The sequence below is a fragment of the Thalassobacillus devorans genome, assembly GCF_011761345.1.
Classification (GTDB): domain Bacteria; phylum Bacillota; class Bacilli; order Bacillales; family Halobacillaceae; genus Thalassobacillus; species Thalassobacillus devorans.
On sequence record NZ_JAASRY010000002.1, the window covers coordinates 576,716 to 634,386 of the forward strand.

The window sequence follows — 57,671 nt, forward strand, 5'->3', positions numbered from 1 at the left end:
TTAGCAAGCTAAAGGATTCGAATAGATTTTCTAAAAGAAAGGATGCACTCCATGGCAAAGCGGTTAATGTTTGAAAAGCCACTGGGAATGCGGGACACGCTTCCCTTTTTTTATAATCAGAAGAAACAAGCTCGTGAATTATTGACGGAAGAAATCTCAAACTTCGGCTACATGTTTATGGATACACCAATACTGGAGTATTATGAGACAGTCGGGGAAGCGAGTGCTACCTTGGACCAGCAATTGTTCAAACTCCTGGATCAACAAGGTCATTCCCTTGTATTGCGACCGGATATGACTGCTCCGATTGCGCGTGTGGCCGCATCTCAGCTCAAGCGTGCAGAGTTCCCGCTTCGTTTGGCCTATGATGGACCGGTTTTTCGTGCGCAGCAGACAGAAGGAGGAAAGCCGGCCCAATTTGAACAGGTTGGAACAGAACTGATCGGCGATCATTCGTCTTATGGGGATGCCGAAGTAATTGCCTTGTTGATCCGTTCTCTTCAACGGGCAGGTTTGCAAGATTTTCAGATTACAATCGGTCATGTCGGATACGTCCGTTGCTTTTTCAAAGAAATACTAGGCGATGACGATCCAGCATTAACAGAAGAATTAATGAGCTACCTCTATCGGAAAAATCACGTTGGCTACCAGGAAGCGGTTAAAGCTCTTCCATTAAATGAGGAAGCAAAGCGCGCATTGATGGGGCTGTTGAAGTTGCGGGGAGAAGATGAAGTGTTCGACCAAAGCAAGTCGCTTGCCCGTAATCAGGAATGCCTGCAGGCTATTAATGAACTGAAGCAGCTGTACAAAATACTGAAGCAGTATCAAGTGGAGCAGTACGTCAGTTTCGACCTCAACTTGATCAGTCATATGGACTATTACACTGGCATTCTTTTTGAGGGGTATGCCCCTAACTTAGGCTCTTTGTTATGTAATGGCGGACGTTATGATCAATTGCTTCCTTCTTTCCAATTGAATGCATCTGCTACCGGATTCGCCATCCACCTGGAACGTCTGGTAGAAGCGCTTGCCAAACAGTCTAACGGAGACGAACGGATTGGCATCCTGGTTGATGACGATACATTTGCTGATGGGTTAAAGCAGGCGCAGGACCTTCGACAAGAAGGGAAAAGCGTATTACTGCAGCATGTAGATCAGGTTCCTGACCTGCAGCAATTCAAAGCAGAACTTGTAGAAGCGATTGATTTGACGACAGGAGGTGGCCATGATGCGTAAACCTTTGACAATTGCTATGCCAAAAGGACGGATCTTTGAAGAAGCAGCTGAGCTGATGAAGCAAGCAGGATATGACCTCCTGTCCAACCAAGAGGAATCAAGGAAGTTGATTTTAGAGTTCCCGGAACAAAATCTAAGGATTATGATGGCAAAACCGATGGATGTGGTGACATATGTAGAATATGGGACAGCCGATATTGGAATCGCAGGGAAAGATGTCCTATTGGAGCAGGACCGTGATGTTTACGAAGTCCTTGACCTTGGCATCAGTCCTTGTTATATCGCTGTGGCCGGCCTTCCGAATCAGCCGCTCAGCAAAATTGCTCCGAAGATAGCGACAAAATATCCAAAAGTAGCCTCTGATTACTTTCGTGAGCAAGGGGAGCAAATTGAAATCATTCCACTGAACGGCTCGATTGAAATCGCTCCGTTAATCGGGCTTGCAGATCGGATTGTGGATATCGTTTCTACAGGAAGAACGTTGAAAGAAAATGGGCTAGTAGAGTATGAAAAAATTGTCGGTATTACATCACGGTTGATTGTCAATCCTGTAAGCTACCGATTGAAAAGCAAGGAAATTGATGAAATGGTCAACCAATTGAGTGAAGTGGTAGGGGAGGACTATGTATGAAAATCCTGAAAAAGAATGAAATCACTTCATTCAAGCGCAGTGTGGATGCAGGAACAGAAGAACAACGAGCGGCCGTCAAAGAAATCATCGCAGACGTCAAAGAAAGAGGCGATGAGGCTCTCCGTTCTTTTACGGAAAAATTTGACGGCGTGACTTTGGATAATAGTAAGGTTGGAAAAGCGGAAATTGAACAGGCATACAAACAAATGGATGGAGAACTGGTTGAGGTTTTGAAAGAAGCTGCTGCCAACATACGTAGCTTCCATGCGAAACAGAAGTCTACTTCCTGGTTTGACACGCAGGAGGATGGCACGATTCTCGGCCAGAAGATCACACCGATTGATGCTGTGGGAGTCTATGTGCCAGGCGGAACAGCAGCTTATCCTTCTTCTGTTTTTATGAATGTCATCCCCGCTCAGGTAGCAGGTGTGGAACGGACAGCCATGACTACTCCTCCAGGCCCTGAAGGAACACTGCCGCCAGGAGTATTGGTGGCTGCTGACATTCTGGGTGTCGATGAAATCTATAAAGTCGGCGGAGCACAGGCCGTGGCTGCTCTGGCTTATGGAACAGATACCATTGCTCCTGTCGATAAGATTGTTGGTCCAGGCAACGTTTTTGTTGCCCTCGCCAAACGGGAAGTTTTCGGTGACGTTGCGATTGATATGATTGCAGGACCGAGTGAAATCGCTATTCTTGCGGATGATACCGCACGACCGGAAGAAGTAGCAGCTGACTTACTTTCACAGGCTGAACATGATGCCCGTTCCTCGAGCGTACTGGTCACGATCAGTGAATTCCTGGCAAGCGCAGTCCAAGCTGAAGTTGACCGGCAGCTGCAAACATTACCACGAGAAGAAATCGCCCGGAAAAGTGTGGAAGACTATGGAGCGATCATTCTTTGTGAATCGATGGAAGAAGCGGAGGACACCATCAACGAAATTGCTCCTGAGCACCTGGAAGTCGTTACTTCTGCTCCATTCGAGCAATTAGCAAAAATTAAGCATGCGGGTGCTATATTCCTTGGAAGATACAGCAGTGAACCGATCGGTGATTATTTCGCCGGGCCAAACCACGTTTTACCGACCAATGGAACAGCAAGATTTTCAAGTCCGCTGAACGTTGACGATTTTATAAAGAAATCAAGTATAATTTCTTACAGTGAACAAGCCTGGCGTGAAAACCACGAAAAGATTGCCCGGTTTGCCAGACTCGAAGGGCTGGAAGCACATGCCAGAGCAGTGGAGTCTAGAAAGGAGACAAAAGATGAGTAATAAGCGTATTGCTGCCATCGATCGGAAAACAAGAGAGACTGACATCAGTCTTAAGATTGACCTGGATGGAAGCGGCAAACAAGAGCTTGATGTTCAAGTCCCATTTTTAGCTCATATGCTGGAGCTGTTTACTAAGCACGGGTTGTTTGATATGGAAGTAAAAGGTCACGGGGACGTGGATGTTGATGATCATCATACGACAGAAGATATTGGCATCTGTCTCGGTCAAGCATTCCGACAGGCAGTTGGAGATAAAGCTGGCATCAAACGCTATGGTTCGATGACCTTGCCGATGGATGAAACATTGGTGACGGTTGCAGTCGACTTAAGTGACCGTCCACATTTGGAATGGAAGGCAGAGATCCCTGCTGCGAAAATAGGAACCTTTGATACGGAAAATGTGCACGAGTTTTTCTGGAAATTCGCCCTGGAAGCCAGGATCAATTTACATATCGTCCTTCACCATGGGCACAACAGTCATCACATTGTAGAAGCTATGTTCAAAGCGCTGGCGCGTGCTTTGGATGAAGCGACACAAATTGACCCAAGAATTAAAGGGGTGCCAAGCACGAAAGGAAGTCTTTGATTATGATAGGTATCATTGATTATGGCATGGGCAACTTGTTCAGCGTGTCCAAAGCACTAGAGCGGATGGATGTCCCTTATAAATTCGGAGACCGACCTGAGCAGATTGCTGATTGTGACGGTTATATCCTTCCAGGTGTAGGAGCTTTTCCTGATGCTGTCAAGGCTTTAAAGCAGCATGGTTTTGTGGAATTCATTAAGGAAAAAGCGGAAGCCAGAGTTCCAATTTACGGGATTTGTCTCGGCATGCAATTATTATTCGAAGAAAGCGAAGAGAACCAGCTGACGGAAGGACTTGGTCTTCTTCCTGGCAGAATAGTAAGATTTCCTGGGATAGATGAACAGGGCTCTTCTTATAAAGTTCCACATATGGGGTGGAACCGGCTTGATATCCAGCAGCCGGACCATCCGTTACTGGAAGGTATTCATAACGAATATGTCTATTTTGTGCACTCCTATTATGTCTTTACGGAAGATCGTTCGATATTGCTTGCTACTGCGGATTACCATGTGGAAGTTCCTGGCATAGTGGGCAAAGGTTCGTTATACGCCAGCCAGTTCCACCCGGAGAAGAGCAGCAGAGCCGGCATGCAGTTGTTAGAGAATTTTTGCAAGAAAATAGTACCGGAACAAGGAGGGACCCAGGAATGAGTTTTACGATTTACCCGGCGATCGATATGCGGGACGGAAAATGCGTCCGCCTGGAGCAGGGGGACTTTAATAAAGAAACCGTTTATGGAGAAAATCCATTCGAAGTCGCGGCAGGGTTTGCGGAAGCTGGAGCCAGCTGGATTCATATGGTCGATCTCGATGGGGCAAAAGAGGGATCCAGACAGAATGCCAGGCATGTGATTCGAACAGCTGAAGAATTATCGTGCTCCGTACAGATTGGAGGAGGCATCCGTTCGGAAGAGGATGTCCGTTTTTATTTAGAACAAGGTGTCGATCGTGTAATTATCGGTTCCCTGGCTATTCGTAATCTGGAGCTTACTAAAGAATTGCTCGCTAAATTCAAACACCAGATTGCCATCGGACTAGATGCCAGAGATGGTTATGTTGCCACGGACGGCTGGCTGGAAAGTTCTGAAGTAACTGCCGTATCTCTTGGAAAGGAACTGGCTGAAGCCGGAGCTGAAACATTTATTTACACTGATATTGCCAAGGATGGGATGCTTTCTGGGCCTAACACCAAAGAAATTGTCCGTTTAGCTGAAGAGACCAACACTAATGTTATCGCATCAGGGGGTATTAAGGGCCTGGAAGATCTTCGTGAACTGAAACAATATCAATCAAGCAAAGTGATCGGTTCCATCGTAGGAAAAGCTCTTTATACAAACCAATTCTCCCTTGAAGATGCCTTGAAGGAGGAAGCGTGATGCTTGCCAAACGAATTATTCCTTGCCTGGATGTCAAGGAAGGAAGAGTGGTGAAAGGAATCCAGTTTGTAGAAATCCGGGATGCCGGTGACCCAGTCGAACTGGCAAAGGTTTACGATGAACAAGGTGCCGATGAGCTTGTCTTTTTGGATATTTCAGCCACTCATGAGGGAAGGAAAACGATGATCGATGTCGTCCGGGAAGTTGCTTCTGAATTAGCGATTCCTTTTACTGTAGGTGGTGGAATCGGATCACTGGAAGATATCAGGGCAATCCTCCGTGCAGGTGCGGACAAGGTTTCTTTAAATTCTGCTGCTGTCAGAAGACCGGATTTGATCAAAGAAAGTTCCGACTACTTTGGTACTCAATGTATTGTCGTGGCAATTGATGCCCGGTTTGATTCTGAAGTTGAGACTTGGAGGGTATACACCCATGGCGGACGAAAACCGACGGACTGGCTTCTTGAGGATTGGGCTAAGGAGGCTGTTCGATTAGGAGCGGGAGAGATTCTGCTGACCTCAATGAACCAGGACGGTGAAAAAACAGGTTTCGATCTCGCGATGCTGCAAGCTGTCCAAAAAGTTGTCAACGTTCCGGTTATTGCTTCCGGCGGGGCTGGTTCAGCAGAACATTTCCTTGAAGTTTTTCAAAAAACAGATGTAGATGCAGCACTGGCGGCATCGATTTTTCATTATAAGGAAACATCCGTGCAACGTGTGAAAGATTATCTTCAAGAAAAAGGAGTGGTCGTGCGATGAATTTAGATAATATACAGTTCGATGAAAAGGGGCTGGTACCCGCAATCGTCCAGGATGCGCGAAGCAAATCAGTTCTGACACTGGCATATATGAATAAGGAATCATTGGAGAAAACCCTGGAAACAAACGAGACCGTATTTTACAGCCGCTCACGTCAGGAGTTATGGCATAAGGGAGAAACTTCCGGCAACACTCAGCAAGTTACCAGCATTCATTATGACTGTGACCAGGATGCTTTGCTGGTACAAGTTGTACCGAACGGACCAGCTTGTCATAAAGGGGATTACAGCTGCTTTTCTGAAGCTATCACAAGTGACAAGGCTTCACTTTCGGAAAATCGTTATGAAATACTTGATCAATTGCAACAGGTCCTTGCTGACAGGAAAGCGACCAATCCGGAAGGCTCCTATACAAGTAAGCTGTTTCAGGAAGGTGTCGACAGGATTGCCAAGAAAATTGGAGAAGAAGCAGGAGAAGTCATTATTGCCGCTAAAAACAATGACGCTGAAGAGCTTTCCCTGGAATCTGCAGACCTGTTGTTTCATTTATTAGTGCTCCTGACAGACCGTGACGTTTCTTTTGATAAAGTTCTTGGCGTACTGGAAGAAAGACATCGTTGATCATATCCGACTATTTTACTGTTTTTGTCAAAAATAGTCTATATCCTATTATACATCTGTGTTATACTGTCATACGTACTGAAACGGTGATAGGAGGATATTGATGCCTACTTCTAGGAATGGAGCCACAAAAAATATGAATGATAACGTGATTCATTTTGTAGCGGATGGGGAGTTTTATTTCAGTTATGGTGTGCAGGCTTTCCAAAAAAGAAATTTCACCATGGCTGTCAAATGGCTGAAAAAAGCGATAGAAAAATCTCCTGATGAACCCCTATATGCTTGTCAACTGGCTGTCGTCCACACAGAGCAGGGCTCCTATCATAAAGCGAACCAATTATTGACCGAAGTACTTTCGGTATTCGGAAAAGAATATGTTGATTGTTATTACTTAATTGCAAACAATTATGCGCATCTTGGTTTATTTAAAGATGCGAAAAAATATGCAGAAGCCTATTTGGAAAAGACGGAACAAGGCGATTTCAAAGAAGCTGCTGAACAATTATTAGAGTTAGTTACTTCTTTGGAAGAAGATGAAGAGGATGACTGGACGCTGGAAGATGAGGATGAATTGCTCATTTACCAGGAAACTGCTCTTTATCATCTCCAGCGCCAGGAATGGGAAGAAGCGCTGGTACTCCTCGAAGAAATGATGCAGCTATTTCCTGATTATACAGCGGCAAAGCATGAGTACACATTTGCGCTATTCCATCGTGGAGATGAAGATGAGGCGATCGAGTTAGAGCAGCAGTGGCTTGAAAACAAACCGAACAATTTGCACAGCCATGTCAATTTAGCTATTTTTTATAAAGAACCAAATGACGATCGCAGTGATGAACATATTATGATGGTAAAAAAGATTTTTCCAATCCATGACCATCAAAAACTCTATATTGCCCAGGCATTGACAAGAACTGGCCATTACCAGGAAGCATGCGAGCGGTTCCAATCCATCCGGTCGAAAGATGTTAAACGTACGAAAACATTTTATAAATGGCACAGCATCGCATCCTATCATACTGGAAAGCCTTCCAAGGCATTGCATTTGTGGGAAGAAGGGTGTAAAAAATACCCGGAAATGAGTGAGGAAGGCGGCCCTTGGAACGCATCTTGACAGCGTTTGGGGAGATGACGTTCCACTCATACCCTAGTGAGCATATTAATAGACGCAAGAGATACAATTTTATAGGATGATAGTATGAAACTGACTAGTTCGAGTCAATGTATATAGGGGGCTGAATTAAAAATGGAAGAGCATATTTATGATGTAATTATCGCAGGTGCAGGGCCGGCAGGAATGACAGCTGCTGTCTACACGTCACGTGCGAATTTAGATACGCTTATGATTGAGCGTGGAATTCCAGGTGGTCAAATGGCTAACACAGAAGATGTCGAAAACTATCCTGGTTATGAAAGCATTCTTGGGCCTGATCTTTCCAACAAGATGTTCGAGCATGCCAAAAAGTTCGGTGCCGAATATGCCTATGGAGATATTAAGGAAATTAAAGATGGCAAAGAATATAAAACAGTTGTAGCAGGAAATAAAGAATATAAAGCACGTGCCGTCATCATTGGTACGGGGGCTAAATATAAAGAGATCGGTGTTCCTGGTGAAAAAGAACTGGGAGGACGCGGTGTCTCCTATTGTGCTGTATGTGATGGGGCATTTTTCCGTGATAAAGAGCTGGTTGTCATTGGTGGAGGAGACTCTGCCGTAGAAGAAGGGGTGTATCTGACTCGCTTTGCCAGCAAGGTTACAATTGTCCACCGTCGTGATGAATTGAGAGCACAGCCAATTCTGCAGCAACGTGCATTTGAAAATGAAAAAGTGGAATTCGTCTGGGATACAGTATTGAAATCCATCAATGATAAAGATGGAAAAGTAGGCAGTGTAACATTATTCAATAAGAAGACAGAAGAAGAATACGAATTTAATACAGATGGAGTATTCATCTATATTGGAATGATTCCGCTAAGTGAACCATTTAAAAGTTTAGGTATTACAAATGAACAAGGCTATATACCGACTGATGAAAATATGGAAACAAAGATTCCAGGGATTTTTGCAGCCGGGGATATTCGGGAAAAAACGCTTCGTCAAATAGTGACAGCAACTGGGGACGGAAGCATTGCTGCCCAATCTGCCCAGCATTATATCGAAAACCTGATGGAAGAATTGAAGGTTGCGAATAAGTAATCCGCGGCCGTGTGAGGGCAGGTGTGCAGGACTTTTGGAATAGTAATTGCAACTTAACTCTCCTGTAACACGCATGAAACAATTGTGGGGTACAATATAATTAATTAATTGACCCCCTTTTAATAGATAGATCTATTGTGCACAGGTGCCTAACCGCCTGTGCATTTTTTTGTGGATAGGAACATTGTGGGACGAATCTGATTCATTGTATAATAATATATGATGTCCTCCGACTAAGGATGAGGTGAAGTAATTGCAGCGAGTAACGAATTGTATTTTGCACATAGATGATCAGGTTTTGATGTTAAAAAAACCGAGAAGGGGCTGGTATGTGGCACCTGGAGGTAAAATGGAACCTGGTGAATCGATTAAAGAATCAGCTGTCCGGGAATTCAGCGAGGAAACCGGATTGGCAATTAAAAACCCTGAAATGAGAGGGTCATTCACTTTCATCATCCGGGATGGCGACGAAACTGTCCAGGAATGGATGATGTTTACTTTTTATTGCACCGAATATGAGGGATCACTGTTAGAGGAAAGCGAAGAAGGTGAGCTGGAATGGGTGCCAGTGGCTGAGGTACTTAGCAAGCCTATGGCAGAAGGCGATCGGCATATTTTTAACCATATACTGACGAGTAATGAGCAAGTTTATGGAACGTTTGTCTATACCCCTGACTATCAGCTGCTCGATGTCGACTTAGATCCGACAGATCCTGAATAATTAGAGTCGCGCCAGCAATGTTTGTTTCATATATAGAGACTGCTGCCTGATAGGAGTGGATACAAAATGACTAAAAAAGAACAAGAGACACAGCTGGTAATCATCACGGGAATGTCTGGGGCTGGTAAAACAGTGGCGGTACAAAGCTTTGAAGACTTAGGTTTTTTCTGTGTGGATAACCTGCCGCCGGCTTTGCTGCCAAAGTTTCTTGAGTTGATGAAGGATTCTTCTAATAACATTGAAAATGTAGCTCTTGTGATGGATTTAAGAGGGCGGGAATTTTTTGATGCATTATTTGAAGTATTGGATAAGCTAGTGGATGAGCCATGGCTGCAGGAACACATCCTGTTTCTGGATGCACAGGATCAGGCGTTGGTTTCCCGTTATAAGGAAACACGACGTTCCCATCCATTGGCGAAGGATGGGCTGCCTTTAGATGGTATTAAACAAGAGCGCCGGATGCTCGATGAGTTACGGGGAAGAGCGCAAACAATTATAGAAACGACTGATTTGAAGCCGAGAGAGTTACGGGAGCAAATCATCCAGACGTATGCCAATACACAGAAGAAACGTGAAATATTCTCGGTTCAAATGGTTTCCTTCGGTTTCAAATACGGGGTGCCGATTGATGCGGATTTAATATTTGATGTACGTTTTTTACCCAACCCACATTATGTGGAACACATGCAGCCGCTCACCGGACTTAATAGTGAAGTAGCATCGTATGTCTTCAAATGGTCTGATACACAGAAGTTTCTCGAAAAACTGATTGATCTGCTGCAGTTCATGCTTCCGCAATACAAGCGCGAGGGAAAAAGCCAGCTAATCATCGGAATCGGGTGTACTGGTGGACAGCACCGTTCGGTGGCGATAGCTGAACATTTACGCAAGCATTTTTCAACCGGTTACGTAACCCATGCCAGCCATCGTGATATCGATAAAAGAAAGGGCCATTGATCATGACAATAAATAGAAAGCCTAAAGTGGTCGTCTTGGGGGGCGGGACCGGAATGCCTGTTTTGCTTCGTGGGCTCAAAGACCTGCCAATTGACCTTTCTGCTATCGTGACCGTTGCCGACGATGGGGGAAGTTCCGGTCGATTGAGGAACGAAATGTCCATTCCAGCTCCAGGAGATATACGGAACGTGATTGCAGCATTATCTGATGCTGAACCAATGCTCCTGGAATTATTCCAGCATCGGTTTGAAAGTGGAAATGGATTGTCCGGACATTCCATGGGTAACCTACTATTAGCCGCGCTGACTTCCATGAAAGGCGATTTTTTTACAGGCATCAAAGAAATTTCCCGTGTTCTTAATGTAAAGGGGAAAATTTATCCAATCGCTAACCAGAATATGTATCTACATGCGGAAATGGAAGACGGGACCTTAGTTTCAGGGGAATCGAATATTCCTAAATATCGAGGAAGAATCAAGCGTGTATTTCTGGAGCCGGATCCCGTAAAACCGCTCCCGGAAGCGGTGGAAGAAATTAAACATGCGGATTTAATTGTTATTGCACCAGGAAGTCTCTATACAAGTACACTTCCCAATATTATCATACCAGAAATTTCTAAAGCCTTGAAAGAAACATCAGGAAAAGTAACTTACGTATGTAATGTTATGACACAGCATGGTGAAACAGATGGCTATTCAGCAGGCGATCATGTCAAAGCAATTATCGATCATGTTGGTCAAGGATGTGTCCATTCCATCATCGTCCATAACCAGCCAATCGAACATGATGTAAGGAAAATTTATGCTGAAGAACAGGCAGAGCCTGTCATTTATGATAATGAGCGAATTCGCCGGATGAAATTGGAAGTCATTGAAGAAGATATCATCGATCATTCCAAAGCGATGTTACGCCATGATACGAAAAAAATTGCAAACCTGCTCTACAGTATGCTGTAGATAGCAAGGAGTTTTATGCAGGGAGGTGAACGTCGTGTCTTTTGCTTCAGAAATTAAGAAAGAGCTAACGAATGCGGAGGCGGAAAAACCGTGCTGCATTCATTCTGAATTGGCTGCCTTGATCCGTATGAATGGCTCCGTATCTTTGAACTCAAATAAAACATACGTGCTGGACGTTCAAACGGAAAATGCTGCTATTGCCCGGCGGATCTATACACTGATTAAAAAAGTCTACCACTCACCAGTGGAGTTGCTTGTCCGAAAGAAAATGCGTTTAAAAAAGAATAATGTCTATATAGTTAGGATGAAAGAGGAAGTTAAGGCCTTTTTAGAAGAATTAGAAATTATGAATGATGGTCCTTTTTCCTTCAACCGAACCATTTCGGACAATCATAAAAAGGATATCTGCTGTAAACGCGCCTACCTTAGGGGGGCTTTTCTTGCAGGTGGTTCTGTCAATAATCCAGAAACTTCTTCTTATCACTTGGAAATTTATAATTCTTATCAAGAACATAATGAAGCTTTATGCGAGTTGATGAATGTGTTTAACTTGCATGCTCGAACACTGGAAAGAAAAAAAGGGTATATCACTTATATCAAAGAAGCAGAGAAAATAACAGAATTTCTCAGTAATATCGGGGCCCATCAGGCACTCTTCAAGTTTGAGGATGTAAGGATAGTCCGTGACATGAGAAACTCCGTAAACCGCCTTGTCAATTGTGAAACGGCAAACTTGAATAAAACAATTGGAGCTGCATTCCGCCAGGTAGAAAATATCAAGTTTATTAAAAATACCGTGGGTATTGAAGCTCTGCCAGAAAAACTGCAGGAGGTAGCAATGCTGCGTCTGTTGCATCAGGATGTTTCTTTGAAGGAATTAGGTGAATTGGTTTCTACAGGGAAAATCAGCAAATCCGGAGTAAATCACCGCCTAAGGAAAATTGATGAGTTTGCTGAGAAGGTGAAAAAAGGAGAGATTTATCCGACTTCCCAGCAATAAGGGGATTTCGATTTCCAAGTGTAATCCATGTCAATGATAGAAGATTCATGCTATAATGAATGCAATTAAAAAACGCTTTCAAGGAGAGCGTTTTTTCTATCACCAACTATGATACCGCTTCCCATATAGGAGTGTAGAAGAGAGGAGAATTCAGGTGGTTGAACGGTCGTTGAAAGTTGAATTGGAAACAGGTCTGCAAGCGAGACCAGCAGCCCAATTCGTGCAATTAGCTAATCGTTTTTCATCCGATATATTCATTGAAAAGGACGGAAAAAGAGTAAATGCCAAAAGCATAATGGGATTGATGAGCCTTGCTATTGGAGCCGATGAAGAAGTGCTGCTGATTACCGAAGGTTCTGATGAAGAACCGGCTATGGAAGAACTGCAGGCTTTCGTTATAAAAGCGTAATGGTTGATGTTACTTATGTGAATAAATGAACATTGTGTGTGGTATTTTGAGTAAAAGAGCTTCCATATCAAAGACCCTGACCGGGAGGTCAGGGTCTCTTTTTGAATGAAAAATTAATTATTATTCGGTCGGCTTCTTTTCCATTACTTTGTCGATCAATCCATATTCTTTCGCTGTATGAGCTGGCATAAAGTTATCACGGTCGGTATCCCGCTCGATAACCTCTAACGGCTGCCCAGTACGCTCAGAAAGGATTTTATTCAACTTTTCACGCATTTGCAAGATACGGCGAGCATGAATTTCGATGTCAGCTGCCTGGCCTTGCGTTCCGCCTAATGGCTGGTGAATCATAACTTCACTGTTTGGTAGTGCATAACGCTTACCTTTTTCACCAGCAGCCAACAGGAAAGCTCCCATAGATGCTGCCATACCGATACAAATGGTAGATACATTGGGTTTGATGAATTGCATCGTATCGTAAATTGCCATTCCAGCTGTAATAGATCCGCCTGGTGAGTTGATATAAAGAGAAATATCTTTATCTGGGTCATCAGCTGCCAGGAATAGAAGCTGAGATACAATCGAATTAGAAACGTTATCATCGATTCCGCTTCCCAGCATAATGATTCGGTCTTTCAGCAAGCGTGAGTAGATATCGTATGCACGTTCTCCGCGGTTTGTTTGTTCAATTACTGTAGGTACTAAATTCAATGTAAATTCCTCCTTCATCACTTATAATCATTGGATGATGTGATAGTTTTATCATACATCCAAGGTCAATAAAGGTCAAACAAAATACTTCGACTTTATCAGGCAAAATTCCTTATACCATGATTCCCTAAATTAGTCAGAATAAACCTGTCTATATAGGTTTTTTCCAGCTGTTTTACAGTAGTTGATATTTGTTTTTTGGTCTTCCCCGACTGCCATAATCAGAAACAACTTCGATTTCCCCTTTTTCCGCCATGTGGTGGAGGTAGCGATGGACAGTCTGGTAGGCGATTGGCAATTGCTGCTGAATCTCATTAATAGTTACCGGTTGTTTTTGATTATAGAGAAAGTGTTTAATCGACTTGCGTGTCTCTTTGTTGATTCCTTTGTCTACATATATATCCTGATCTGTATGAGCCAGTTTAGCGAATTTCATATTCAGTTTGATCCGTGATATTAAGTCAGGAGCCTTTATTGGCTTCATGGCGAAATCTGTAGCCCCTGCTTCTAAAAAAGTGTTGGCAATATCCTGTCGGTCATCCACAGTTAAAACGATGATAGGGATATGCTTGTTTTCCTTTCTAATGGCTTTGACAGTTTTCAACCCATCCCATTCCGGCATGTGGTAATCGAGTAAAACCAGGTCAGGATCGAGCTTTTGCAATAATGCCAACCCCTCCTTTCCATTGGAAGCTTCGGTGGATGGCCACTCACAAAATTCGCATATTTCTTTCAGGGTGAAACGTATGTCTTCATTGTCATCGATGATCAAAATCATCCTATCGCTTCCTTTCTTGAGTGCTGAGGGAGAGTTATCGTGGTGATAGTATAAGAACCTGGTTCACTCGAAACCTCAATACTGCCAGAATGACTCTCTATTACCCGTTTAACAAACGGCAGACCGATACCGGAAGAATTTTTAGTGCTGAAACCTTCCTGCCATATGTGAACAAGGTTGGCCTGATCGATTCCTGGCCCGTTATCTTCTATTCTGATGCAGGTTCTATTAGCTTGATTTGTTACATCCACTTTGATTTTTCCTCCGCGGTCATGTAAATAGATCATTGAGTTCTCCAGTACATTGGAGATTGCCCTGGAAAATCGTATTTTGTTTACATATAAAGGCGGAATAGCTTCTTCGATACGAACTTCGAAGTCAATTGGCAGGTCATCTGTGTTTAAGTGACTCATCACATAATCAAGCAATTCTTCCGCCGGGATTTCTTTTCGAATATCTTCATAAAGAATATCGGAAATCATTTCTTTCATTTTTACGACCGATTGATTAATTCGGCTAAAATAACTTTTGGATTTGTAGTCATCTGCCTTTACCTTCATTTCCATCAAAGATAATAGCCCTTCGATCGCTACCAACGGTGTTTTTAAGTCGTGGACTAGTGTATGCATCTCCTGATAAACCTTGGACTCGATTAAATCATTCCTGGTCTTTTGCAGTTCTTTTCCTTGTGCCTGGTACAATTTCAAAGTAGCGATTTGTTTGTTGAATAAGTGAATCAGCGTAGTAAAAATCAAGGCGATAATGAAGAAAATAAGGAAAAATACTAACGCAATCGTGCTGAAAAGGTTATGATCGGTCAAAAATTCATCTACAGCCTTTAAGCTTACAGCCAGGTCGTTTGTTCCAAATCCATAATGGCTTAAAGACGGAATCAAATTAAGCCATTGGAGCGAGGTCGTCGTCAAAATCAACAAAACGAGAAAGGTTAAAGCGAAATAGCGCTGCCTTGGGAGGTAGGTACTAAATAACAAGATAAAGCCGATCGTCAGTAATTGCGGAAGGTACGCATAATATTCAGCATAAAGGAAGTTCAGCGCCCAAACTGCCATTAATGACAGGATGGCATAAACGACTTGGAAGCGGACGGTAGTGCTGTTTTTAACAAAATATCTAGTCAGGAATAATGTACCGAAAAAAATCATGGAAAACATCAGTACGTTCCGCGAAATATAGGCAAAGGCAGTCACCAGCAGCTTCCCGCTGTCTTCCTCAATAAGACTGCGGTCGATCTCTTCATAAATGAACATGGACCAGTCCATCGTCAATGCTGGTATCAGCATTCCGTAAAAAACAAGTACAATTCCGAGGGTACCCCAGAATGGGTGTGTTTGCTGTTTCATTCTGAATCCCCCTACCTGAACACCGAGTTGAATGGTGTTTTCATATCTTCTATTTCATTTACAAAGGTGGACTTTATTTTATAGTCGTGAATCATGCCCATTAAATTTTGGGGAGGAACCTCATGCTCTTTTCCAATAAAATAATCTGCATAAGGAAGAGTCATCGTTAAAAACTCCCATGATTCTTCATAATCCCGATATTGGACATCCAAATCAAAAATTACCACCGGTACTTGCTCTGCTTCTGCCTCTTTCATTAACTCAACGATACGTTCTTTTTCCTGAGCCAACCTTCTATTTTTATGTAGCAAGCCGTTGTAGCTATAGCCAGCTACAATGACCAGCGTCTCATATTCGTATAAATCTGTTGCCAACGCCCTGGGGCGGTATTCGGCATCGAGATGGAGCTGTTGGGCAAGCTTATGGACAATCCCGCCTTCCACAGTTTGTCCTGCAGAAGTAATTAAGACGGGTTCTTTCCCGATTGGTGCAGGAAGGTTTGGATACATATATGTCGTTTTTCCTGATGCCTGATAGGAATGGTGTCCGATCACAATAAGACTGATAACAAAGCATAACAATATGATGGAGTATTTCTTCAAAAGGCATTTCCCCCTATTTGGTGTATCAAATCTATAAGCTTTAGCGGTTAATCAGAAGCGAAAGGCACTTTTACTATTATTTTACTTAAATATTCTGAATAATGAAAGGTGCATTTAATCAGCCTGGTTAAAAAAGGAGGAGAATGCAGCAGGACTAATAGGTTGGAGGTTTAATAATTTGTCTCTGGTGGATTGATAGGAGAGGGGCATTGGATCTATATGGCAAAAAAATCGAGTATAAAACCAATAGATTTTTATACTCGATTACATCTGCTGATTTAATTGTTGACCCATAACCACTGGAACTACTTTCTTACAACAGTTATTTTATTGTTTTAAGCGTGGGTCGAGTGCATCTCGCAGTCCATCACCCAGCAGGTTGAATCCTAAAACAACGAGAAGGATAGCGAAGCCAGGGAACATGACTACCCATGGAGCAGTCTGCAGAGCGGAGCGGCCATCACTTAGCATGGCTCCCCATTCAGGGAGAGGTGGCTGTGCCCCTAACCCTAGGAAACTCAGGCCTGCTGCATCCAAAATAGCAGTACCTATCGTTAGAGTCGCCTGGACAATAATTGGCGCCAGGCAATTCGGTAATACGTGAGAAAATAAAATTCTTCCATTCTTCGCACCAATTACACGGGAAGCCTCGATATATTCCGTTTCTTTGACAGAGAGCACGGTCGATCGTACAATCCTGGCAAAATGGGGGACACCGACGATTCCAACGGCAATCATAGCGTTTGTCAGGCTTTTCCCTAAGACAGCAACTAATGCAATCGCCAATAGAATACTAGGAAAAGCCATCATTATATCAATCAGCCGCATGATAATTTGATCTACCCACCGCCCGAAGAATCCGGCCACAGCACCTAGAAATACACCGACAATCATTGAGATTCCTACAGTGATGACACCAATTTGAATAGTTATCCGTGATCCGTAGACAATTCGTGAGAAGATATCTCTTCCAAGTTCATCCGTTCCTAGCAAATGTTCAGAGGAAGGAGATTGATATCGGTCAATAATGCTTTGGTCTGTTGGTGAATGGGTTGCGATTTGAGGTGCGAATATAGCAACCACAATCAGTAATGTTATGATGACCAACCCGATTAAAGACGTTTTACTTTTGATTACCCTGGATAAGGAGTCAAGCCAGAGGCTCGAGTTCTTTTTTCGATTTATTGCAGGATCCATCTGATCCGCTTTTGCTTCAGCAGCCAAGGTTTCCACATCCTTTCCTAATCCAGTTTGATTCTTGGGTCGAATAACGTATATAGGATATCAGTGATTAAGTTTACCAATACAAAAATGATAGCGATGATTAAAATAGTGCTTTGGACGACAGGATAATCACGGCTTAGGATAGCATCGACTACATATCTTCCGACACCTGGCCAAGAGAAAATCGTCTCCGTTAAGACGGCGCCCCCTAAAAGAAATCCAAACTGCAATCCAATGACAGTGAGAACCGGAAGGGAAGCGTTTTTCAGGGCGTGTTGGAAGATAACCAATCGGCCGGCTAACCCTTTTGCGTTGGCAGTTCGTATGTAGTCCTGTTTCATGACTTCTAACATACTTGAACGAGTCATACGCGCGATGATAGCCATTGGGATGGTGGCAAGTGCCAGGCCGGGCATCAATAGGTGTCGGAATGCATCGATGAATGCTGTCCCGTTCAAGGTCAGGATGCTGTCTACCAAATATAAGTTGGTGATTTTTGTCAACTCAATATCATTGGATAGCCTTCCGGATGGAGGTAACCAATTCAGTTCTACAGAAAATAGCCAAATCATCATTAAACCAAGCCAAAATATTGGCATCGAGACACCGAATAATGCTCCACTCATACTCAGGTTGTCAAACCAGGAGTATTGCTTGACTGCTGCGATCACTCCGGCCAGTACTCCAATAACAACAGCGATTGTCATAGCAAATAGGGTCAATTCAATCGTAGCTGGCAGTCGGCCGCCTATCTCTGAAGCAACTGATTCTTTGGATTTGATTGAGTCACCTAGATCGCCGGTGGCTATCTTACCCATAAAGTTTCCATATTGGACAATATAAGGGTCATTTAGGTTCAATTCTTCCCGCAGCATTTCCAGCTGCGCTTCTGTCGCTTTTTCTCCTAGAATACTTCTGGCTGGATCTCCAGGAACCAGATGCATCAGGGAAAAGGCGATAATCGATACACCGATAATTACGGGTATCAAGGATACAAGACGTCTAATAATATAATTGAGCATGCTGCATTCCTCCAAAATTTAAAAAGCTGTTCAAAGGGGCTTTAGCTAGCAGCTGGCAGCTGTCTGCCGTTGCCGTGTAGAGCCCCTTTGATTTTTACAGCCTTTTTATAGCCTGTTTGAAAGGGAGCGGGAAGGGAATACCCTTTCCATAAACCTCAATTAGTTCAGTTCTAAGTAGTTAAAAGGTTCACTTCCTGTTGGATGAGGAATATAGTTCTGAACTTCTTTCTTCACGGCAAGTGGTGGTGTTGTGTGAGCAATAGGGAACCATGGTGCATCTTCGTGGATGATTTCCTGTGCTTCTTCATAAAGTCCGACACGTTTCTCCTGGTCAAGTTCTGTTTGCGCCTGCTTTAAGATATCATGCAGTTCATCATTCTTATAGAAGGCGATGTTTCCTGCAGAACCTTTTTTCGCATTATCTTTATCCAGTAATACATATAGGAAGTTGTCAGGGTCACCATTGTCACCTGTCCATCCTAAGAAAGCCATATCGTGATCGCCATTTTCAGTAGCACTTAAATGAGAATCCCATTCGTTCTCGACGATTTCAACGTCAACGTTGACTTCTTTTAACATTTCCTGGATAGCCTGCGCAGCGAACTTCGGCTGTGGAAGATATGGGCGCGGATTGGACATTGTATACAGTGTGATACTCATGCCATCGCCGTATCCAGCTTCAGCAAGTAGTGATTTGGCTTCTTCGACATCGTAGCCGTAATCTTCTACGTCATCGTTATAGCCCCATAGGGAAGGCGGCATTGGATTTTTAGCAGGTTTTCCAATACCTTCAAACAAGGAAAGTAATTTTTCTTTATCAATGGCCAGGTTAATTGCCTGACGGACTTTCTTGTCTTTTAATGGGCCTTCTTTATCTGTGTTCATAGCCATATAGGATACGTTCATAGACGGACGACGGATGATTTGTAATGCTTCATCATCTTCTGCCTGCTGGATATCCTGTGGGTTCATTCCATTCATTGCATCAATAGAACCTGATTGCAATTCCATGAAACGAGCACCATTATCTGGAATAACACGGAAAATCACTGTATCGACTTTAGCTGTTTCTCCGAAATAATCTTCGTTTTTAGATAAGGTAATGCTGTCATCCTGTTTCCACTCTTCAAAAATGAATGGACCGGTACCGACAGGGTTTTTGAAGTAGTCATCTCCGTGCTCTTCAATAGCATCCGGGCTTGCAATACCAAATGGAGGCATAGCAAGTGTGTTCAGGAACGGTGCATTAGGTTCAGATAGTGTGAATGTAACTTCATAATCTCCTGTAGCTTCTACATTTTCGATGATTCCACTGGGGTTTTCGTCAGATGCCCCGAACATATAACCGTAGTAGACATATTCTGCTCCTTCGGTCCAACGTTCGAAGTTGAAAACAACGTCTTCTGCAGTAAAGTCTGTGCCATCATGGAATGTAACATCATCCCGTAGTTGGAATGTCCATTCCAGGCCATCATCACTTGTATCCCATTCTGTAGCCAGGGCAGGTACTACTTCTGTACCTTCCTGTTCATAACGAACAAGTGTGTCATAGATCTGGTTGGTGACATAAATCGATTCACCATCGGTAACCTTAGAAGGGTCAAGCTGTTCAGAGTCGGCTCCTCGGCCAAATACGAATGTGCTGCTGCCGCCGCTGCCTTCCTCAGCGGACTCGGAATCTGTGGTATCCTGGCTGTTACTGTCTTCACCTTCCGAATTGGCTTCATCGTTATTGCTGCACCCAGCTACGACAAGAACCAGCAGTGTGAAAACGGTCAATAACATCCAAAGTGCTTTTTTCTTCACAATTAGTTCCCCCTTAAATGGAATGTAATGAAATTAAGTATTAGACAAGCGTTGCTTCCGTGTCTTCTACCACCTCCTTAACGAGATGGCAGGCAACTTGATGCTCTGCACCTGGCACCTGTTTTAAGACCGGTTTTTTCTGTTTGCATATATCTTCTGCCCAAGGGCACCTGGTGTGGAACTTACATCCTTGAGGAGGATTAGAAGGAGAAGGAAGATCTCCCTCAAGGGTGATGCGTTCCCGTTTTTCTAAGGGCCGTGCCTCGGGAATGGATGATAATAATGCTTTAGTATAGGGATGTTTAGGGTTTCCGTACAGCTCTTCCACATCTCCTATTTCTACAATCTCACCTAAGTACATGACAGCGACTCGGTCACTGATATGATGGACGACACTGAGGTCATGGGCAATAAAGATATAAGTGAGATTGAATTCTTTTTGTAAATCTTCCATCAAGTTGATGACCTGTGCCTGAATAGATACGTCCAAAGCAGAAACAGGTTCATCACAAATAATCAATTCCGGGTCCAAAGCTAAGGCTCTTGCAATCCCGATCCTCTGTCTTTGTCCTCCACTGAACTCATGTGGATAGCGGGACTTATGGTAACTGTCCAGCCCTACTACTTCGAGCAGCTTATCCAGTTTTTGCTGCCGTTTTTCTTTTGACATGCCGAAAATTTTCATCGGTTCTGTCACCGTCTGTTCAATAGTTTTGCGAGGATTCAAGGAAGCGTAAGGGTCCTGAAAAATAAGCTGCATTTCTTTACGAAGCTTCCGTAATTCTTCCCCCTTCACATCGGTGATGTCCTGACCTTTATAAAAAATCTTGCCATCTGTCGGCTCCAGCAGCTTCAGTATGGTCCGACCCGCTGTGGATTTACCGCATCCACTTTCACCGACCAGACCGAGTGTCTCCCCTTGATTGACAGTGATGGATATGCCATCGACAGCCTGAACAGCTCCTGTTTGTTTAGGGAAAATTGCCCCTTTATAAATAGGGAAATGTTTTTTTAAATTTTGGACACGTAAAAGTTCACTCATGGACGGTCACCTTCTCTTCCTGTTCATACAATAAGCAGCGCACAAAATGATCTGTTTCATCTTCTGATAGAGCAGGATCTTTTATCAGACACTCATCCTTGACGTGAGAACACCTGGGTGCGAAGCTGCATCCTTTTGGCAAGTCCCTTAAATCAGGTGGCAAGCCTTTAATGGCCTCGAGTCTTTCTTTACGATTGTGAATTTGCGGGATAGATGATAATAATCCCCAGGTATAAGGATGCTTTGGTTTATCAAATAATTCTTTGACGCTCGAGAATTCTACAGGCTTTCCGGCGTACATAACCATCACACGGTCACATACTTCTGCCACAACACCGAGATCGTGGGTGATCATAATGATTGCCATGCCTAATTCTTGCTGCAGTTTTTTTAACAAATCTAGTATTTGTGCCTGGATGGTTACATCGAGGGCGGTCGTAGGTTCATCGGCAATCAAAACTTTAGGGTTACAGGCAAGTGCCATCGCAATCATGACACGCTGCCGCATTCCTCCACTGAATTCATGGGGGTAGTTTTTCAAACGTTTGGCGGCATCAGGGATACCCACTAAATCGAGCAACTCGATTGCGCGAATACGTGCTTGCTGTTTATTCATATTTTCATGAGTCATTATGGTTTCCAGCATCTGTTTTTCCACAGAAAATACCGGATTAAGGGAAGTCATTGGATCTTGGAAGATCATCGAAATGTCTTTCCCGCGTATTTTTCTCATCTCTTTTTCTTTCTTAGGCAGGAGGCTTTCACCTTTGAAACGAATATCACCTGAAACGATTCTGCCTGGGGGGGATGGAACTAATTTCATTATCGACATAGCCGTGATACTCTTACCGGAACCCGATTCTCCTACAATTCCTAGTGTTTCTCCAGGTTTGACAGAAAAACTGACACCATCAACGGCTTTAACGACTCCGGATTTAGTGAAAAAGTGTGTATGTAAATCTTCTACTTCCAGAATGGGAAGATGGTCAGCCATAGCGAACCTCCTTATAACGATTGAATTCTAAATTTGATGTGCTTATTATTATACATAAATTCTGAAAATTACGAATTAAATCTCTTTTTTCTCAAAATTAATAAGAGAAAATAAACCATCCCAATTTTGGAGGGCTCCGGGGCAGCTAGTAAAAATTAGTCCTTGCGTTTTTGAACGGATGTGATTATAATAATCAATGCATGTCATGTTGCGCCCGTAGCTCAGTTGGATAGAGCTATAGATTCCGGTTCTATGTGTCGGGGGTTCGAATCCTCTCGGGCGCGCTCTATAATTACACCTGGTTTTTACACCAGGTGTTTTTTATACTCTTTATTTACTTCAGAAAATTCTAAAGAAATACTTTTCAGGAAATATTACGGAAGCTGTAAAAGAATCGTTAACGAACAGATGTTTTTTATACACTTCAAACCATGTTATGATAGATAGTAGAAATAAGTAGGCGACGAATCTGTCGTAAGTAAAATGGGGTGTTTATTACGAAATTACTTCGTTATAAGATTTTGTATACCGAATTGATTGCAGAAGATCGCCGTATTCATGTATTTGATATGGCTTTCCAGCGAAAATTATCTTTTAATTATGCCTCACTGAAAAGAAGTCCTGATAAAAGGGCGAAAGAATTATTGAATTTCCTAAAATCAAAAAATACTAAAATAGAATTAGGTTTATATGATAATAAAGGACGCGCATCTTAGCGTTCTTTTTTTGTTTGGTTACCTGTTAAATATCCTGGGTGATTTACATTTAAGCTCCCTTTAATGGAAGTCTCAGTTTCGAGATAAGTTGTTTTCCGTTACGTCAGTAACGGTGGTGTCCACAAGTGTGATTTCGAGAACTTCCTATGGCAAGGTCCGGTGGGGAACGGCGAGACTCCTGCGGGATGAGCATGACAGGTGAGACCCCGCAGAGCGTCAGCTCGAGGAGGCTCAGCTCATGTCCGCGGAAAGGGAGTCGTTCCCCATCGGACCGATATGCAGGCAAAAGTCTCGAAATCAAGTCTTCGACTTTTCGGCCCTTTTGTGGAATAAGCGTCTTAGGCGATAATGTCTAAATGAGCTTTTGTTTTAAAAATATAATCAGTGGTACACTGTATGTGTATGGGAAATGGAAGCTGGGACAGGGGGATTGGAATTGAAGGAAGTCATTTTATATTCAAAAGAAAATTGTTGTCTTTGTGAAGATGCCAAAGAATTATTAAATATGTTAAAAAAAGATTATAATTTCACAGTTTTAGAAAAAGATATTTATAAAGACGATACATTACTGGAAAAATATCAGTTCGAAATACCGGTCGTGAGAATTGATGAAGAAGAACTCAATTGTGAGCAAATTGATGTATTTTCATTAAGAGAACGTTTACAAGAAAAATAACCGATTTTTATCACTTGCGGCAATGTAAGGGTACTGGTATATTTAATCATGAAGAAAATATTTTTTTGCTCTGCGTGGGACGAAATCTGACTAGTTGGGACAAAAACATCCCGGAGGATGGAATTCACAAAACTGAAGGGGCTTTTCCATGAGGGCTTTAATTGATTTACAAAAGAAACTATTCCCTGATTTGCTCGATGTTATGCAGAGACGTTATCAAATTCTGCATTATATCCAGTTAATGGAACCTGTCGGAAGAAGAAGTTTAGCAGATAATATGGAATTAGCTGAACGGACAGTCCGTAGTGAAGTCGATTTTCTGAACCATCAAGGGTTTATCGCTATTACTGTAAAAGGTATGCATATTACCCGTGATGGAAAGATGATTCTTGAGCAGTTGGCTGATTTCATTAAAGAGGTTTCCGGGATTAGGGTTTTAGAAAAACAGTTAAGGGAAAAATTAAATTTAGACCATGTAGTGGTCGTTCCAGGTGACAGCGATGAACTACCCTGGGTAAAACAGGAAATGGGGAGAGCTTGTGTCCATTATTTAAAAAGCATTCTCGTTTCCGATAGTATAATCGCGATTACCGGTGGTACAACCATGGCGGCAGTTGCTGAAATGATGACTCCACTTACCGGATCACCAAATTGCTTATTCGTACCTGCGCGCGGTGGGCTCGGCGAGAGGGTTGAAAATCAAGCCAATACTATTTGTGCTGAAATGGCAAAGAAAGCAAAAGGGGATTACCGTCTTTTGTATGTGCCTGACCCTTTAAGTGAAAAAACATATCAGTCAATCACTTCCGAGCCGTCCATCATAGAAATACTCAACTTGATTAAAGGTTCCGATACCGTCATCCATGGAATAGGAAATGCCCTGACTATGGCTGAAAGAAGAAAAGCCTCACCGGAGCAGGTAGAAAAAATCAAGCAAGGACAAGCGGTTGGAGAAGCTTTTGGCTATTACTTTAACCAGCAAGGCGAAATCGTTCATAAAGTCAGAACGGTAGGCCTGCAGTTGGAAGATCTCTCAGATTCCCAGCACGTCATTGCAGTTGCTGGGGGAGAGTCGAAGGCCCAGGCTATTGCTTCTTATTTCAAACCTGCGAAAAGCAACGTCCTTATTACCGATGAGGGTGCTGCACAAAAGCTTTTAAGGGAAATTTCCCTTTAAATAGATTTAATAAATTACAACCCATTCAAGGAGGAATTTTATAATGACAGTAAAAGTAGGAATTAACGGCTTTGGACGTATTGGACGTAATGTCTTCCGTGCCGCTTTAAACAATAACGATGTAGAAGTAGTAGCAGTAAACGACTTGACTGACGCTGAGATGCTTGCCCACTTATTGCAGTATGATACAGTACATGGTGAACTTGAAGAGAAAGTAACTGTAAACGGCAGTAACCTTGTCGTTGGCGGAAAAGAAATTACTGTACTATCTGAAAAAGACCCTGCACAACTAGGCTGGGGCGATCTTGGTGTAGAAGTTGTCATCGAGTCTACTGGTCGTTTCACAAACCGTGCCGATGCGAAGAAGCACCTGGACGCTGGTGCTAAGAAAGTAGTTATTTCTGCGCCTGCAAAAGAAGAAGATCTTACACTGGTTATGGGTGTAAACGATTCTGATTATGACCCAGACAACCATCACGTTATTTCTAACGCTTCTTGTACAACGAACTGCCTGGCACCATTTGCAAAAGTGCTTAACGACAAATTCGGCTTGAAGCGTGGTATGATGACAACAGTACACTCTTACACGAATGACCAGCAAATCCTTGACCTGCCACATAAGGATTATCGTCGTGCCCGTGCTGCTGCACAAAACATCATCCCTACTACAACTGGTGCAGCAAAAGCTGTTGCAAAAGTCTTGCCTGAACTGGATGGCAAGTTGAATGGTATGGCTATGCGTGTACCGACTCCAAACGTTTCTATTGTGGACTTGGTAGCAGAGCTTGATAAGAACGTTACTGTTGAAGAAGTTAATGCTGCCCTTAAAGAAGCGGCAGAAGGAGATTTGAAAGGAATTCTTGGTTACAGTGAAGAACCACTAGTATCCAGCGACTATAATGGAAACACTAACTCTTCAATCATTGATGCTATTTCTACGATGGCTATTGAAGATAACATGGTTAAAGTAGTTTCCTGGTACGACAACGAGTTCGGTTACTCCAATCGTTGTGTCGATCTGGCTGCATTCCTTAAAGAAAAAGGACTTTAATTCAGAGTTAGAGTCGAATAATATGAGGTAAAGTGTAAGGGGGAGGTCCATAATCCTCCTCCTTTATCACTTTTAAGGCAATTTTTCAACCTAAAAGGAGGTCCACCGCTGTGAACAAAAAAACAATCCGTGATATCAAAGTACAAGGGAAGAAAGTATTTTGCCGCGTTGACTTCAACGTACCGATGAGTAACGGGGAAGTTACCGATGACACGCGTATTAAAGCGGCATTACCGACGATTTTACATTTAGTGCAGGACGGAGCAAAAGTCATTCTTGCCAGCCATTTGGGTCGTCCAAAAGGGGAAGCGCATGAGGAACTTCGCCTGGATCCTGTAGCTAAGCGCCTGAGCGATTTAATGGGACGTACGGTAACGAAGACTGACGAAGTTTACGGTGATGAAGTCAATCGTGCCATCAAAGATATGAAAGATGGCGATGTGTTATTGATTGAAAACGTTCGTTTCGAACCAGGTGAGGAAAAGAACGATGACGCACTGGCAAAAGAGTTTGCCGCCATGGCTGATGTCTATGTCAATGATGCGTTTGGTGCAGCACACCGTGCTCATGCATCTACAGCCGGGGTCGCTCAACACCTGCCTGCAGTAGCGGGCTTTTTGATGGAAAAGGAATTGAATGTGCTTGGCCAGGCACTGTCTGATCCTGACCGTCCATTTACAGCTATTATCGGAGGCGCAAAAGTCAAAGATAAAATAGGTGTCATCGACAACTTGCTTGATAAAGTCGATAACTTGATCATCGGTGGCGGACTTGCCTATACCTTTCTGAAAGCCAAAGGCTATGAAATCGGAAAGTCATTGCTTGAGGAAGACAAAATTGATTTGGCAAAGCAATTCATGCAAAAAGCTGAAGATAACAATGTCAATTTCCTAATGCCTGAAGATGTCATTGTAGCTGATGATTTCTCCGAGGAAGCGAATACGAAAGAAGTGGGTATCGACAGTATTCCTGCTGATTGGGAAGCACTTGACATTGGACCAAAGACGCGGGAAAAATACAGTCAGGTGGTCAAAGATTCTAAACTGATCATCTGGAACGGCCCTATGGGCGTATTCGAATTTAAACTATTTGCCAATGGTACGAAAAATGTAGCAGCTGCACTTGCGGAGACAGACGGTTATACAGTAATCGGCGGCGGTGATTCTGCAGCAGCGGTAGAAAAATTCGGATTTGCTGAAAAAATGGATCATGTTTCCACTGGTGGAGGAGCTTCACTGGAATTCATGGAAGGAAAAGAACTTCCTGGCGTATCCCTATTGAACGATAAGTAAAAAAGGAGAGGTGAGCATATGCGTAAACAAGTAATTGCAGGAAACTGGAAAATGAATAAAGTTTTAAATGAAGCAGAGCAATTCGTACAGGCTGCCAAAAATGAAGTGCCAGGCGAAGAACAAGTAGAATCTGTTGTTTGTGCGCCATTCCCTTTTCTTCATTCGTTAATTAAAGAAACAGAAGGTACTCCATTAAAAGTTGGTGCTCAAAATATGCACTTTGAAGAAAGCGGCGCGTTCACAGGCGAAGTCAGTCCTGTCATGCTGAAAGACTTGGGCGTATCTTATGTAGTACTTGGACACTCCGAGCGTCGTGAGCTTTTTGGTGAAACGGATGAGGACGTAAACAAAAAGGTCCACGCTGCATTTAAGCATGACCTGACACCGATTGTATGTGTGGGTGAAACATTGGAACAGCGTGAAAATAATGAAACGATGAACCATGTCGAAGCACAAGTGAAAAAGGCACTGGAAGGCCTTAGTGATGAGCAAGTGCAACAGGTTATTATCGCTTATGAACCTATATGGGCTATTGGAACAGGCAAAACTTCTTCTGCAGAAGATGCAAATGAAGTATGCAGCCATATCCGTAACGTTGTAAAAGAATTTTCTTCAGAAACAGCTGCAGAAGCTGTACGTATCCAATATGGCGGAAGTGTCAAGCCGGCAAACGTCGATGAGCTGCTTGGTCAGTCTGATATCGATGGAGCATTAGTAGGCGGAGCCAGCCTTGAAGCAGATTCATTCCTAAAACTTGTGGAGGCAGGTAAGCATGAGTAACAATAAGTTAGCGGCCTTGATCATCTTAGATGGCTACGCCCTGCGTGATGAAGAAAAAGGGAACGCAGTAAAGCTGGCCAACACTCCTAATTTTGATCGGTACTGGAGTCAGTTTCCTCATGCCCAGCTGAAGGCTTCTGGAGAGGCAGTCGGCCTTCCGGAAGGGCAAATGGGGAACTCGGAGGTAGGACATTTGAATATCGGTGCCGGCCGTATTGTCTATCAGAGCCTGACACGAGTGAACTTATCGATCAAAGAGGGTGACTTCTTTGAAAATGAAGCATTCGTTAAAGCAATCGACCATGCCAAACAGCATGATAAATCCCTGCACGTCTTTGGTTTATTATCGGAAGGCGGGGTTCACAGTCATATTGATCACCTTTTTGCCTTGTTAGAACTTGCAGCCCGACATGATATGAAAAAAGTATATGTCCATGGGTTCCTGGATGGTCGTGATGTTGGTCAAAAATCTGCCAAGAAGTATATCCAGCAGACAGAAGATAAACTGGCAGAACTTGGCGTGGGAGAAATTGCTACGATTTCCGGCCGATATTATTCCATGGATCGCGATAAACGCTGGGACCGTGTCAAGAAATCCTATGATGCCATGGTATACGGTCAGGGACCAAAGTATAACAGCGCAATGGAAGTCGTGGATGATTCGTATGCGAATGAAATCTATGATGAGTTCGTCCTCCCATCTGTTATAGTAGATGAGGAAGGGAAACCGAAAGCTAAGATTGAAGATGAAGATTCCGTTATCTTCTATAACTTCCGTCCAGACCGCGCGATCCAGATTTCAAGGACATTTGCTAACGAAGATTTCCGTGATTTTGATCGCGGAGAAAAAGCACCGAAGAATCTCCATTTCGTAGGGTTGACCCAGTTTAGTGAAACGGTCGATGGAGAAGTAGCCTATGAGCCAGTTAACCTCGATAATACTGTTGGGGAAGTATTGGCACAAAACGACATGAAGCAGCTCCGAATTGCAGAGACAGAAAAATATCCGCACGTCACATTCTTTATGAGTGGTGGCCGTGAAGCGGAATTCCCTGGAGAAGAACGCATTTTAATCGACTCACCAAAAGTAGCCACTTATGACCTGCAACCGGAAATGAGTGCCTATGAAGTGACGGATGCTCTTTTAAAAGAGCTGGATGCCGAAAAGCATAATGCCATCATCCTGAATTTTGCCAACCCTGATATGGTTGGACATTCAGGAATGCTGGAACCAACGATTAAAGCGATTGAAGCTGTAGATGAATGCCTTGGCAAGGTTGTGGATAAAATCCACGAAAAAGGCGGACATGCGATTATCACAGCTGACCATGGGAACTCGGATGAGGTCCTTACACCAGAAGGAAAACCAATGACTGCTCACACGACTAATCCTGTTCCGGTTATTGTAACAAAAGATGGCCTGGAGCTTCGGAAAGACGGCATTCTCGCTGATTTATCCCCGACGCTGCTAGAGCTGCTTGAAGTCGGACAGCCAAAAGAAATGACAGGACAATCATTAATTAAAAAATAAAATTTATCCTAAAGGAGAGTTTTTCAATGCCATATATTACAGATGTTTATGCACGCGAAGTATTAGATTCCCGTGGTAACCCAACAATTGAAGTGGAAGTTTATACAGAATCCGGAGCATTCGGTTCTGCACTGGTACCTAGTGGAGCTTCTACTGGTGAATATGAAGCAGTGGAACTTCGTGACGGAGACAAAGACCGCTACCTTGGTAAAGGGGTACAGCAGGCGGTAGAAAACGTCAACGAAAAAATCGGCCCGGAATTGCTGGGTCTGGATGTTACACAGCAAGTCGTCATCGATTCATTGATGATGGAACTTGATGGAACAGAAAACAAAGGGAAATTGGGAGCTAATGCTATCCTGGGTGTTTCCATGGCAGCAGCTCATGCAGCGGCTGATTTTGTCGGTGTTCCATTGTACAAATACCTTGGAGGATTCGCGGCAAAAACACTACCAACCCCAATGATGAACATTCTGAATGGCGGCGAGCACGCAGATAACAACGTGGACATTCAGGAATTTATGATTATGCCTGTCGGTGCACCGGACTTCCGTGAAGGATTGCGTATGGGAGCGGAAATTTTCCATTCCTTGAAAAAAGTCTTAAAAGAAAAAGGCTACAACACTGGTGTAGGTGATGAAGGAGGATTTGCTCCAAACCTTCAATCCAACGAAGAAGCACTTTCTACCATCATTGAAGCAATTGAGGCAGCTGGCTATAAGCCGGATGAGCAAGTGAAACTTGCAATGGACGTGGCAGCTTCTGAGGTTTATGAAGACGGTAAGTATAACCTGAAAGGCGAGGGTGTAGTCCGTACTTCTGAAGAAATGGTTGATTGGTACGAAGAAATGATTAACAAGTATCCAATCATCTCTATTGAAGATGGCCTTGATGAGAATGACTGGGAAGGCTTCAAGATGCTGACGGACCGTATCGGCGACCGTGTCCAGCTTGTCGGCGACGACTTGTTTGTAACAAACACGAAGAAACTTAGCCGCGGCATCGAAGAAGGAATCGGCAACTCCATTCTTGTCAAAGTGAACCAGATCGGTACATTGACAGAAACGTTCGAAGCGATCGAAATGGCGAAGAAAGCTGGATACACAGCAGTCATTTCTCACCGTTCCGGTGAAACGGAGGATGCGACTATCGCTGATATCGCCGTTGCCACGAATGCCGGTCAAATCAAAACCGGTGCACCATCCCGTACCGACCGCGTAGCGAAGTACAATCAGCTTCTTCGTATCGAAGATCAGCTGCTTGGTACAGCAGATTACGCTGGCGACAAAGCTTTCTATAACTTGAACAAATAATTATTTCTATAAAGATGCCTTTAAGAGCAGGCATACTGCGCTTGCAGGAAAACCAGATGGTTTTTCTGCAAGCTTTTTTTGTTAATCTCTTATTAACAGTAAGAACAACATGTTCATAGGTGATTTAATCCATAAAAGGGCCAAATTGCGGAAAACTCAGTTTCAAGCTAGTAAGGGTTCTTTACCATAATAGTGCCAGGGGTGGCTGGGAAACTACTCGCTTTCCTGTGGGGAACTGGCGAGCTTCCTCGGGCTATCGCCCTGTGGGATCTCGCCTAGATCCTTCTCCCACGGGAGTCTCGCAGTTTCCCAACCACCCCAGCTGAAGGATGGGAGAAAAGAACCCATGTTATAGATAAGACTGTCTTCTAAAATCACTGGTTACATGGCCCTGTAGTTGATATACTGCATATCAATGTTTCCGTTTCTCACATAATTGCAAGGAGGTCCGGGAAATTGCGAGACTCCTATGGGAGTAAAGTACATGGTGAGATCCCGCAGGGCTTTGCCCGAGGAAGCTCACCGTCCCCCCATGGAAAGCGAGTGATTTCCCGTACCTCCAAACGCTCCACACCGTCGACGGAAACAGTTTCTCTCGAAACTGAGTCTTCAGCAATTGGGGCTTTAATCGGAAAATAAATACAAAAAAAAAGCGGATATGATATCCGCTTTTTCTTAGCTTCCAGTTTTCTGATCGTCTTTTTCTACAGCTTTAAGCTGTTGCTTTTCCTCAGGGCTATCTTCTCCATTTACAAGGTCGTTAGTTGCGTTCTTGAATTCTTTTAAAGTGCTACCGAATGCCCTGCCGATTTCTGGAAGCTTGGAAGGTCCAAAAATAATTAATGCGATGACTAGTACAAGGATTAACCCTGGAATCCCGATATTTGATAACATTTATTACACCTCCGAAGTTTTATAAAATAGGTGTGCCATGACGTTGGAAGGCTGCTGCTTCCAGATTTGACATCCCTTCCACCTCAGCAGCCGCTGACAGCTTATCCGATATTTTCGGTGCATATTGTGCCGGTGGTGCAGCGTGTCCCATCTGGCGTTGCCTTCCTGCATTTTTACGAGCGAATGGCCCCCAGATGGCAAAGGTGATGCCTGGTGTCTGGATATTGACAAAGAAAGTGTCCCCTCGTGTAGAGAAAGTCGGACCTGCAAGTTCCGAATCGTTCAGCCGGTTTTCTGCGAATACATAAGTTTCACCTTCAGGGGTCATTCCGATTATCCGGTCGGTTCCGCCTCCGTCTTCCGCAATCCAAAGATCTCCCCATGGAGTAATACATATGTTGTCCGGCATTTCTAAATCATTGGATTCGGTTGACTCGTAGAACAACTCTAATGTATTAGTAGCGGGAATATAACGGTAAACACGTCCAAGATTATTATCACCTGCCGAAGTATCGTCAAACCAGAAGACCCCTCCCTCAAAATAAGCGCCTTCGAGTCTGCTGAATGGAATGCATCCTTTTTGACCAGCTTCCATGGTAGGCTTTTCTGGGTCGACATCCTTCCAAACTATTCCAAATCGTTGACCAGTATAAAAATCACTGGAATGATCCGTGCTCATTTCCTCCATAGCAGCTGCCTGCAGGACCCCTCCTTTTTGTAAGGAACCAATCCGTGGACTTCTGTCGTTAGGGATGTACCGATAGAAATAACTTGGTCCAGCATCCTCTGTCAGGTAGACAATTCCAGTAGCAGGGTCGATTGCGGTAGCTTCATGGGAAAAAGCTCCCATGTCGCGGATAGGCGTCTTGGACAAATTATTTTCTGGATCAGATGGATCGACCTCGAAAACATACCCATGGCCTTCCTCTAACGTTTCTTCACAAGTCAACCAGGTTCCCCATGGGGTGGCCCCTCCTGCGCAATTGCGGATGGTACCGGAAGAAGTAACATACTCTTCCCGGACTTTACGGTTAGCGTCTACCACTAATGCAGTAGTTCCTCCAGTATGTTCCCTTTGATAAGGGTTCCTTCCGATGACTGGATACTTCGTATTTCCGCTTAACTCATGATTCCTTACAAGTACGGTAGAGTTGTTCTGTCCCGGAAAGGCTGCCATGCCATCAAACTTTTCCGGTATAGGGCGCCCATCTGCCATAAATCCGCCTTCCTCCGAGATGATCCGATATTGGAATCCTTGAGGGAGGTCGAGGACGCCTCCAGGGTCTTTGACGAGTGGACCATAGCCCCGGAAAGAATTCTTGGCTGCGCTTGGTGAAGCCAGTGCTTTGGAGTCTGATAATGAAAACAACCCTGTGGAACCTAAAGCAATTGCTGCTGTACTTAGACCGCCTACTTTCAAAAAATCCCGACGATTCATGTTTTTGTTTATTCCCATTTTCATACCTCCTAGTTAAATATGGTGTTAAGCGGCAGATTGGCTGGATGACTCTGCTGCCAGACGTTTTTTATAAACAAATGAAGATAGACTGATGCTGATTTCATATAAAGTCAAGAGTGGAAGAATTACAAGTACATCTGATAGAAAATCTGGCGGCGTAATTAATACAGAAATTATCACCATCACAAAATAGGCGAACTTTCTCGCTTTCCTTAAACGAATTGGATTAAGAATGCCAAGCCTGGTCAAAAACAATACAACTAATGGCATTTCGAATAACAGGCCGAATGGCAGAGTCATATTCAGCATGAATCGAAAGTATTTATCGGCGGTAAACATCATTTCGAATTGACCTTCAGAAAGCGAGGTCAAAAACCCTAAAACTAGGGGAAATAAAAGGAAATACCCGAAGGCAAGACCGAACAGGAAAAGAAAAAACATGGCCGGAATGAACCGGAGTGTCACTTTACGCTCTTCCTGGCTTAAGGCAGGTGCAACAAACCGCCAAATCTGAAAAGCAGCAACAGGTATGGTCGCTGCCATGGAGATGACAGCAGCAAGCATCAGGTAGACCCATAGAATTTCACTAGGCCCCAGCACAGCCAATTGTGTGTCCAGTCCTCTAATCAGCCATTCATAAATTGGTTTGACAAAAATAAACCCCGCTATAAGAAATCCGATGAATGACACAAACGTGATGATTATACGGTTCCTTAGTTCTTCTAAATGGCCGATGAGCTGCCGATTTTTTTCATACATAGCCTACTCCTTTAGTTCAGTTGTTTTTCTTTTTTTGATTGTTTTTTATGGGCACGATCATGAGCTTTATGACGATCATCTTCCACTTCACTGGATGACTGCTTCCCTTCTGGAACGATGGTTGCTGACACTTCCTTTAGGCCGGCCTGGTCCTTTTCGTAGATAAAAGATGCCCGGGTGGAAATATCTGCACCAGGTTTGGATACAAAGGGAAGTACGCGGTAATCTGTTCTCCACTGAGTAGGAGTGACTTCACAGCGAACATATCCGCGGTAGTCATTGAAAAATTTAATATGATCGTTCTGCTCTAAGATACGGTCAGTGTCTGCACGTTTATCGGCTCCATTTCCCCCGGATGTAATCGAGGTTCCGACAAATTCCGCACCCAGCACTTGGGACTTCAAATCATCAAAGTCTGCCAGCAGATTGGATGCCCAGTTGGCATGTACATCACCAGTCAAAACGATGAGGTTGTCCATATCGATGTTGCTTGCATAGTCAGTGATACGCTGGCGGGCGGGTGTATAACCATCCCAGCTGTCCATGCTGTAGCGTGGTTCTTCCGGGCTTGGCCCGTAGTTCCTTTTGGCGAAGAAGATTTGTTGTGCCAGGACATTCCAGTGCGCTTGTGACTGGTCAAGGTTACCCAGCAGCCATTGCTCCTGCTTGTCACCTAATAAAGTGCGTGAAGGATCAAGCGATTCTTCCGTCTGTGGAGAGCTTTTATCTCCATTCGCCTGATCGGAACGATATTGGCGTGTATCCAATACATAGAAATTTGCCAGGTTTCCATAAGAAAAATTACGATATAACTGCATGTCCGAACCATGAGGCATAGACGATTTCCTGAGCGGCATATGTTCATAATATGCCTGGTAGGCAGCAATACGACGGTTAACGAATGCTTCTACAGATTGACCTTTCTCAGGTATCATATCAGCATAATTGTTTTCGACCTCATGGTCGTCCCAGGTCACTACCCATGGAAAAGCTGCATGCGCTGACTGCAGGTCTTTATCGGAACGATACTGGGCATGACGATTGCGATAGTCTTCTAATGTTAAGATTTCCTGCCCTTTGTGGGTGCGTACATTGCCGGTAGCAGCGACATATTCATCCGGGCCATATTCGTAAATGTAATCACCGAGATGGAATACCAGATCCAGGTCTTCTTTTGCCATATGTTTATAAGCTGTGTAATAACCATGTTCATATTGCTGGCAGGAAGCAAAAGCGAACGCAAGGCTTTTTACAGCCTCATTGTTTCTTGGAAGTGTTTTGGTCTTTCCGACTGGACTGTAATCTTTTCCAACTTTGAAACGGTAGTAGTAAACGGTGTCTGACTCCAGGTTTTCGGCTTCAATATGAATGGAGTGTCCAAGTTTTGGACTGGCTACTTCATTGCCACGTTGTACAATATCACGGAAGTGAGCATCTCTTGACAACTCCCATCTCACCGCTATGTTACGATCTGGCATACCCCCACCATTCAATGGATCAACAGCTAGCCTTGTCCATAAGACAACACTGTCCGAAAGAGGATCACCTGACGCTACACCGAGCGTGAACGGATAGCTTTCGAACTCTTCTTCCTGCGCTTCGACAGATATGCCTCCCATCGATTGAGCAACCGCTATTCCGAGAGATATTCCAGCAATTTTACCAGCACCTTGTAAGAACCCTCTGCGGTCGACATCCTTCTGTAATGTTTCTTCATTCAATCTCCGGATCAAATCGTCCATTACTCTTTTTTCAGTCATGACATTAGCTCCTTTTCATGTGTGAAATGTTTGGAACAATTGCCATTATAGCTGGTGACTTTTAACTGGTTGTTAAGTAATGTAAATAGAGGAATGAAAAGGTAGATATAAAAGCTCAGGAAAAATGGCGGTACCTGAATTTATTTTTCAACCATTCAGACGGAATCCTAGTATTTTAGTAGTGAATTTTTTATCGTTATGAGGAGGTATGTCTTGGTCAATTTTTCCTGATTTTTTTAACATTATCTAAACAATTACTTTAATTATTTTTTCATAAACATTTTGACATTCTTCTATGTTTCCGTTACTTTCACTTTATTGATAGACAGAAGGGGTGGAGCGGATGGAAATCTATGAAGCAATCAAACAGAGGAGATCAATTCATGATTTCAAACCACAAAATGTGGAAGAAAGCAAACTGACATCGATTTTTGCTGGGGCATCATGGGCACCGACACACCGTATGAAAGAACCGTGGGAAGTTCATATTATCCAAAATAAAGCGGTAGCATCTTATGCTGAGCGGGTTACAGAAAGTTATCTGCGTTTGGGGTATGCGGAAGGTTACGATAATGATAAACAGCGGAAGCTCATGGAAGGCATTAAACAACATCTGTTGTCTATCCCGCACCATGCAATCATTTACATGGAAAAAGAAAAGGACCTGCGACTGTTTGAAGAGGATTATGCTGCTGTCTGTGCTTTTATTCAAAATGTACAATTACTGGCATGGAGTCATGGCGTAGGGGGATTATGGACGACAAATCCCTATATTTATGATAGGGAATTTTCCCGATCCTGTGGTATTGACCCTGATCTTTATAAAATAGTTTCTGTATTACAAATGGGATATCCAAATAGAATACCCCAGCCAAAAAGACGGACACCAATCGAACAGAAAGTGAATTTTATTAACGATTGACAACTAAATAGTAGAAGCACTCTTTAAAATTACTGTAAGGATGATTAAAAAACCTGCTGAGTATACACATATTTCTCTCCTCTGTGTATACTCAGCAGGTATTATTAACAATTTTTTCACCCGAAATTTTCTCCTTTGGGCTCCACAATTCTTTCTCTCTTTTGGAAATGAAAATTTTTCCGTATGGAAGCGATAATAGCTGCCACCCATCCAAGTACCATCACGACATAAATCAAAACCATCAGGTCTGCCGGTATGTTTAATGCAAGCAGGAGAGTCCGCAAATTTGTCAAAATAATAAAACCTCCAGCCCCTACTCCAAGTATGAATGGCGGGACGATTCGTACAAGCCATGCGGCCAGCGGCGCTGCTGCTACCCCTCCGATCATGAAGGATACTACCCATAACCAATGAAGCTGTTCCCAACCTAAGAATAGTAGGAATCCTAGTGTGGCAGAGATAGTAATAGCAAATTCAGTTGTGTCAACCGTACCAATCACTTTCCTTGGCAATGCTCCTTTTCTGGATAAAAGAACCGGTGTGTTGATCGGCCCCCAGCCTCCTCCACCAACAGCATCAAAAAATCCTGCTAAAGCACCTAAAGGGTACAGGAAGCAATTTTTAACAGGAACCTCTCTTCGCTTTTCATTGGATGTTTTCATGAGTAAAAAACGAGCTACAATGTAGACCCCCAAAAGGAGGAGGAAGATAGAAATAAATGGCTTGATCTTTTCACCGGGAAGGCTGCTCAAAAAGGCGGCTCCCAGAAAAGCGCTGATCGATCCAGGAATGATTAGCGGCAGAACTAATTTCTTATCTATATTATCGAATTTATAATGAGAATAACCGGAAACGGCTGTGGTAGCAATTTCAGCCATATGGATAGAGGAAGAGACCACCGCTGGAGCTACTCCATATGCAATCAATAATGTGGATGATGTTAAACCATATGACATTCCGAGCGCACCATCAATCAATTGGGCAAAAAAACCTACTAATGTAAAAATGATTAATTTCCTCAAATGAATCAGCCTCCATTTATTAATACTAAACCTATGAGTTTACTCGGGATTAAGTTCTAAAAAAAATATTTTTAAAAATAGTCAATGCTGTTATTTGAAATAATAGCTTTCAATCTAAAGGAATATCCATTACTTGTCAAGCAGTAATGAAAAACCGGTTCTACTTGCCTAGTTGGGGGGGGGGGGAAGCACGAAGGTACCTTGAAACGAGGATACCAGAGGGATGAACAGCAGCTTCCTGCATGCCAATATGATCATCAAAACTGGGAAAAAAGTATAAATATTTTGATTAGTATTGACATTATTTTTAATTACACATATCATGTTTATCAATCGCATAAAACCTAGTTAACTTATCGGATTTATAAGTTAAGAATTTTTTGAGAAACTTTGTAATAAGAAACAAAATTTCTTGAATAGGAGGAGGGGGCGAATGAACCAACCAGCAATTAGTTATAAAAATTTTCCAGGAGACCCTTTTAAAGGCTGGGAGCCTGTTGATGATACAAAAGGGGCGTCAGAGATCCTGAATTGGGCTTATAACTCATACGGACAGTCTCTTGTTTACGCTTGCAGCTTTGGAGCGGAAGGCATAGTTTTAATTGATTTAATTGCAAAAGTGAAAAAAGATGCAGAAATTGTTTTTCTTGATACCGGTCTTCATTTCCAGGAAACATATGACCTGATTGAGAAAGTGAAAAGGAGATATCCAGATCTTATCATTCATATGAAAAAGCCCGAGCTGACACTAGAAGAGCAGTCGCAACAACATGGTTCAGCACTTTGGAAAAAGAATCCGGACCAATGCTGTTATATCAGGAAGATTAAGCCCCTTGAGGATGCTCTTAGCGGAGTGGATGCATGGATTTCAGGCTTAAGGAGGGAGCAATCCTTAAGCCGGAGTAAGACTGATTTTGTCAATAAAGATGAACGCTTCAAGTCCATTAAGGTTTGCCCGCTCATCTACTGGACGTGGGATGATGTATGGGATTATATCCGAGTAAATGAATTGGACTACAATGAACTTCACGATAACAATTATCCGAGCATCGGTTGTATTCCCTGCACATTTGCTGTTGAAGGTACAGAAGACTCAAGAGCGGGAAGGTGGAGTGGCTTTAACAAGACCGAATGCGGTCTTCATGTATCTTCAGAAGAAAAAAATTAGACATAAACCTAATATAAGGAGGAATTATTCATGACACTTATAGAACCCCATGGAGGAACGCTTGTGAACCGGCTGAAAGGAAACTGGGAGGAGGCATCGGCAAGTATCGAGCTTGATGCTATGGCTTTAAGCGATCTGGAGCTGATTGCTACGGGAGCCTATAGCCCAATTGAAGGATTTCTTACGAAAGAAGACTATCAATCTGTTGTGGAGAGAATGAGACTGGCGGATGGAACTCCATGGAGCATTCCCATCACTTTGCCGGTTGGCCGGGACCAGGCGGAGCGGCTGAACAGTGGAGAGGTAGCAGAACTTTATAAAGATGAAACGGTTTATGGATTGATTGAAATCGAGGAGATCTATCAACCCGATAAAGAGCAGGAAGCTAAGCAAGTCTACTTAACTTCTGATTATGAACATCCAGGAGTTAAAAAACTATTTGACCGGCCTGATTTTTATGTAGCTGGAAAAATTCAATTGCTTCAAAGACCACAACGAGAACATGAGGAAAAATTCTACTTAGATCCTGCCGAGACGAGAGCTTTGTTCAAAGAGTCAGGTTGGAAACGTGTGGTCGGCTTTCAAACTAGGAACCCTGTCCACAGAGCTCACGAATATATTCAAAAAGCGGCTTTGGAAACGGTAGACGGATTATTCCTCAATCCATTAGTAGGTGAAACCAAAAGTGATGATATTCCCAGCGACGTCAGGATGGAAAGCTACCAGGTGTTATTAAAAAACTATTACCCAAAAGGCCGCGTTACTCTTGCAGTCTTTAATGCGGCAATGCGGTACGCAGGTCCCAGGGAAGCGATATTCCATGCACTAGTAAGGAAAAACTTCGGATGCACTCACTTCATAGTCGGGCGTGACCACGCCGGTGTTGGTGATTACTATGGCACTTACGATGCACAGAAGATTTTCAGTAATTTTGAACCCGAAGAGCTTGGAATTACCCCACTCTTTTTTGAACATAGCTTTTACTGCCTGGCATGTGAGGGGATGGCTTCTCATAAAACGTGCCCACATGATGACGACCAGCATGTCATATTATCGGGGACAAAAGTACGGGAGCTGTTAAGAAATGGGGAAAAACCTCCGAAAACATTCAGTCGTCCTGAAGTCGTCGAAATACTGATCAATGGATTGAACAGCCAGAATACTGTAAAGCAAGGACAGGAAGGGTGAGCTGATTGGATTCGAATATCGTCTGGCACCAAGCGACAATTGAACCGAAGGATTACCGGAGCAAAAACGGACACCACAGTGGAGTAGTCTGGCTTACCGGGCTGTCTGGTTCAGGCAAATCAAGTATTGCCAATCAAGTGAATAAAAAGCTGTATGAGAGAGGTATTCAAAGTTATATTCTGGATGGTGACAATATCCGGCATGGGTTGAATGCAGATCTGGGCTTTAAACCAGAGGATCGAAAAGAAAACATAAGAAGAATCGGGGAAGTCGCCAAGCTGTTCGCAGATAGCGGAACCATAGTTTTGACCGCATTTATCTCCCCGTACCAGGAAGACCGGGACCGTGTCCGAGATATAATCGATTCAGGTGACTTTCTGGAGGTGCATGTCGACTGCCCGCTCTCCGAATGCGAGTACAGGGATCCGAAAGGCCTCTATAAAAAAGCAAGAACTGGAGAAATAAAAGGATTTACGGGAATTGATTCCCCATATGAAGCACCGGATTCACCAGAACTGGTACTGGAGTCGAACGCATACAGTGTAGATGAATGTGCAGAGCAGCTCATTTCTTTTCTCGAGAAAAATGAATGGCTGTAAGGATGCCAAATAATAAGTTTCGGTTTGGGGAAAAGGAGTGATCATTACGATGAAAAAAGTATTTTTGGTCGGGGCAGGTCCTGGGGAACTTGATCTGATTACCGTAAAAGGACTGAAAGCAATCCAGCAGTCAGACGTAATATTGTACGACCGGCTGATTAATGAACAGCTTCTCGAGGAAGCTCCAGATTATGCTGAACTTATTTACTGCGGGAAAAGTCCAGATAATCATTCACTGACCCAGGAGAGCATTAATGGACTGCTTTGCAAGTTCGCCTTACAAGGAAAAACAGTTACGCGTCTAAAAGGAGGCGACCCATTCATCTTCGGCAGAGGAGGAGAGGAAGCCAGGGAGCTTGCCAAACGAAGGATACCCTTCGAAATTGTCCCAGGGGTTACCTCAGGGGTCGCTGCTCCTGCTTATGCCGGAATCCCTGTCACCCATCGTGATTACAGTTCTTCTGTCGCTTTTATTTCCGGAGTAAGCAAGCTAGGTCCAGAAGAAGAATCGTATTGGAAACACGTTGTAAAATGCATGGATACGCTTTGCATCTATATGGGTGTAAACAAACTGCCAAAAATCTGTGATATGCTGATTCGAAACGGATGTAATAGTAAAACCCCTGTGGCCCTTGTGCAGGCGGGTACGACCGATGAGCAGCTCACAGTGACGGGTACATTGGAAGATATCATACAAAAAGCGAAAGGAATAAAGAACCCGGCCATGATCATTGTGGGGGAAGTCGTAAAGCTTCGTGATCAGTTACAATGGTTCGAGCAGCTGCAACGAGACGAAACAAAGACAGTTGTCGGGTAGGAATAAGGAGGGCCGGTCATTATGCAAGGAATATTATACGTCAGCCATGGCAGCCGGGTCCCGGAGGCAAGACGACAAGCAGTTGATTGCATTCACTCCGTCCAGTCCAAGGTAGGGATAGGGCTTCAGGAAATCTGTTACTTGGAACTAGCACAACCGGATATGGCGGAAGGAATCAGACTGCTTGCGGAAAAGGGAGCAAATAAGATTGCGATTATTCCTGTCTTATTGCTGCGTGCAGGCCATTATTATACAGATATACCTAAGGAAATCGAAGCAGCTAAAAACAAGTATCCTGATATAGAATTTCAATATGGTAAACCGCTGGGAGTACAGGAGCGACTAATTGATATTTTAATCGAGCGTATTAAGGAAAAGCACGACCCCATCTCTCCAGATTCTAATATACTCCTGGTGGGCAGAGGAAGTCGAAACCCCGAAACGCCTGCGGCTATACAGAAGATTCAGAAGAACCTTTGTCAAAGACTTGGTGGAATGAATGTGGATGCCTGTTACTTGGCTGCCTGTCAGCCCTCTTTTGAAAAAGGTTTGGAAAAGTCCATTCAAGCAGGTTATAGGCAGACAATTGTTGTCCCATATCTTTGGTTCACTGGCATTTTAATACACTCTATGCAGAAGAAAGTCAGGGAGTATCAGGAGGACGGTCATCAGGTGATTTTATGCGATCATCTTGGTGATCATCCAATGATGGTTGAAGCATTGGCGGAACGAGTCTATGAACTCCTTCCTGGTAAAAAGGTGAAAAATTATGCCCAATGATTTCACAGAACAGCAAGAAGTCAATTTTCAGCCATTGATGATCGACTTCAACAGCAGGAGCGTCGTCATTATCGGAGGAGGAAAGGTGGCAGCTAAAAGAGCCAGGGTGCTCCTCCAGGGCGGGGCTGTAATTACGGTCATCAGTCCTTCATTGGAACCGGAATTAGAAAAGTTCTGGGAGCAGAAGAAAGTTAATTGGAAAAAGAAGTTTTTTGAGCCTGATGATCTTGAAGGAGCATTCATGGCTGTCGTGGCAACGAATGACCCATCAGTGATTTTGTCTGTACCCCACCCCACTTCAGGTTTGCCGCTCGTAAATTCTGCTGGGGAAGCAAGCAGGGGGAATGTTCAGTTTCCAGCTTTTCTGACAAGAGGGAAATTGACCCTGGCGGTATCGACTAGTGGGGCAAGTCCAATGCTTACTTCTCAGATCAAAGAAGAGTTGGAAAATCGATTTGAATCAGATTATGAAGGTTATGTGGATTTCTTATATGAGTGCCGGCAGCTGATTAAGAATTCTCTCCTTACTAAACAGGAAAAACGACAATTTCTTCATGAACTCTTAGATGAATCCTTTATGAATGAAGAAAAGCAGCAACAGACAATCTTATGGCTTAAGAAACTGGCAGCAGGAGGGTGAGAAGCGTGAGTAATCTGGAGGGAAGACGTATCGGGATAGCCGCAGAAAGAAAAGCTGAGGTCATCAGCAAAATGATTCGGAATAAAGGCGGCATCCCTGTTATCTACCCGCTACAGGGGATGCAGCATCTGGATGAGGATACGAGCAGGAAGAACATCCATGACTTTCTGGAAAAACCGTTTGACTGGGTGGTTTTAACCACAGGAATAGGAGCGGTAACTCTGGAAGACGCAGCAAAGAAAGCAGGGGTTCATAAAGAATTTCTCAACAAGTTACACCAGACGCAATTGGCAGTCAGAGGAAGGAAAACAATGCAATGGCTGAAGGAGAATTCTCTCCAGGCAGAAATTGTTTCACCAGATGGGACGATGGAAAGTCTTCTTTCAGCTTTTTCTACGAATGCTAATCAGGAAGATATTTTTTTGCAGGCTTATAACCAGGACGATGCCAGATTGAAAGATTCGCTGGATCATCTTGGATATTCTGTTTATCTGTCACAGCCTTATTATTATGAGAAGCCGCTGGATAAAGTGATTAATAGTCTGAAGTGTGATATTGCGGATCTCTACCTGGATACAGTGGTGTTCACCAGTAAAACCCAGGTCAGAAACTTATTCAATGATGAAAGTGGCCGTGAAATTCTAGTGAAAGCCTTCAACCATAAAGTTTTACCAGCAGCCATCGGGAAAGTAACAGCGGGTGAGCTGTCGGCACAAGGCATTACTGACGTTCTTCAGCCTGTTGATTCTAAAATGGGGGCGATGGTAGTGGCCATTGACCACCACTACCGGCAAGCACAAAGCCCGTGACTAGGTTAAAGGTTAAGCAGCATTTGCAGTATAAAAAGATTAATTTTTGTGAGGTGGATAGTTTTGCAGTTTCAGGTAGAGAATAGTCCATTTACTAAAGAGCAGGTAGAATATCTGAACCGCCTTTTGCCAACATTGACAGAGGCGCAGAAAATATGGTTAAGCGGTTGTCTGTCTGCTTCTTTTAGCGGGGAATCAGCAGCAACAATGGAGAGTCCTGTCGGTGAAGGTTCGTCAACTGCACCTGCTTCGGTTAAGGAGTCAGCGGCTGCAGTCCGTGAAGTAACGGTCCTTTTTGGTTCCCAAACAGGGAATGGGCAGGGGCTTGCGGATGAATTGACGAAGAAACTGGAAGAAAAAGATTATACGGTAACCCTTTCTTCCATGGATGACTTCAAACCGAAGTCCATTAAGGATGCAGAGGATTTATTGATCATCGCCAGCACCCATGGTGAAGGAGATCCACCGGATAATGCTCTTTCATTCTACGAATTTCTTCATAGTAAACGGGCTCCAAAGCTTCAAGATGTCCGTTTCTCTGTTCTTTCCCTTGGAGACAGTTCTTACGAATATTTCTGTCAGACAGGAAAAGATTTTGATAAACGTCTGGAAGAATTAGGAGCAGAAAGGCTTCATCCCCGAGTTGATTGTGATGTCGATTTTGAAGATTCTGCGGAAGAATGGTTTGAAGGTGTATTAACAAAATTGAATGCAAGCCGGGGAGAGCAAGGGAATGCAGCAGCATCTCAAGCAAAAGTAGCTGAGGCGTCTTCCGCACCGGTCTATTCAAGAAAAAAGCCATTTGATGCAGAAATATTGGAGAACCTGAATCTGAATGGCAGAGGCTCAAATAAAGAGACACGGCATTTGGAACTGGATCTTGAAAGCTCAAATCTTGTGTATGAACCAGGCGATAGTTTAGGGATATTCCCACAAAATGACCCTGTTCTTGTCGATCAACTTATAGAAGCAATGGGGTGGAACCACGAAGAATCGGTACAGGTAGATAAACAAGGAGAATTAAGATCCGTTCGGGAAGCTCTACTTTCCTTTTTTGAAATTACCCGGTTGACGAAACCGTTGCTGGAACAGGCAGCAGAGCTAACTAGTAATGAGCAGTTAAAAACACTCCTTGAACCTGAACGGAAAGAAGATTTGAAAGAATATCTGGAAGGCAGGGATCTTCTCGATCTTATCCAGGACTATGAAATCCAAGCCTCACCACAGGAGTTCGTGACTTTATTACGGAAAATACCACCACGACTATATTCAATTGCGAGCAGCCTGAAGGCGAATCCGGATGAAGTACATCTTACCATTGGAGCATTGAGGTATGACGCTCATGGGCGAAGCCGATCGGGAGTATGTTCCGTCCAGTGTGCAGAACGATCCCAGCCTGGCGACACGCTTCCAGTCTATATTCAGCATAACCCTAATTTCAAACTTCCGGAAAACCCTGATACTCCTATCATCATGATCGGGGCAGGAACAGGGGTGGCACCTTATCGGGCATTCCTGGAGGAACGGGAGGAAATCGGAGCAGAGGGAAAAACTTGGTTGTTTTTCGGTGAGCAGCATTTTAGATCAGATTTCCTTTACCAGACGGAGTGGCAGAAGTGGCTGAAGGAAGGCGTGCTTACCAGGATGGATGTCGCATTTTCCCGGGACACGGAGGAGAAAGTCTATGTTCAGCATCGGATGCTGGAAAAAGGCAAAGAACTTTACCAATGGTTGATCGAAGGAGCCGTCATCTATGTATGCGGCGATGAAAAACATATGGCTCATGATGTTCAAAATGCCCTCCTGACCGTTTTGGAACAGGAAGGCGGTCTGGAAAAGGAAGAAGCAGAAGATTACCTGAGTAAAATGAGACAGGAAAAACGTTATCAGCGTGACGTTTACTAAGGAAACAGGGACATAAAGGGGAAGGAGTTTAAGTATGACAGACCAGAAAAAGAAGCATCACCATGGCCCGCCCAGTGAAATGGAGAATATAAAAGAAGAAAGCGGCTATCTCCGGGGTACAATTACCGAAAGCTTTTCCGACCCGATTACAGCGGGAATAAAGGATGAAGATGCCAAGCTGTTGAAATTTCATGGCAGCTATCAGCAGGATGACCGGGATGTACGCAATGAACGTAGAAAGCAGAAGCTGGAGCCAGCTTACCAATTCATGGTGCGTGTCCGTCTCCCAGGGGGCGTAGCAACGCCGGATCAATGGCTTACCATGGATGAGATAGCGGACCATTACGCAAATGGGACGCTCAAACTGACCACTCGTCAGACGTTCCAGCTGCATGGCGTTTTAAAATGGAATATGAAGAAAAGTCTTCAAAAGATGAATCAGTCGTTAATGGATACCATTGCTGCTTGTGGTGACGTCAACCGTAATGTCATGTGTAATGTTCAGCCGTACCAGTCAGAAACACATGCAGAGGTCTATGATCTGGCGAAGGAATTAAGCGATCATCTTCTTCCGAAAACGAAAGCTTACCATGAGATTTGGCTGGATGAGGAAAAAGTAGCCGACAGCCGTGAACCTGAAGAAATCGAGCCAATGTATGGTAAATACTATCTGCCAAGAAAATTCAAAATCGGAATCGCGTTGCCTCCTTCTAATGATATTGATGTGTTTTCGCAGGATTTAGGATTTATTGCGATTGTGGAAGCAGGCGAATTAAAAGGATTTAATGTAACTGCCGGTGGCGGCATGGGGATGACTCATGGCGATACAAACACATACCCTCAATTAGGGCGTGTAATCGGCTTTTGTCCTGCTGATAAGATTACGGAGGTTGCCGAAACCATCATTACCATCCAGCGCGATTATGGAAACCGATCCGAGCGGAAAAATGCCCGGTTTAAATATACGATTGATGCACATGGAGTGGATTGGCTAATCAGGGAATTGAACGATAGACTAGGATGGGAGCTGGCAGAAGAGCATCCGTATCACTTTGAAAATAACGGTGACCGTTATGGATGGATGAAAGGTGATGGGAAATGGCATTTGACATTGTTCATCCAAAATGGAAGGATTCTGGATAGCCGTGAACAGTCCCTGAAAACGGGCTTAAGAGAAATTGCCAAAGTTCATACGGGTGATTTTCGGCTTACTCCGAACCAGAATGTAATCATTGCCAATGTGACGGAAGAAAAGAAACAGGAAATTGATTCACTTGTTCAAAAATACGGTTTGACTGATGGTAAAGAGAGTTCTGCACTGCGGAGAAATTCCATGTCCTGTGTTGCTCTGCCTACCTGCGGTTTGGCAATGGCGGAGTCCGAACGTTACCTGCCTGTGCTGCTGGATAAAATCGAAGATATTCTTAAAGAAGCAGGTCTTGAAGAGGAAGAAATTGTCATCCGAATGTCCGGTTGTCCCAATGGATGCTCACGCCCTGCATTGGGCGAGATTGCCTTCATCGGGAAAGCACCAGGTAAATATAATATGTATCTGGGTGCCGGTTTCACTGGCGACCGATTGAATAAGTTGTATCGTGAAAATATAGGAGAAGAAGAAATTCTTGCTGAATTAAAACCTATCTTATTCGATTATGCAGAGAAGAAAGAGGACAAAGAACATTTCGGAGATTTTGTAATCCGTGCTGGGTATGTAGAAGAGGTTCATTCGGGACTTGATTTTCATAAGTAAAAAAACAAAAGCTGATGCTTCCAGGAAAGCGTCAGCTTTTTTGAGATTCATTCTCTCTTGTATGCTCCACATTTTTTTCACCTTCATCATCAGGAAGCGGATCTACTGTGTGTTTATAATTATAGCCGGAATTAACTGCAAACCCGAAAGCGGCTGCGATTCCCAGAACAATGAGAATAGAAACAATGATGATAATTGTATAAGTCATGTTAACACTTCTTTCATTAAAAAGATGAATGAAAAAGAAGGAGAACGCATCCCCTTCTTTTTCATTTATTGTGTCACAATTATCCACAAATTACTATTATTGATTAGTTTTTTCTTTAATGAAAGCGACCACTTCATCAGCAGTTCCCATTGAAAGAAGGGTTTCTTTATAAGAAGCCATTTCCTCTCTGGATAAGTCCTTCAACTGTGTACGTGCAGGAAGAATGGATGTAGCACTCATACTGAATTCATCAAGTCCCAATCCAAGTAAAATAGGTATAGCGATGGAGTCACCAGCCATTTCGCCGCACATACCTGCCCATTTTCCTTCTGCGTGAGCCGCTTCGATGACATTATTGATCAAGTTCAATATCGCCGGGTTGTATGGCTGGTACAAGTAGGAAACCCGTTCATTCATACGGTCGGCAGCCATTGTATATTGAATCAAGTCATTTGTTCCGATACTGAAGAAATCAACCTCTTTAGCAAACTGGCGTGCAATCATGGCAGTCGCAGGAATTTCAACCATAATACCAACTTCGATGTCGTCGGAAATGTCATGACCTGCTTCTTTCAGCTTCAACTTTTCTTCATCCAGCATGTTTTTCGCTTCACGGAATTCTTCCAGCGTAGCGATCATCGGGAACATGATTTTCAGGTTACCGTGCACACTGGCACGCAAAAGCGCGCGCAATTGGGTACGGAAAATGTCATCCCGTTCCAGGCAGAGACGGATGGCGCGGAAACCTAAAAATGGATTCAGTTCTTTAGGAAGATCTAGGTAATCAAGTTCTTTGTCACCACCGATGTCGAGTGTACGTACGACTACAGGCTTGTCTCCCATTTGTTCTAGTACGGATTTATAGGCACCGAACTGCTCTTCTTCCGTTGGAAGTTGACTTTTACCCATATAAAGGAATTCGGTACGGTAAAGACCGACACCTTCGCCACCGTTATTCAATACACCTTCAATGTCATCTGGTGTACCGATGTTCGCCGCAAGCTCGACGTGTGTTCCATCAGCTGTGACGGTTGGTTCATCTTTGAGCTTTGCCCATTCTTGCTTTTGTTGTTCAAAATCATCCATTTTCTGCTGATAAGTGTGGAGTTCTTCCTCGGTAGGGTTGACAATTACGTCCCCATCAATCCCATCGACAATAATGGTCTCATCTTTTTCAGCTTTGCTGGTAATTTCTTTCGTACCCACTACGGCAGGAATCTCCAGGGAGCGTGCCATGATAGCTGAGTGGGAAGTACGACCACCAATATCTGTTGTAAACCCTTTGACATACTGTTTGTTCAATTGAGCAGTATCAGAAGGTGTCAGGTCGTCCGCTACAATCACAACTTCTTCGTTAATCAACGCAGGATCCGGGAAGGTCACATCAAGCAGGTGAGCCATGACCCGCTTGGTGACATCCTGAATATCAGCAGCACGTTCACGCATGTATTCATTGTCCATGTTTTTAAACATGTCGATAAACATATTGGCTGTTTCATCCAGTGCAGCTTCAGCATTGACATTTTCCGATTTGATTTTATCTTCAATCGGCTGGATCAATTCAGGGTCGCTGAGTACCAGCAGGTGGGCGGAAAAAATTTCTGCATGCTCATCTCCAAGTGACTTCTTCGTATGTTCCTTGATTTTTTCAAGTTCAGACTTGGATATGTCCAGTGCTTCATGCAACCGCTTGACTTCATCTTCCGGAACGTCGACATTGTTTTTATTATAGGAAAGGTCGGGTGCCTCCAGGCGGTACACCTTCGCGATAGCAATACCGCTGGAAGCCGCAATCCCTTTGATGTGACTCATGTTGTTATTCCCCCAGGCCTTCGTTTTTCATCGTTTCTTGTAATAGTTGAATTGCTTCTTCTTCATCATTGCCTTGAGCTGTAATTTTCACTTCTGCACCAGATGGAATACCAAGACTCATGATACCCATAATCGATTTCAAATTGACAGCTTTCTCTTTATAATGCAGGTTGATATCAGACTCGAAGTTTCCTGCTTTTTGGACAAGTACAGTTGCCGGGCGAGCGTGTACGCCGTCAGATGATGTAATTGTAAAAGTTTTTTCTTGCATGATTTATTCCTCCTCAAAAGAGTTCTCTTTGTTTATTACTTAACTATACCATTTTAAGCTTTTTGCAGGTCCTTTTTCAAGAACCCTACAATAAGAGCACTGATAAATGCTCCGATCAAGATAGCGATTGTATAAAGATACCATCCACCTTCAACCAGCGGGAATACGAAAATTCCTCCATGTGGGGCAAATAACTGGATTCCGAACAACATGGTAAGTGACCCTGCAACAGCTGAACCTACTACAAGAGAAGGAATAACACGTACCGGGTCAGCAGCAGCGAAAGGAATAGCACCTTCTGTAATGAAAAATGCTCCTAATGGAAGGGCTGTCTTACCTGCTTCCCGTTCCTGCGGTGTGAATTTATTTTTGAAAATTAAGGTTGCGATTCCCATTGCAAGTGGCGGAACCATACCTCCAGCCATGATAGCGGCGATGAATTCATAGTTTTGAGCATCAATCATCGCAAGGCCGAATGTATAAGCCGCCTTATTGATCGGACCGCCCATATCGATGGCCATCATACCACCCAGGAGCAGACCTACTAGTGCCAGATTTGTGCCTCCCATTCCTTCTAACCAGCTCAGTACCCCACTGTAAATCCGGGTCAATGGAGGGTTGATAAGAAGCATGATCATCCCCGTACCGAAAATGGCTAGCACCGGATAGAATAGCACGGTTTTTAGACCATCCAGCATATCAGGCAACCCTTCAAGCAGTTTCTTAACTCCAAGAGTCAAATAACCAGCAAGGAAACCTGCAATCAGACCACCAAGAAAACCAGAACCGCTAGTTCCTTCTACACCAGTGGTTATCGCTATTAAACCACCGACCATACCAGGAGCGAAACCAGGGCGGTCAGCGATACTGGAAGCAATGAAGCCAGCCAGTACTGGAACAAGTAAGAAGAAGGCGTTATCTCCGCCAATGATGCTGAGCATTTCAGCGAAGCGATTATATTCATCACTTGATGGGTCTGCTGCGTTGATACCGAATAAAAAGGAAATAGCAATCAGGATTCCGCCCCCAACAACGAATGGAAGCATGTTGGAAACCCCGTTCATCAAGTGCTTATAAACACCTGTACGCTGATTTCCTTCATTGGAAGAGCTCTCAGAAGAATTGCCGCCTCCCTGGTAAATCGGTGCATCTTTGTTAACGGCACGCTCCAGAAGTTTTTCTGGTTCATGGATAGCTTTGGCTACTGGAACTTCAATGACAGGCTTACCTTTAAAGCCTTCCATTTCTACTTTCGTATCAGCTGCCACAATGATTGCGTCTGCTTCTGCGATATCCTCGTCGGTGAGACGGTTTTTCACTCCACTGGAACCATTGGTTTGTACTTTGATATTTATCCCTTTTTCTTTGGCTGTTTCTTTCAATTTATCAGCAGCCATATACGTGTGAGCGATACCAGTCGGACATGCAGTAACTGCTAAGATTCTGCTTTCAGCACCTTCTGTTTCAACTTCACCTTCACCTTCCTCTGCCTCTTTAGCATTGATAGCCTCTATGACTTCATCTTCTGTTTTTGCCTGCTCGAGTTGTGACCGGAAATTTTTATCCATTAAGAAAGAAGATAAGCGGGATAAAGTTTCCAGGTGTGTCTTATTAGCACCTTCAGAAGCTGCGATCATAAAAAACAGGTTTGTCGGCTGTCCATCAAGGGATTCATAGTCAAGTCCTTCGGATGAGCGGGCAAACGCAATGGCTGGTTCTTTTACCGCACTTGTCTTAGCGTGGGGAATAGCAATTCCTTCACCTATCCCGGTGGTACTTTGTGATTCGCGTTCTAAAATGGCATCTTTAAACCCTTGCTTATCATTTAATCGGCCTGCTTGGTCCAATTTACTTACCAGTTCATCGATTGCTTCCGCTTTTGAACGGGCGGATAGGTCCAATAGAATCGTGTCTTTTTTCAATAAATCTGTTATTTTCATGTAAAATCCCTCCTTTAATTTAACCCGGTAACTACAATATCCTGGAGCAGTCCATCAACTTCTTTTTGATTACAGAGATCATCATTGAATGCTGTAGCACTTCCGGCAGCTACCCCGTACCGTAAGGCTGTTTCAAGGTTCTTTCCGGTCGATAGGGCTGCCAAGAACCCGGCTACTACTGAATCTCCTGCTCCGACTGAGTTTTTCACTTGTCCTTGTGGGACATTAGCATGCAAAGCATACTGTGAAGTAACAAGAACAGCACCATCACTACCCATAGAAACAATGACGTTCTCGGCACCTTGTTCAACCAGTTTTTTGGCATAAAAGACCGCGTCGTCTTTCGTAGTGACGGTTGTTTCGAACAACTGACCTAACTCATGGTGGTTCGGTTTCAACAACATTACCGGTAATCCAATCAGCTGTTTAAGTGCGGCACCAGAGGTGTCAGCCACTAAAGAAATATTTTTTTCTTTGCAAATGCTGGCGATTTTCAAATAAATATCTTTATCCAGGGAAGCTGGAACACTCCCAGCAATTACTAATGTATCGTTAGGTGATAATTTTTCTATGGATGATAAGAGCTCTGTTTGCTGGTCAGAAGTGATAGCCGGCCCGGGGCCGTTAATTTCTGTTTCATCACCCGATTTCATTTTGACATTGATGCGAGAGGGTTCCCCGGTTTCGATGAACTGGTGGGACACTCCCTCTTCATCTAAGAAAGAACGGATGAATTGACCAGTGAATCCCCCGGCAAACCCTAAAGCGGTGGAAGGGGTAGACAGCTGATTCAATACGCGGGAAACATTAATCCCTTTACCTCCCGGGTAATAGAAAGTTTTTTCAGCGCGGTTCAGCCCTCCTGGCTCAAACTGATTCACATGCATAATGTAGTCGATGGAAGGATTGAGCGTACAAGTATAAATCATGATGTCACAACCTTTACTTCTGTTAGTTCTTTAAATGGTGGTAATAAATCATCAGGGGCATCAGAAATGATGACAGCATCCTGAACTTCTGCAACTTTAGCAAATGTCACTTCATTGAGTTTTGAGGCATCAGCTAATATGAAAGTTTCCCCCGATAATTGAAGGGCGGTATTTTTTACAACTGCTTCCTCAGGATCAGGCGTCGTAAATCCTTCTTTGGGATGGACACCGTTGATACCGAGAAAACTTTTATCGAAACGGTAATGTTTTAGGCTTTGGACAGCGTGTGCCCCTATTACCGCACGCGTCTTCCGTTTAATTCTGCCACCGATAACATATGTTTCTATGGCAGAGCTGGTCAGGGTCTCCAAGTGGGAAAGCCCGTTGGTGACGACTAATATATTTTTTTGAGCTAAAAAAGGAATCATCTCATAAGTGGTCGAACCGGCATCAAGAAAAATACTATCGCCTTCCCGAACTAGGCTTGCTGCATATTTGGCAATGGCTTGTTTTTCAGCCAGATGGACTGTCTTTTTTTCCTGAAGGCTAAGTTCTTCACTGGCTGCACTTTTTATGGAAGCTCCCCCATGGACCCGGCGGAGTTTTTTATTTTCCTCTAAAAAGCTGAGATCACGCCTGATGGTAGATTCTGAAGCATTGGTAGCTTCAACGAGTTCCTTCATTTTAACTGTTTTTCTATCCTGTAGCAGGCTCAAAATAACCTGGTGGCGTTCAGGGGTCAACATAGGCTGACACTCCTTTCAAGTTATCCTACATTTATCATAAAGGAAGCCCTTTCATTTTTCAATCAAAAACAATCAATACCAATCAAAAATAATCATATTTGTGAACGATAGCATCCATTATCATTCAACGTACCTTTACTAATTAAAGAATGATACGCAAAAAACAAGTCTGCCAGGGTCAGTCAATTTGTCGGTTGGAGCATTCTATATTATCTTGCCCATAATGGGAATTTGTGCTACATTTACATTATGTATTTGTGCGTTCTTAGGAGGTGTCAGTCACATCATGCAAACACTAGCAATCACGTTATTAACAGTCGATACACTTGTCATGATCGTTCTAGTTCTTCTTCAATCCGGTAAAAGCGCAGGTCTTTCAGGTGCCATTTCCGGTGGGGCTGAACAATTATTCGGTAAGCAAAAAGCAAGAGGAATCGATGCCGTACTCCATAAAGCTACCATTGTTACGGGAGTCCTATTCTTCGTTTTCGCCTTTTTAGCTGCTTATGTATTAAGTTAATAATGAAGCCAGAGAAAGCCGCGCTGATTTAGCGCGGCTTTCCTTTTTGCTTTTAATGGAAATGGAAAGCAAACAGGTAGGAAGTATATGGGGCTGTCTGCTAAAATAAAAAGGCTTGCTAAATAAGAATGAAATCTACTGTTATAGGGAATTACAAAGGTAAGGAGAGAACTGACTATGAAAATCAAACAACCACAACCATTCACGTTTGAAGAAGGAGAACGTGCGGTATTGTTACTACATGGATTTACAGGACATTCCGCAGATGTTCGAATGATGGGACGCTTTCTGCAAAAACATGGTTATACTAGTCATGCGCCTATATACCGTGGACATGGACTTCCGCCGGAAGAGCTGACGAAGGCTACCCCTGAGGATTGGTGGGAAGATGTGCAGCAAGCCTTGAACCATCTCCAGGAACTGGGCTATGAAAAAATTGCAGTAGCAGGTCTTTCGCTTGGAGGAGTGCTCGGACTGAAGCTTGCTTATTCAGAGCAGGTTAGAGGAGTCATTCCAATGTGCGCACCGATGTTCTTTGATAATGAAGAACAATTAACGGGAGGATTTCGCTTCAAAGCAAAAGAATATAAACAATTAGAGGGGAAAGACAAAGAGACTATCCAGCAGGAAATAGCAGAGCTGATGGATCAGTCAGAAGATATGTTCAAGCAACTCGGGCAGTTTATTAATGAAGTCCATGACCATATCGATCACATTTATACCCCGACTTTCGTTGTTCAGGCCGCTAAAGATGAAATGATCAACAAAGATAGCGCTGACTATATATATAACCATGTGGAATCCGATCAAAAAGATATGAAATGGTATGAGAATTCGGGACATGTCATCACGATGGATAAAGAAAAAGATGAGTTACACCAGGATGTTCTCGAGTTTTTAGAATCATTGGACTGGGATTGAATTGCAACGAGGTCGGAATGTCACGGAACGATAAAGGAGGATGAAGCGTTTTGAGTAAGGAATTGAGAAACAAAGTATTGGACTTTTTTCAAGAATCGGCATCAAAACCACTATCAGTACAAGAACTAGAAGAAACGCTTGAGCTCGATGGAGCCGATGACTTTTCAGGCCTTATGAAGACACTGAATGAATTGGAAGAACAAGGGGAGCTTGTACGTACACGTAAGAACCGTTTTGGCTTACCGGAGAAAATGAATTTGATCAGGGGACGAATCCAGATGCACGCGAAAGGGTTTGCATTTCTTATCCCCGATGAAGAAGGCAAGGATGATATTTATATCCACCATTCTGATCTTCATTCTGCTATGAATAATGACAAGGTTCTTGTAAGGGTAGAAAAGAGAGATGAGTCTGGAGCAAGGCCGGAAGGTGCCGTCATCCGGATTCTGGAGCGGGCTACAGACAAAGTAGTGGGTACTTATCAGCCTAGCAGAAATTTCGGGTTTGTGATAGCTGATGACAAGCGGATACCGAATGATATCTTCATACCGAAAGGGGCGGCCAATGGTGCTGCCGACGGGCATAAGGTAATAGTCAAGATTACCAAATACCCGGAAGACAGGATGAGTGCTGAGGGGGAGATTGAAGAAATCCTTGGACATAAGAATGACCCGGGAATCGATATCATTTCCATTATTTATAAACATGGTATCAAGCTTGATTTCCCTGAAGAGGTGTTGGAACAGGCAAAAAATACACCGGATGAGATTTCACCGGAGGAAATCAAAAATCGCCGCGATTTGCGTGATGAAATGATTGTGACCATTGATGGGGCAGATGCAAAGGATCTTGATGATGCTGTTATGGTCAAAAGGCTGGACAATGGCAACTTCAAGCTTGGTGTCCATATCGCAGATGTATCTTATTATGTCGAAGAAGGATCACCGATTGATCAGGAAGCCGCAGAACGAGCGACAAGTGTCTATCTGGTCGATCGTGTAATCCCTATGATTCCGCATCGTTTATCCAATGGAATATGTTCTTTGAACCCACAAGTGGACAGGTTGACGCTGTCTTGTGAGATGGAGATCGATTCAAACGGTGAGGTAGTCAATCATGAAATTTTCCAGAGTGTCATTAAGACCAATGAGCGGATGACATACAAAGATGTAAACAAGATTCTGGAAGATCAGGATCCTGAATTGATGGAGCGGTATAAGGAGCTTATCCCAATGTTCACGGACATGGGAAAGCTTGCTGCAACTTTAAGAAAAAAACGTATGGGTCGCGGAGCTATCGACTTCGATTTCAAAGAAGCCGGTGTTATTGTCGATGAACAAGGAAAAGCAATCGATGTAAAACTTCGCGAACGCTCTGTGGCAGAGCGCTTAATTGAAGAATTTATGCTTGCTGCCAATGAAACAGTAGCCGAACATTTCCATTGGATGGATGTGCCGTTCATTCACCGGATTCACCAGGATCCAGATCCTGATAAACTCCAGCATTTCTTTGAGTTTGTGGCCAACCTTGGATACATTGTGCGCGGTACCGCCAACGAAATACACCCACAAGCACTGCAAAAAGTATTGGAGGGTATCGAGGGGACCCAGGAAGAAATGATTATTTCCAAATTGATGCTCCGCTCGATGCAACAGGCGAAATACGATCCGCAGAGCATCGGCCACTTTGGGCTGGCTACTGATTTTTATACCCATTTCACTTCACCAATCAGGCGTTATCCAGACTTGATTGTCCATCGCTTAATACGGACTTATTTGGTAGAAAAGAAACTGGATGAGAAAACGCAGCAGCATTGGAAAGAAAAAATGCCTGAAATTGCGCGTCATTCCTCTGAGATGGAGCGGGCAGCTGTCGATGCTGAACGGGAAACCGATGACTTGAAGAAAGCGGAGTATATGCAGGATAAAATCGGTGAAGAATTTGAAGGTGTTATTAGTTCTGTGACAAGCTTTGGATTGTTCGTTGAACTGCCAAACACAGTCGAAGGGCTGGTCCATGTCAGTTATCTGACTGATGATTATTATCATTTTGAAGAACGGCAGTATGCAATGATTGGTGAGCGGACAGGAAATGTGTTCCGTATTGGTGACGAAGTGACCGTCCGTGTGACGAACGTAAATTTGGAAGAGCGCGTAGTCGACTTTGAAATTGTCGGGATGAAACCGCGTAAAGAACGTGATCCAGACGCCAAGCCGAAGGTCATCAAAACAAGAAGTGCCAATCGTACTTCTGAAAATAAGAGCGGGAAAAAGAAAGAAAAGGATAAAAATAAGAGTAAGAAGCCTTTTTATAACAACAAAGGGCTGAAACAAAGAAAGAAGAATAAAAAGAAAAAGAAATAACCTCAACAGAAAAGCTGCCAGTGGTACTGGCAGCTTTTCTGGTTCTTAGGAGGTTAAAACCATTTGCTATAAAGTCTCCAGGGCTTTTGCACATCAAAAATAGTGGGGTCAGGTATATTTTTATATCCAGTTTCGGAAAAGTCGATCCAGGCTCCAGCAGCTTCCGGGTTTTCGTCCCAGTTGTGATAGATAGTTTCAAAAAAGCCCGGCTGATCGAAGTGATCGTCCCAAAAATACTTTACATGGGTATGAAGGTCACCTTTCTGATCGTTACGAAATATGACAAATCTATCTTCTTTCGAATTTGTATAAAAGGTACATTCATTTAAGTATTCATCTGTAAATAGTACCTCATCAAATGGGAGCGGATAGTAGCACTCATACGGAAAAGCCCCTAAAGCATTAAACTTTAGTGATGACAAGAGGCTCTTTTTTTGATCAAGCCCATCAACTTTATTCCATATCAGCCCTTTTGTACCTGAATGCTCTGCTTTTGTTTTCAAAATAGCATAGTAATGGATAGGACCTGGATTCATTCCGGTTCTCTCAATCACGCTCTGGGCGGGGTAATTGTGTGTTTGTGTATTAGCGCCGATCCAGTGGATGTTTGGCTTTTTACTTAATAACCCGGCAATAAAGGACATTACTTCCGTACTATAACCTTGCCCGATATAGCGTCGATCACTACGCATC

The 57,671-nt window shown here is 43.5% G+C and carries 58 protein-coding genes and 1 tRNA gene (1 of these 59 cut by a window edge); 38 read left to right on the forward strand and 21 right to left on the reverse strand.

Features of this window, described 5'->3' with window-relative positions; translation table 11 throughout:
- Positions 1-51 precede the first annotated feature (51 nt).
- The 15 genes from FHS45_RS09945 to FHS45_RS10015 all read left to right on the forward strand — a co-directional run bounded on the left by FHS45_RS09945 (position 52) and on the right by FHS45_RS10015 (position 12,720).
- Positions 52-1,236 carry an ATP phosphoribosyltransferase regulatory subunit gene (locus FHS45_RS09945; RefSeq protein WP_062441238.1) on the forward strand — a complete coding sequence of 395 codons (1,185 nt, stop codon included), beginning with the start codon at positions 52-54 and terminating at the stop codon, positions 1,234-1,236.
- The gene (gene hisG / locus FHS45_RS09950; RefSeq protein ID WP_062441235.1) at positions 1,229-1,867 is read left to right on the forward strand and encodes an ATP phosphoribosyltransferase; all 639 of its coding nucleotides are present in this window, start codon (positions 1,229-1,231) and stop codon (positions 1,865-1,867) included. The genes FHS45_RS09945 and hisG overlap by 8 nt, the downstream gene beginning before the upstream one ends.
- Positions 1,864-3,141 (forward strand): histidinol dehydrogenase, encoded by a 1,278-nt coding sequence (gene hisD / locus FHS45_RS09955; RefSeq protein WP_062441231.1) that lies wholly within the window; start codon positions 1,864-1,866, stop codon positions 3,139-3,141. The genes hisG and hisD overlap by 4 nt, the downstream gene beginning before the upstream one ends.
- Positions 3,134-3,727: an imidazoleglycerol-phosphate dehydratase HisB gene (hisB, locus tag FHS45_RS09960; protein ID WP_062441227.1), complete on the forward strand. Its 594-nt coding sequence runs from the start codon at positions 3,134-3,136 to the stop codon at positions 3,725-3,727. The genes hisD and hisB overlap by 8 nt, the downstream gene beginning before the upstream one ends.
- Positions 3,728-3,729: 2 nt before the next feature.
- Positions 3,730-4,377, forward strand: coding sequence for an imidazole glycerol phosphate synthase subunit HisH (gene hisH / locus FHS45_RS09965; RefSeq protein ID WP_062441224.1), 648 nt, complete (start codon positions 3,730-3,732; stop codon positions 4,375-4,377).
- Positions 4,374-5,102: a 1-(5-phosphoribosyl)-5-[(5-phosphoribosylamino)methylideneamino]imidazole-4-carboxamide isomerase gene (gene hisA / locus FHS45_RS09970; protein WP_062441220.1), complete on the forward strand. Its 729-nt coding sequence runs from the start codon at positions 4,374-4,376 to the stop codon at positions 5,100-5,102. The genes hisH and hisA overlap by 4 nt, the downstream gene beginning before the upstream one ends.
- On the forward strand, positions 5,102-5,860 hold the full coding sequence (gene hisF / locus FHS45_RS09975) for an imidazole glycerol phosphate synthase subunit HisF (protein ID WP_062441217.1): 759 nt from the start codon (positions 5,102-5,104) through the stop codon (positions 5,858-5,860). The genes hisA and hisF overlap by 1 nt, the downstream gene beginning before the upstream one ends.
- Positions 5,857-6,480, forward strand: a complete 624-nt coding sequence (hisIE, locus tag FHS45_RS09980; protein ID WP_062441214.1) for a bifunctional phosphoribosyl-AMP cyclohydrolase/phosphoribosyl-ATP diphosphatase HisIE — start codon at positions 5,857-5,859, stop codon at positions 6,478-6,480. The genes hisF and hisIE overlap by 4 nt, the downstream gene beginning before the upstream one ends.
- 103 nt (positions 6,481-6,583) lie before the next feature.
- Positions 6,584-7,594 (forward strand): tetratricopeptide repeat protein, encoded by a 1,011-nt coding sequence (locus FHS45_RS09985; protein WP_062441211.1) that lies wholly within the window; start codon positions 6,584-6,586, stop codon positions 7,592-7,594.
- A 132-nt stretch (positions 7,595-7,726) separates the two neighbouring features.
- Positions 7,727-8,677: a thioredoxin-disulfide reductase gene (gene trxB / locus FHS45_RS09990; protein ID WP_062441207.1), complete on the forward strand. Its 951-nt coding sequence runs from the start codon at positions 7,727-7,729 to the stop codon at positions 8,675-8,677.
- Between the two features lie 253 nt (positions 8,678-8,930).
- Positions 8,931-9,398 (forward strand): NUDIX hydrolase, encoded by a 468-nt coding sequence (locus tag FHS45_RS09995; RefSeq protein ID WP_062441205.1) that lies wholly within the window; start codon positions 8,931-8,933, stop codon positions 9,396-9,398.
- 66 nt (positions 9,399-9,464) lie between these two features.
- On the forward strand, positions 9,465-10,355 hold the full coding sequence (gene rapZ / locus FHS45_RS10000) for an RNase adapter RapZ (RefSeq protein ID WP_062441200.1): 891 nt from the start codon (positions 9,465-9,467) through the stop codon (positions 10,353-10,355).
- Between the two features lie 2 nt (positions 10,356-10,357).
- On the forward strand, positions 10,358-11,311 hold the full coding sequence (locus FHS45_RS10005) for a gluconeogenesis factor YvcK family protein (protein WP_062441197.1): 954 nt from the start codon (positions 10,358-10,360) through the stop codon (positions 11,309-11,311).
- A 34-nt stretch (positions 11,312-11,345) separates the two neighbouring features.
- On the forward strand, positions 11,346-12,311 hold the full coding sequence (whiA, locus tag FHS45_RS10010) for a DNA-binding protein WhiA (protein ID WP_062441194.1): 966 nt from the start codon (positions 11,346-11,348) through the stop codon (positions 12,309-12,311).
- Positions 12,312-12,465: 154 nt separating this feature from the next.
- Positions 12,466-12,720, forward strand: coding sequence for an HPr family phosphocarrier protein (locus FHS45_RS10015; RefSeq protein ID WP_062441191.1), 255 nt, complete (start codon positions 12,466-12,468; stop codon positions 12,718-12,720).
- 120 nt (positions 12,721-12,840) lie between these two features.
- Here the strand turns inward: FHS45_RS10015 and clpP are convergent, their stop codons facing one another.
- From clpP to FHS45_RS10060, 9 genes are all read right to left on the reverse strand, one after another.
- A complete protein-coding gene (gene clpP / locus FHS45_RS10020; protein ID WP_062441188.1) occupies positions 12,841-13,431 on the reverse strand; it encodes an ATP-dependent Clp endopeptidase proteolytic subunit ClpP in 591 nt (196 codons plus the stop codon).
- A 175-nt stretch (positions 13,432-13,606) separates the two neighbouring features.
- Entirely contained in the window at positions 13,607-14,209 is a 603-nt protein-coding gene (locus FHS45_RS10025) for a response regulator (RefSeq protein ID WP_062441185.1), read from the reverse strand.
- The gene (locus tag FHS45_RS10030; RefSeq protein ID WP_062441182.1) at positions 14,206-15,570 is read right to left on the reverse strand and encodes a sensor histidine kinase; all 1,365 of its coding nucleotides are present in this window, start codon (positions 15,568-15,570) and stop codon (positions 14,206-14,208) included. The genes FHS45_RS10025 and FHS45_RS10030 overlap by 4 nt, the downstream gene beginning before the upstream one ends.
- A gap of 11 nt (positions 15,571-15,581) precedes the next feature.
- Entirely contained in the window at positions 15,582-16,172 is a 591-nt protein-coding gene (locus FHS45_RS10035; RefSeq protein ID WP_062441179.1) for a DUF6305 family protein, read from the reverse strand.
- A 327-nt stretch (positions 16,173-16,499) separates the two neighbouring features.
- Positions 16,500-17,396 carry a nickel transporter permease gene (gene nikC, locus FHS45_RS10040; protein ID WP_229717831.1) on the reverse strand — a complete coding sequence of 299 codons (897 nt, stop codon included), beginning with the start codon at positions 17,394-17,396 and terminating at the stop codon, positions 16,500-16,502.
- Positions 17,397-17,413: 17 nt separating this feature from the next.
- Positions 17,414-18,418: an ABC transporter permease gene (locus tag FHS45_RS10045; RefSeq protein WP_062441177.1), complete on the reverse strand. Its 1,005-nt coding sequence runs from the start codon at positions 18,416-18,418 to the stop codon at positions 17,414-17,416.
- 159 nt (positions 18,419-18,577) lie between these two features.
- Positions 18,578-20,224 (reverse strand): ABC transporter substrate-binding protein, encoded by a 1,647-nt coding sequence (locus FHS45_RS10050; RefSeq protein WP_308789077.1) that lies wholly within the window; start codon positions 20,222-20,224, stop codon positions 18,578-18,580.
- Positions 20,225-20,264: 40 nt separating this feature from the next.
- Complete coding sequence (locus FHS45_RS10055; protein WP_062441171.1) at positions 20,265-21,266, reverse strand: ABC transporter ATP-binding protein; 1,002 nt, start codon at positions 21,264-21,266, stop codon at positions 20,265-20,267.
- Positions 21,259-22,260, reverse strand: coding sequence for an ABC transporter ATP-binding protein (locus tag FHS45_RS10060; protein ID WP_062441168.1), 1,002 nt, complete (start codon positions 22,258-22,260; stop codon positions 21,259-21,261). The genes FHS45_RS10055 and FHS45_RS10060 overlap by 8 nt, the downstream gene beginning before the upstream one ends.
- 210 nt (positions 22,261-22,470) lie before the next feature.
- Between FHS45_RS10060 and FHS45_RS10065 the strand changes: the two genes are divergently transcribed.
- From FHS45_RS10065 to FHS45_RS10110, 10 genes are all read left to right on the forward strand, one after another.
- Positions 22,471-22,544 (forward strand) — tRNA-Arg (locus FHS45_RS10065).
- A 237-nt stretch (positions 22,545-22,781) separates the two neighbouring features.
- On the forward strand, positions 22,782-22,976 hold the full coding sequence (locus tag FHS45_RS10070) for a hypothetical protein (protein ID WP_208416384.1): 195 nt from the start codon (positions 22,782-22,784) through the stop codon (positions 22,974-22,976).
- Positions 22,977-23,412: 436 nt separating this feature from the next.
- The gene (locus FHS45_RS10075) at positions 23,413-23,652 is read left to right on the forward strand and encodes a glutaredoxin family protein (protein WP_229717829.1); all 240 of its coding nucleotides are present in this window, start codon (positions 23,413-23,415) and stop codon (positions 23,650-23,652) included.
- Positions 23,653-23,800: 148 nt separating this feature from the next.
- Positions 23,801-24,829 carry a sugar-binding transcriptional regulator gene (locus FHS45_RS10080; protein WP_062441162.1) on the forward strand — a complete coding sequence of 343 codons (1,029 nt, stop codon included), beginning with the start codon at positions 23,801-23,803 and terminating at the stop codon, positions 24,827-24,829.
- Positions 24,830-24,872: 43 nt separating this feature from the next.
- Positions 24,873-25,880 (forward strand): type I glyceraldehyde-3-phosphate dehydrogenase, encoded by a 1,008-nt coding sequence (gene gap, locus FHS45_RS10085; RefSeq protein WP_062441159.1) that lies wholly within the window; start codon positions 24,873-24,875, stop codon positions 25,878-25,880.
- A 110-nt stretch (positions 25,881-25,990) separates the two neighbouring features.
- On the forward strand, positions 25,991-27,172 hold the full coding sequence (locus tag FHS45_RS10090) for a phosphoglycerate kinase (RefSeq protein ID WP_062441156.1): 1,182 nt from the start codon (positions 25,991-25,993) through the stop codon (positions 27,170-27,172).
- An 18-nt stretch (positions 27,173-27,190) separates the two neighbouring features.
- Positions 27,191-27,952 carry a triose-phosphate isomerase gene (gene tpiA, locus FHS45_RS10095; protein ID WP_062441154.1) on the forward strand — a complete coding sequence of 254 codons (762 nt, stop codon included), beginning with the start codon at positions 27,191-27,193 and terminating at the stop codon, positions 27,950-27,952.
- Positions 27,945-29,483, forward strand: coding sequence for a 2,3-bisphosphoglycerate-independent phosphoglycerate mutase (gene gpmI, locus FHS45_RS10100; RefSeq protein WP_062441151.1), 1,539 nt, complete (start codon positions 27,945-27,947; stop codon positions 29,481-29,483). Before tpiA ends, gpmI begins: the two co-directional genes overlap by 8 nt.
- 26 nt (positions 29,484-29,509) lie before the next feature.
- On the forward strand, positions 29,510-30,796 hold the full coding sequence (eno, locus tag FHS45_RS10105) for a phosphopyruvate hydratase (RefSeq protein WP_062441147.1): 1,287 nt from the start codon (positions 29,510-29,512) through the stop codon (positions 30,794-30,796).
- A gap of 456 nt (positions 30,797-31,252) precedes the next feature.
- Positions 31,253-31,435, forward strand: coding sequence for a hypothetical protein (locus FHS45_RS10110; RefSeq protein WP_166761398.1), 183 nt, complete (start codon positions 31,253-31,255; stop codon positions 31,433-31,435).
- A gap of 36 nt (positions 31,436-31,471) precedes the next feature.
- Here the strand turns inward: FHS45_RS10110 and FHS45_RS10115 are convergent, their stop codons facing one another.
- From FHS45_RS10115 to FHS45_RS10130, 4 genes are read right to left on the reverse strand one after another with little or no spacing between them, the layout of a single operon-like run.
- Entirely contained in the window at positions 31,472-31,690 is a 219-nt protein-coding gene (locus FHS45_RS10115) for a twin-arginine translocase TatA/TatE family subunit (RefSeq protein ID WP_062441141.1), read from the reverse strand.
- Positions 31,691-31,709: 19 nt separating this feature from the next.
- Complete coding sequence (locus tag FHS45_RS10120; RefSeq protein WP_148350007.1) at positions 31,710-33,146, reverse strand: alkaline phosphatase PhoX; 1,437 nt, start codon at positions 33,144-33,146, stop codon at positions 31,710-31,712.
- Between the two features lie 27 nt (positions 33,147-33,173).
- Positions 33,174-33,908, reverse strand: coding sequence for a twin-arginine translocase subunit TatC (gene tatC, locus FHS45_RS10125; protein WP_062441138.1), 735 nt, complete (start codon positions 33,906-33,908; stop codon positions 33,174-33,176).
- An 11-nt stretch (positions 33,909-33,919) separates the two neighbouring features.
- A complete protein-coding gene (locus FHS45_RS10130) occupies positions 33,920-35,668 on the reverse strand; it encodes an alkaline phosphatase D family protein (protein ID WP_062441135.1) in 1,749 nt (582 codons plus the stop codon).
- Positions 35,669-36,011: 343 nt separating this feature from the next.
- Between FHS45_RS10130 and FHS45_RS10135 the strand changes: the two genes are divergently transcribed.
- Entirely contained in the window at positions 36,012-36,590 is a 579-nt protein-coding gene (locus FHS45_RS10135) for a nitroreductase family protein (protein WP_062441131.1), read from the forward strand.
- Positions 36,591-36,706: 116 nt separating this feature from the next.
- Here the strand turns inward: FHS45_RS10135 and FHS45_RS10140 are convergent, their stop codons facing one another.
- On the reverse strand, positions 36,707-37,612 hold the full coding sequence (locus FHS45_RS10140; protein WP_062441128.1) for a sulfite exporter TauE/SafE family protein: 906 nt from the start codon (positions 37,610-37,612) through the stop codon (positions 36,707-36,709).
- 433 nt (positions 37,613-38,045) lie between these two features.
- Here FHS45_RS10140 and FHS45_RS10145 point away from each other — a divergent pair, with 433 nt between their 5' ends.
- The 9 genes from FHS45_RS10145 (at position 38,046) to cysI (ending at position 47,268) form a co-directional block, all read left to right on the forward strand.
- Positions 38,046-38,780, forward strand: a complete 735-nt coding sequence (locus tag FHS45_RS10145; protein ID WP_062441124.1) for a phosphoadenylyl-sulfate reductase — start codon at positions 38,046-38,048, stop codon at positions 38,778-38,780.
- A gap of 30 nt (positions 38,781-38,810) precedes the next feature.
- Positions 38,811-39,968 carry a sulfate adenylyltransferase gene (gene sat, locus FHS45_RS10150; RefSeq protein ID WP_062441121.1) on the forward strand — a complete coding sequence of 386 codons (1,158 nt, stop codon included), beginning with the start codon at positions 38,811-38,813 and terminating at the stop codon, positions 39,966-39,968.
- Positions 39,969-39,973: 5 nt separating this feature from the next.
- On the forward strand, positions 39,974-40,567 hold the full coding sequence (gene cysC, locus FHS45_RS10155; protein WP_062441118.1) for an adenylyl-sulfate kinase: 594 nt from the start codon (positions 39,974-39,976) through the stop codon (positions 40,565-40,567).
- 49 nt (positions 40,568-40,616) lie between these two features.
- The gene (cobA, locus tag FHS45_RS10160; protein WP_062441114.1) at positions 40,617-41,384 is read left to right on the forward strand and encodes a uroporphyrinogen-III C-methyltransferase; all 768 of its coding nucleotides are present in this window, start codon (positions 40,617-40,619) and stop codon (positions 41,382-41,384) included.
- Positions 41,385-41,405: 21 nt separating this feature from the next.
- The gene (locus tag FHS45_RS10165) at positions 41,406-42,164 is read left to right on the forward strand and encodes a sirohydrochlorin chelatase (protein ID WP_062441111.1); all 759 of its coding nucleotides are present in this window, start codon (positions 41,406-41,408) and stop codon (positions 42,162-42,164) included.
- Positions 42,154-42,804 carry an NAD(P)-binding protein gene (locus tag FHS45_RS10170; RefSeq protein ID WP_062441109.1) on the forward strand — a complete coding sequence of 217 codons (651 nt, stop codon included), beginning with the start codon at positions 42,154-42,156 and terminating at the stop codon, positions 42,802-42,804. The genes FHS45_RS10165 and FHS45_RS10170 overlap by 11 nt, the downstream gene beginning before the upstream one ends.
- Before the next feature lie 5 nt (positions 42,805-42,809).
- A complete protein-coding gene (locus FHS45_RS10175; RefSeq protein ID WP_062441106.1) occupies positions 42,810-43,613 on the forward strand; it encodes a uroporphyrinogen-III synthase in 804 nt (267 codons plus the stop codon).
- Positions 43,614-43,676: 63 nt separating this feature from the next.
- Complete coding sequence (locus FHS45_RS10180) at positions 43,677-45,518, forward strand: assimilatory sulfite reductase (NADPH) flavoprotein subunit (RefSeq protein ID WP_062441104.1); 1,842 nt, start codon at positions 43,677-43,679, stop codon at positions 45,516-45,518.
- A gap of 34 nt (positions 45,519-45,552) precedes the next feature.
- Positions 45,553-47,268, forward strand: a complete 1,716-nt coding sequence (gene cysI, locus FHS45_RS10185) for an assimilatory sulfite reductase (NADPH) hemoprotein subunit (RefSeq protein WP_062441101.1) — start codon at positions 45,553-45,555, stop codon at positions 47,266-47,268.
- A 31-nt stretch (positions 47,269-47,299) separates the two neighbouring features.
- Here the strand turns inward: cysI and ytzI are convergent, their stop codons facing one another.
- The 6 genes from ytzI to FHS45_RS10215 form a co-directional block, all read right to left on the reverse strand.
- On the reverse strand, positions 47,300-47,476 hold the full coding sequence (gene ytzI, locus FHS45_RS10190) for a YtzI protein (protein ID WP_082411928.1): 177 nt from the start codon (positions 47,474-47,476) through the stop codon (positions 47,300-47,302).
- Between the two features lie 96 nt (positions 47,477-47,572).
- Positions 47,573-49,288, reverse strand: coding sequence for a phosphoenolpyruvate--protein phosphotransferase (gene ptsP, locus FHS45_RS10195; RefSeq protein ID WP_062441099.1), 1,716 nt, complete (start codon positions 49,286-49,288; stop codon positions 47,573-47,575).
- Positions 49,289-49,292: 4 nt separating this feature from the next.
- Positions 49,293-49,559, reverse strand: coding sequence for a phosphocarrier protein HPr (locus FHS45_RS10200; RefSeq protein ID WP_062441096.1), 267 nt, complete (start codon positions 49,557-49,559; stop codon positions 49,293-49,295).
- Positions 49,560-49,612: 53 nt separating this feature from the next.
- Entirely contained in the window at positions 49,613-51,499 is a 1,887-nt protein-coding gene (locus FHS45_RS10205) for a PTS fructose transporter subunit IIABC (protein ID WP_062441093.1), read from the reverse strand.
- Between the two features lie 14 nt (positions 51,500-51,513).
- On the reverse strand, positions 51,514-52,428 hold the full coding sequence (gene pfkB / locus FHS45_RS10210; protein WP_062441091.1) for a 1-phosphofructokinase: 915 nt from the start codon (positions 52,426-52,428) through the stop codon (positions 51,514-51,516).
- Complete coding sequence (locus tag FHS45_RS10215) at positions 52,425-53,174, reverse strand: DeoR/GlpR family DNA-binding transcription regulator (RefSeq protein WP_062441087.1); 750 nt, start codon at positions 53,172-53,174, stop codon at positions 52,425-52,427. Before FHS45_RS10215 ends, pfkB begins: the two co-directional genes overlap by 4 nt.
- Positions 53,175-53,460: 286 nt before the next feature.
- Between FHS45_RS10215 and secG the strand changes: the two genes are divergently transcribed.
- The 3 genes from secG to rnr all read left to right on the forward strand — a co-directional run bounded on the left by secG (position 53,461) and on the right by rnr (position 56,978).
- Positions 53,461-53,694: a preprotein translocase subunit SecG gene (secG, locus tag FHS45_RS10220; RefSeq protein ID WP_062441084.1), complete on the forward strand. Its 234-nt coding sequence runs from the start codon at positions 53,461-53,463 to the stop codon at positions 53,692-53,694.
- A gap of 177 nt (positions 53,695-53,871) precedes the next feature.
- Entirely contained in the window at positions 53,872-54,615 is a 744-nt protein-coding gene (locus FHS45_RS10225; protein WP_062441081.1) for an alpha/beta hydrolase, read from the forward strand.
- Positions 54,616-54,665: 50 nt separating this feature from the next.
- Positions 54,666-56,978, forward strand: coding sequence for a ribonuclease R (rnr, locus tag FHS45_RS10230; protein WP_062441079.1), 2,313 nt, complete (start codon positions 54,666-54,668; stop codon positions 56,976-56,978).
- Positions 56,979-57,031: 53 nt separating this feature from the next.
- Here the strand turns inward: rnr and FHS45_RS10235 are convergent, their stop codons facing one another.
- Positions 57,032-57,671, reverse strand: partial view of a GNAT family protein gene (locus FHS45_RS10235; protein ID WP_062441075.1) — the 3' portion only. 218 nt of this gene lie beyond the right edge of the window; only the last 640 of its 858 coding nucleotides appear in the window; its start codon lies off the right edge, out of view; its stop codon occupies positions 57,032-57,034.

Coding starts and splice junctions, on each gene's coding strand:
- FHS45_RS10205 (WP_062441093.1), bottom strand. CDS start 51,499: ATGAAAATAACAGATTTATTGAAAAAAGACACGATTCTATTGGACCTA.
- tatC (WP_062441138.1), bottom strand. CDS start 33,908: ATGTATGAAAAAAATCGGCAGCTCATCGGCCATTTAGAAGAACTAAGG.
- hisB (WP_062441227.1), top strand. CDS start 3,134: ATGAGTAATAAGCGTATTGCTGCCATCGATCGGAAAACAAGAGAGACT.
- hisD (WP_062441231.1), top strand. CDS start 1,864: ATGAAAATCCTGAAAAAGAATGAAATCACTTCATTCAAGCGCAGTGTG.
- cobA (WP_062441114.1), top strand. CDS start 40,617: ATGAAAAAAGTATTTTTGGTCGGGGCAGGTCCTGGGGAACTTGATCTG.
- FHS45_RS10225 (WP_062441081.1), top strand. CDS start 53,872: ATGAAAATCAAACAACCACAACCATTCACGTTTGAAGAAGGAGAACGT.
- FHS45_RS10080 (WP_062441162.1), top strand. CDS start 23,801: ATGAGGGCTTTAATTGATTTACAAAAGAAACTATTCCCTGATTTGCTC.
- hisH (WP_062441224.1), top strand. CDS start 3,730: ATGATAGGTATCATTGATTATGGCATGGGCAACTTGTTCAGCGTGTCC.
- hisA (WP_062441220.1), top strand. CDS start 4,374: ATGAGTTTTACGATTTACCCGGCGATCGATATGCGGGACGGAAAATGC.
- gpmI (WP_062441151.1), top strand. CDS start 27,945: ATGAGTAACAATAAGTTAGCGGCCTTGATCATCTTAGATGGCTACGCC.
- FHS45_RS10005 (WP_062441197.1), top strand. CDS start 10,358: ATGACAATAAATAGAAAGCCTAAAGTGGTCGTCTTGGGGGGCGGGACC.
- secG (WP_062441084.1), top strand. CDS start 53,461: ATGCAAACACTAGCAATCACGTTATTAACAGTCGATACACTTGTCATG.
- FHS45_RS10215 (WP_062441087.1), bottom strand. CDS start 53,174: ATGTTGACCCCTGAACGCCACCAGGTTATTTTGAGCCTGCTACAGGAT.
- hisG (WP_062441235.1), top strand. CDS start 1,229: ATGCGTAAACCTTTGACAATTGCTATGCCAAAAGGACGGATCTTTGAA.
- tpiA (WP_062441154.1), top strand. CDS start 27,191: ATGCGTAAACAAGTAATTGCAGGAAACTGGAAAATGAATAAAGTTTTA.
- cysI (WP_062441101.1), top strand. CDS start 45,553: ATGACAGACCAGAAAAAGAAGCATCACCATGGCCCGCCCAGTGAAATG.
- FHS45_RS10200 (WP_062441096.1), bottom strand. CDS start 49,559: ATGCAAGAAAAAACTTTTACAATTACATCATCTGACGGCGTACACGCT.
- FHS45_RS10025 (WP_062441185.1), bottom strand. CDS start 14,209: ATGATTTTGATCATCGATGACAATGAAGACATACGTTTCACCCTGAAA.
- FHS45_RS10135 (WP_062441131.1), top strand. CDS start 36,012: ATGGAAATCTATGAAGCAATCAAACAGAGGAGATCAATTCATGATTTC.
- ptsP (WP_062441099.1), bottom strand. CDS start 49,288: ATGAGTCACATCAAAGGGATTGCGGCTTCCAGCGGTATTGCTATCGCG.
- FHS45_RS10130 (WP_062441135.1), bottom strand. CDS start 35,668: ATGACTGAAAAAAGAGTAATGGACGATTTGATCCGGAGATTGAATGAA.
- sat (WP_062441121.1), top strand. CDS start 38,811: ATGACACTTATAGAACCCCATGGAGGAACGCTTGTGAACCGGCTGAAA.
- pfkB (WP_062441091.1), bottom strand. CDS start 52,428: ATGATTTATACTTGTACGCTCAATCCTTCCATCGACTACATTATGCAT.
- hisIE (WP_062441214.1), top strand. CDS start 5,857: ATGAATTTAGATAATATACAGTTCGATGAAAAGGGGCTGGTACCCGCA.
- FHS45_RS10055 (WP_062441171.1), bottom strand. CDS start 21,266: ATGAGTGAACTTTTACGTGTCCAAAATTTAAAAAAACATTTCCCTATT.
- ytzI (WP_082411928.1), bottom strand. CDS start 47,476: ATGACTTATACAATTATCATCATTGTTTCTATTCTCATTGTTCTGGGA.
- FHS45_RS10045 (WP_062441177.1), bottom strand. CDS start 18,418: ATGCTCAATTATATTATTAGACGTCTTGTATCCTTGATACCCGTAATT.
- trxB (WP_062441207.1), top strand. CDS start 7,727: ATGGAAGAGCATATTTATGATGTAATTATCGCAGGTGCAGGGCCGGCA.
- FHS45_RS10165 (WP_062441111.1), top strand. CDS start 41,406: ATGCAAGGAATATTATACGTCAGCCATGGCAGCCGGGTCCCGGAGGCA.
- FHS45_RS10120 (WP_148350007.1), bottom strand. CDS start 33,146: ATGGGAATAAACAAAAACATGAATCGTCGGGATTTTTTGAAAGTAGGC.
- gap (WP_062441159.1), top strand. CDS start 24,873: ATGACAGTAAAAGTAGGAATTAACGGCTTTGGACGTATTGGACGTAAT.
- hisF (WP_062441217.1), top strand. CDS start 5,102: ATGCTTGCCAAACGAATTATTCCTTGCCTGGATGTCAAGGAAGGAAGA.
- FHS45_RS09985 (WP_062441211.1), top strand. CDS start 6,584: ATGCCTACTTCTAGGAATGGAGCCACAAAAAATATGAATGATAACGTG.
- rapZ (WP_062441200.1), top strand. CDS start 9,465: ATGACTAAAAAAGAACAAGAGACACAGCTGGTAATCATCACGGGAATG.
- FHS45_RS09945 (WP_062441238.1), top strand. CDS start 52: ATGGCAAAGCGGTTAATGTTTGAAAAGCCACTGGGAATGCGGGACACG.
- eno (WP_062441147.1), top strand. CDS start 29,510: ATGCCATATATTACAGATGTTTATGCACGCGAAGTATTAGATTCCCGT.
- FHS45_RS10145 (WP_062441124.1), top strand. CDS start 38,046: ATGAACCAACCAGCAATTAGTTATAAAAATTTTCCAGGAGACCCTTTT.
- FHS45_RS10115 (WP_062441141.1), bottom strand. CDS start 31,690: ATGTTATCAAATATCGGGATTCCAGGGTTAATCCTTGTACTAGTCATC.
- FHS45_RS10030 (WP_062441182.1), bottom strand. CDS start 15,570: ATGAAACAGCAAACACACCCATTCTGGGGTACCCTCGGAATTGTACTT.
- FHS45_RS10060 (WP_062441168.1), bottom strand. CDS start 22,260: ATGGCTGACCATCTTCCCATTCTGGAAGTAGAAGATTTACATACACAC.
- FHS45_RS10170 (WP_062441109.1), top strand. CDS start 42,154: ATGCCCAATGATTTCACAGAACAGCAAGAAGTCAATTTTCAGCCATTG.